This is a genomic window from Pseudarthrobacter sp. NPDC092424, from assembly GCF_044754925.1.
GTDB lineage: Bacteria > Actinomycetota > Actinomycetes > Actinomycetales > Micrococcaceae > Arthrobacter.
Genome location: NZ_JBIVQC010000013.1, coordinates 1 through 51,570 on the forward strand (window position 1 = coordinate 1; position 51,570 = coordinate 51,570).

Sequence of the window (51,570 nt, forward strand, 5' to 3'; positions counted from 1 at the left end):
TGGGCAGTGTGAGAACTTCCATCCTGGAAGACCTCGACGTCTATCCACGAACCAGCCGCCGACCCTCGACTACACCCTCAACTGCGAAGAGCCCCGTTGGGCCCTTAAAAGGGCGGCCCCCGGCGCAGGAGACGCCGGGGGCCGCAGGCGGGTGTGTTCTTACTCTTGGGTGGTCGCCTTCCCCGGTCCGGCTCCGGGGCAGGGTGTGCCGTCGGCGCACCCTTCTGCGCATTCGTGCTTTGTCACCAGCTCGAACTGGACGCCCCGGTGCTGCTCGACTCCGCTGCGGATGGCGCGCTCCACCACGGAATCAGCCAGTCTCCGCCGAAGTGAGAGGGGGTCCCGCCGGAGGTCTTTGGTGAGGGCGAAACAGAGCAGGAGCATGACGATCACGAAGGGCAGGGCAGCCACGATGGTGATCCGCTGGAGTCCGGACAGGGCCTCGGAAGGCTCGTCGCCCCCGGCGAGGAGCATGACGGCCGCCACCGCGCCGGTCAGCCCTCCCCAGAAAATCACGAGGGCCCGTTTTGGCTCGGAGGTCCCGTTCGAACTGAGCGATGCCATCACGAGGGACGCGGAATCGGCGCCTGTGATGAAGAAGATTCCAACCAGGACCATGGCCAGGACGATGACGGCCGCCATGAGCCATGGGGGAATGGGCAGGTTGCGGACCAGGTTGAAGAGTGCGCCGTCGAAGTCGATGCTGGCTGTCCCGTCGGTCATGGTCATCAGCCCGGCCGTGCCGGCCTTGTCCGCCTCCTGCTGGATGTGGAAGGCAGTGCCGCCGAAAATGCCGAACCAGATTACGCTGACCATGCTGGGTACCAGCAGGACGCCGGTCACAAACTGCCGGATGGTCCGGCCCCGGCTGATCCGGGCAATGAACATGCCGACGAAGGGCGTCCAGGAGATCCACCAGGCCCAGTAGAAGATGGTCCAGCCGGACATCCAGGTGCGCAGGGTTTCATCGCCTACGGCTTCGGTGCGGGACGACATTTCGGCGAGGTCCCTGATGTAGTCGCCGACGGCGGACGGGATCAGGTTGAGGATGAAGAGCGTCGGTCCGGCTACGAAGACGATGAGGGCCAGGACGACGGCCAGGACCATGTTGATGTTGGACAGCCACTGGATGCCCTTGCTGATGCCGGAAACCGCCGACGCGATAAAGCATGCCGTCAGGATGGCGACGATGGCCACCAGCACGGGGGTGCCGATTTCGCCTGCCCAGCCGTTGGACGTGAAGCCGCTGCCGATCTGCAGGGCGCCCAGGCCCAGGGAAGCGGCGGTGCCGAAGAGCGTGGCGAAGATGGCAAGGATGTTGATGACCTTACCGACCGGGCCTTCAACTGTCCTGATCCCGAACAGTGACGTAAAGGCTGTGGAGATCAGCTGCTTGCGGCCAAGCCGGTAGGTGCCGTACGCCATGGCAATTCCCACCACCGCATACATGGCCCAGGGGTGCAGCGTCCAGTGGAAAATCGAGGTGGCCATGGCCGTTTGAATGGCCGCCGGGGTCCGGCCGTCGACGGTTCCGGGGGGCGGCGAGATGAAGTGGTAGAGCGGCTCCGCCACGCCGTAGAACATCAGGCCGATGCCCATGCCGGCGGCGAACATCATGGCAATCCAGGAAACCGTGCGGAATTCGGGCTTTTCGCCGTCCTTGCCCAGCGGGATGTTGCCGAACTTGCCCAGGGCCAGCCACAGCACGAAGACGACGAAGAGTGACGCCAGGACCATGAACAGCCAGCCCGTGTACTCCATCACCCAGTCGAGCGCGTTCGTGGAGGTTGCGGCGAGGCTGTCCTTGCCGAGGAACCCCCAGGCGACGAAAGCCAGCGCGATGACGCCCGTGATGCCGAACGTTGCCTTGTCCAGCGTCAGTTTGCCGTTTCGGCGCCGGGAGATGGCCTGCTCCGTCTGGCTTAGCCGCAACTCCTCCAGGATCTGTTCGTGGTCGGTGGCGGGGGGAGGCGCGGCTGGTTTCTCTCCCATGCCGGCATCAAGCGGGGTGCCGGGGGTTTCGCCGTCGGAGGGCGGCACGTTGGCCTTGCGGGAAGTCAGTTCACTATTAATGGCCATGAAAGCGGATCCTTTGGCTAGTCCATGGGCTTGCGTTGAATGCGCGTCCTGCAGGCTTCCGGATCCGGGACGGACCGGTGTTCGCCGCAGACGAGCAGGCAGGGCCTAAAGCCCCTCGGGGAGGTGTTCCGCAAAGATCAACAGAGTTCGCGCTAAGCAACAAGAGTGCTGTAAGTCACTTTCAAAAGTCAAGAATGCGTCGACGCATGAACCTCTTGATGACGTGTACCTTGACGGCCTGCAGTCCGATGGATCCTGGGGCTCTCCGCAGCAGGAAAGGACGCCGCCACCAAAGCAATCCGGCTCTCCGACGGCCGGTGATGTGCCTTTGTCCGGCGATTCCGCCTAACGGACGGTGTAGCCCATGTTGGCGCTGACTTTGAGTCCAGCTTCCTTAAGGGAATCGATCAGTCCCGGAATCGTTTCGGGCTCAAAGCGGAACGCCGGGCCCGAGATGCTGAGCGCACCAACCACGGTGCCCTGGTGGTTGTAGACGGGGACGGCTACGGCGTTCAGGCCGATCTCGAACTCCTCGCGCACCACTGCATAGCCCTTGTTGCCTACCTCCAGCAGCTGTGCGTCCAGCTCCTTGCGGCTGGTGACGGTGCGCGCGGTGCGGGCGGCCAGTCCCGTCTCTTTCAGGATCCGGTCGCGCTCGTCAGCCTCCAGCGCGGCCAGGAGGACCTTCCCGCTGGACGTGGCGTGCAGCGGGGTCAGGCTCCCCACCCAGTCATAAGTGGCCAGGGTGGAGGGTCCCATCGCCTGGTCCACGTTGACCGCGTAGTTGGAGCGCAGCACGGCGAGGTTGACGGTCTCCTTAAATTCCTCCGCCAGGCTTTCCAGCACGGGCCTTGCCTCGCGCACCAGGCTCAGCCGGCCGGGGATGGAGCTGGCCAGCCGCAGGATCCCAAACCCGAGCTGGTACTTGCCTCGCTCGCTGTTTTGATGGACCATTTCGCGGGTCACCAGGGAGCCCATCAGCCGGGAGACAGTGGACTTGTGGATGCCCATTTCTTCGGCTATCTCGCTGACGCCCGCATGACCGTCCCTGGCCAGGATCTCCAGGACTGTCAGGGCGCGCTCCACGGACTGGACTCCGCCGGACTGGCCGCCCTCGGCGTCGGTATCGGATTCCGGTTCGTGTTTAGAAGCCATACTTCCTGATCCTATGCGACCCGGGCCCCGGGTCCGTGCCGCCGGGGCGGAGAACGCCGCGGTGCGCCCGGCGGAATCTTGTGGAAATCTTTGCGCCTGCTTGCGAGGAGGTTGAGGTCCGCCGGGGAGACTCGAAGCAGCGGTCTCCAGGCGGCAAGGCCCCGACGGCGGGTGGACCGGAGGCTGGGCAGCTCGCGGAAGGCGGGGAAGCCAATGGAACAGATGAAAACAAGGGGTGCGGCGAAGGCCAAGGCACTGCTTCGCCTCTACGTGCACTCGCGGAAAGTGCGGGCGGCAGCCCGGGAACTGGCCGAAGCCCTGGCCGAATCCCGGGAGGTGTCGAGCTGGCCCGGGGACCGGCTGCAGGTGGGAGCTGCGGTGTCCGAGCATGTCGAGAAGCTCACCCGGAGGCTCCTTATCGAGACCGAGGCCCACGGCCGGTTCGCAGCCTTGGCCAGGTAACCCCGGCCGCGTCACCCGGCCTTGAATTATCCGTTCCGCCCGGGCCCATTAAGTGCCAGACTGGAAAGCAATCGAGTGGCTGGGGGTAACCAAGTCAGGAGATTGCAATGGGATCTGTATCCGGTTGGGCGTACCTGATCGCGGGACTTATGACCATGGACGCGCTGCTCATGGCGCTCTGGGCCATCGAGAACGACTGGCCCGGCAAGTGGTGGAAAAAGCTCTGAATAGCCTTACAGGCCCAGTTCCGCCTTGAGGGCGGCAACGTGGCCCTCGGCCTTGACCTGGTACTGGGCCAGAGCGACGTTGCCCGCAGGATCCACTACCACCGTCGAACGCACGATGCCTTCCACGATCTCGCCCTTGACCAGCTTCTCGCCCCAGGCCCCATAGGCCAGCGCCACGGCGTGGTCCGGGTCCGAGAGCAGCGGGAATGTGAGGCCGAAGTCCCCCGTGAAGCCATCAAGGGCTTCGGGGGCGTCGGGGGAGACGCCCACCACTTCGTAACCCTTGCCCTGCAGCGATGCAAGGCTGTCGCGGAAGTCGCAGGCTTCGGTGGTGCAGCCCGGCGTCGCGGCCTTGGGGTAGAAGTACACGATGACGTTCCTGCCGCGGTAGTCGGCCAATGAAACGGTCCGGCCCTGGGCGTCCTGGAGCGTGAACTCAGGAGCCGGGGTTCCGGGCTGAAGCTTGGTGGTCAGGGTGTGGCTCATGGCGTTTCCTTTGGCAGGCAATGTCATTTACGGGCAAAGCATCTAGTGAAGCGTTTTCCCCCAACAGTCCTCAACTCGGCCGTCACAAACGGTATTCCCGCGGACCCCAAGGATCTAGGGGAGGGGTTGGGTGAGCCAGGTGAAGGCCGTCTCCCGCGGCTCCTTGTACTCAAGGCTCACGTAGCCGCCGTACCCGAGCTCGCGGCTGCGCGCCACCCACTCGCGCAGCGGCAGTGTTCCCGTGCCTGGAGCGCCGCGGCCCGGTGCGTCGGCGATCTGGATGTGCCCGAAGTCCCCGGCGTGGCTTTCGATCACGGCCGGGACGTCGTCGCCGTTGACCGAGAGGTGGTAGAAATCGGCCAGCAGTTTGACGTTCACGACGCCGGCCTCCGCCTCCACCCGCCGGATCACCTTCAGCGCGTCCGCGGCCAGGAGGAGGGGATAGGCGGGGGCGCCGCTCACCGGTTCCAGGAGCACGGTGCCCCCGATGCCGGCGACGCCCTCCGCCGCAGCGGCAAGGTTTTCGGCGGCCAGTTCATCCTGTTTGGCCGCGTCTTCGCCCTGGATCCGGTTGCCGTACAACGCGTTGAACGCTTTGCAGCCCAGCCGTCCGCCGATGCCGGCCACCACATCGACGTTGTCCCGAAACTCGCTGGACCGTGCCGGCCACGACACCAGGCCGCGGTCGCCGCCGGGCATGTCACCGGCGCTGAAGTTCAGCCCGGTCAGCTGGACGCCGGCGTCGGTGATGGCCTTTTCGAAGGCCGTGACCTCCGCGTCGGCCGGGACGGAGGAGGCAAACGGCCACCAGAACTCCACCGCGTCGAACCCGGCGGCTTTCGCGGCGGCCGGGCGCTCCAGCAGGGGCAGCTCGGTGAGCAGGATGGAGCAGTTCACGGTGTACGTCATCGAAGGTCCTTCCGGGCGGTACGACGGCGGGGCCGGCCTCGGGAGGCCGACCCCGCCAAAGGATGATTCCTAGAGGACGTCCTCGTTCACGAGTTCGTCCTCTTCCTCACCGAGCTCCAGCAGCTTGCCGCTCTTGCGGTCGGCCAGGTACTTCTTCATTTCGCGCTTGATGACCGGCAGGAGCATGTACACGCCGAGCAGGTTCACGAACGCGCAGATGAACAGGGCGGCATCGGCGAAGTTCAGCACCTGGGTGAAGGTCAGGACCGTACCCACCACGGTGAAGAACAGGAAGACAGCCTTGTAGGTGACCTCCGAAGCCTTGCTGCGGCCGAACAGGTACTCCCAGGCCTTCAGGCCGTAGTAGGACCAGGTGATCAGCGTGGAGAACGCGAACAGGGCAACAGCCACGGCCAGGACCACCGGGAACCAGGGGAGGACGGTGGCGAAGGCGTCGGAGGTGAGGATGACGCCGTCGGGCGCACCTTCGCCTGCCTGGACCTGGTCGATGCCGGCCTGCAGGCTGGGGGCACCGGCGATGATGATGGCCAGTGCGGTCATGGTGCAGATGATGACCGTGTCCACCAGGGGTTCGAAGAGCGCCACGAAGCCTTCGCTGACAGGGCGGCGGGTCTTCACAGTGGAGTGCGCGATGGCTGCGGAGCCCAGGCCGGCTTCGTTGGAGAACGCTGCGCGCTGGAAGCCAACGATCATCACGCCGACCAGGCCGCCGGCCATGCCGGACGGGTTGAAGGCCCCTCCGATGATGGCGGCAAACGCGGCCGGAACGCTGTCGATGTTGACGATGATGACGAACAGGCAGGAGACCACGTAGATCAGCGCCATGGCGGGGACCAGCTTGCCGGTGGTGGCGCCGATGGACTTCATGCCGCCCAGGATCACTGCGGCGACGAGTCCGGCCAGCACCAGGCCGAAGACCAGTGCCGCGCCGGAACTGCCCAGGAAGCCGTCCTCGCCGCCGGTGACGTTCTGGATCTGGGCAAAGGTCTGGTTGGCCTGGAACATGTTGCCGCCGGCGATGCCGAAGATCAGGATGGAGACGGCGAAGATGCCGGTAAGGATCTTGGCCGGCACGGTGCCGAGCTTCTTGAAGGCGATGGGCAGGTACTTGAACGGGCCGCCGGTGACGGTGCCGTCGGCGTGGACCTCGCGGTACTTCACGCCCAGGGTGCATTCGGCGAACTTGGTGGCCATGCCCAGCAGGCCGGCCAGGATCATCCAGAAGGTGGCGCCGGGGCCGCCCAGCGCCATCGCGGCACCTACGCCGGCGATGTTGCCCAGGCCCACGGTGCCTGAAAGCGCGGAAGTCAGGGCCTGGAAGTGGGGGACCTCGCCCGGGTCGGACTTGCGGGAGTAAAGGCCGCGTACCACTTCGTACGAAACCTTCAGCCCGCGGAACTGGACGAAGCCGAAGTAGGCGGTGATGATGACGCCGGCGGCAATCAGCCAGGCTACGACGGCGGGAAAGCTCACGTCCCCGATGGTGATGGGGAAAAAGACGATCTTGGAGAAAATGTCTGCAATCGGGAGGAACACCGCATCGATGGCCTCCTCGACTTGCGCCAGCCAGCTGAGGTCTTCAGACACGGCCATAGGCATCGCTTCCATGGGTACCACTTTCTTGTTGCGAACTGGGCAAGGCTCTGGCCCTGGTTGGGGTGGGCCGGGGGTTTTGCCGCTTAAGGCGCTCCAAGTTTACCCGACTTTGAGTGCTGCAGGTCACACTGCCGTTGGCGGGCCGAAGGGCCGGCGGCGCCAGGGCCGTCGTCGTGCGCCTTAAACCGCGGAATTCCGCGGGTTGAGCAGCAGTCCCCCGGCGCGGCCGGACGCGCCGGGGGATGAGCCGCAACAGTCGGGAACTAGCGGGTCAGGTCCTTGCCCCTTGTCTCAGGAATGGTAAATACGGCGGCCGCGCTGATGGCCAGGAGCACCACCGCGTAGGCGTTGAACACCTGCGGCGCGCCCAACGTGGTGCCCAGCCACTGCTGCAGGTACGGCGCGGTGCCGCCGAAAACGGCCACGCAGATGGAGTAGGGCACGCCCACGCCCACGGTGCGGATGGAGGTGGGGAACAGCTCGGCGTACACGGCCGGCACGATGGCGGCGCTCGCGGCGATGAAGACCAGCATCACGGACATGCCCACCGCCAGCTGCCACGCGGAATCCTTCAGCAGCCAGGTCATGGGGAAGTGCATGACGGCAGAACCAATGGCACCGGACCAGAGCACCTTCTTGCGCCCGATCCCGTCGGACAGCTTGCCCCAGAACGGCAGGGCGGCGATAAAAACGATGTTGGCGACCACGCCGGCCCAGAGGGCTTCGCCGCGGTCGATCTTCAGTGCGGTGGTGGCGTAGCTCGGTGCCACGACGCCCCAGATGTAGTAGATGACGGTCAGTCCGACGGTCAGGCCGATCACCTGCAGTGCCTGGCGGCGGTGGCGCACAATCTGCGGCCAGATCGGGGCGCGCTTCTCGGCGGTGGATTCGCCCTCGAACGCTTCCGTTTCGTGCAGGCGGGCGCGCATGATCAGCGCGTACAGGCCCATCGCCGCGCCCAGCAGGAACGGGATCCGCCAGCCCCACGCGTTCATCGCCTCAGTGGTCATGGACATGTTCAGGATGGCGCCCAGCAGCGTGCCGAACAGGATGCCCACGGTGCCGGAGGTGTAGATCAGGGTTGCCCAGAAACCGCGGTGCTCCTTGGGTGCCATCTCGGACAGGTACGTTTGCGACGACGGCAGTTCACCGCCGTGCGCCAGGCCCTGGATGAGGCGGGCCACCAGCAGCATGAGGGACGCCCAGGCACCCACCGCGGCGAACGTGGGGGCGACTCCGATCATCAGGCTGCCCAGGGAGGCGAGGCCGACGGCGAGGGTCATCGATGTCTTCCGGCCCACCCGGTCGCCGATCCAGCCAAAGACGAAGCCGCCGAAGGGGCGGGCGACGAACCCGACGGCGAAGATCGCCAGGGTGGACAGCACGGCCGAGGCCGGGTCCGCCTTACTGAACAGCTGGCTGGCGATGAACGGCGTGAACGTGGCGTAGATGGCCCAGTCGTACCATTCGACGGCGTTTCCGATGCCGGTTCCGACGATGGTCTTGGCGGTGGACATCCGTCCAGTCTGCTGCTTGGTTACTGTCATGGTCATGATGACTTCCTGGAGGTCGATAAAAAAGCTGGAATAGCGGTGCTGGTGCCGGCCGCTGGCGCGCTGCTAGGACGCTGCCGAAAGGGCGGCCAGCCGCGAGATGGCCAGTTCGGCGTAGAGCGCGGCCCCGTCAGCCAGCACGCCGTCGTCGAACGTTGCATAAGGTGAGTGGTTGAACGGTGACCGGGCGGGATCTCCGCCGGGTGCCATGGCGCTCAGCCCAACAAACGTCCCCGGCACCTCGGCCAGGACGCGGGAGAAGTCCTCTGAACCGCCCAGGGGAGTGGCCCAGCGGGAGAGGCGGCGCTCGCCGAAGAGGCCGGAGATGACCTTTTCCGCAGTGGTTGTCTCGTCTTCGTTGGTGATGGTGAGGGGGTATTCCTGTTGGTAGTCCACGTGGACCTCCACCCCGTGCCCGGCGGCGATCCCTTTGAGCATGCGCGGGACGGCTTCCATCATGCGGAGGCGGGATTCCTCGGAGAATGTCCGGATGGTGGCCTCGATGCGGGCTGACTCCGGGATGATGTTGCGCTTGGTTCCGGCGTGCAGGACGCCGACGGAGAGCACCACGGGGTCGAACATGTTGAACTGGCGGGTGACCATGACCTGCAGGGCCGTGACCATTTCCGCGGCCACTGTCACCGGGTCCTTCGCCGCGTGCGGGGCCGAGCCGTGGCCGCCGGCGCCGAGTACCGTAACCTCAAGGCCGTCCGAGGCGCTGAGCATGACGCCGGACTTGGTACAGAATGTGCCGTGCGGCTCCAGGGACGAGAAGACGTGCATGCCGTAGGCGGCCTGGACCCGGGGGCCGGCGGCATCGAGGACGCCTTCCTTGATCATGTAGCGGGCGCCGTCACAGCCTTCCTCGCCGGGCTGGAACATGAGGACCACGTCGCCTTGGAGCCGGTGCTGCTTCTCGGCGAGGAGGGTGGCGGCGCCGGTAAGCATGGAGGTGTGCAGGTCGTGGCCGCAGGCGTGCATTGCGCCGTCCGTCCGCGAGGTGTAGTCCACGCCGGTCTTTTCCTGGACCGGGAGGCCGTCCATGTCGGCGCGGAGGAGGACTGCCGGGCGGACTTCGGCGGCTGCGGCGGTGCCGGCGGCCTTGCCTGCCCCCGCGCCGGTACCGGTCCCGCGGAGGACCGCGGTGACGGACGTCGTGTCCTTGCCGAGCGTGATTTCGTACGGCAGGCCGGACAGGGCCTCAAGGACCTTCTCCTGGGTGCGGGGAAGGTGGAGCCCAATTTCCGGCCGGCGATGCAGGTCGTGGCGCAGGCGGACCAGGTCGTCCTGAAGTTCCTTGGCATCTTCGGTAATGGGCACTTTGTTACTCCTTGAAAAGTGGCTTTCCGTTCTGGGGACTATTCTGAAGTGGCATGACTCACATGCTGGAAAACCGCAGGAATTATCCTTTGCATCCGGCCTTTTAGCAGGATTCATGCACTGTGACGGGAGGCGTAATGGAGCTGAGCGAAGAGGATCTGGCGCTCATCCAGGTCCTGCAGGCCTCGCCGCGGCTGGGCTGGGCGGACGCCGCCAAGGTGCTGGGAGTCCACGCCACGACGCTCGCGGCGCGGTGGGACCGCCTCAAGTCGAGTGGAGCTGCCTGGGTCACGGCGCACCTCGCCGGTGACCCCCGCCAGATGCTCCTGGCCTTCGTAGCCGTGGACTGCGAGATGAACCGCCGCGAAAGCGTCACAGCCCAACTGGCGCAGGTTCCGGACATCATCACGGTGGAGGAAGCGGCAAGCAACCGGGACCTGATGCTGACTGTGGTCACGAAGTCCCTGGACGACTTCAGCACGCAGGTGGTGTCCCGACTGAAAACCATCGACGGCCTGACCAAGTACCAGACCTCCCTGTGCACCCGGCTCCATACGAGTGCGGACGAGTGGCGGCTCAACATCCTGGACCGGACGCAGCTGGCAGCCCTTCGCTCCCTGGGGGTCCACGCAACTCCGGCAATCCGGCGGCCGGGCCCGGCGGGCGACCTTCCCGCCAGCCACCTTGACCTGCTGCCGTTCCTGGCCCGGGACGGCAGGGCGACAGCGGCCGAGATCGCCCGGGAACTGGGCCGGCATCCGGCTACCGTGCAGCGCCAGCTCAACCGCGTGCTTGCCAGCGGCATCCTGTCATTCCGGTGCGAGATCGCCCAGCGCTACTCTGCTTTCCCGGTGACCTGCCAGTGGTTCGTGAACGTTCCCGCCGGGCGCCATGAAACGGCGTCGGCGGACATCAGGACCATCAGTAACGTCCGCCTGAGCGCCTCCACCACCGGACCCACCAACTTCACGATCATCATGTGGCTTCAGTCGCTGGCCGACGTCATGGATGCCGAGCTTGCCCTGCAGCAAAAGGTGCCGGGGATCGAGCTGGTGGAAAGCGTGGTCATGCTGCGGACGGTAAAAAGGGTGGGCTGGATGCTCAACGAGGACACCACTTCCAGCGGCGCCGTGGTGGGCAATTAAGGTGGTGGCGCGGGTTACGCGGCTTCCGGGCGGGGGAGTATTTCCCCGCGGCGCAGCACAGCCTCCAGGTCCAGTTCCCGGTTAAGGACGACGACGTCGGCCGGCATCCCTGCACGGAGGTCCCCTGCCAGCGCCGAAAGTCCCAGGACGGACGCCGGGACAGCCGTCGCCGACGCGACCGCATCCTGCAGGTCCACCCCCGCGGCCACGGCGCACCGGACCACGTCGAGCAGCGTCGCGGTCCCGCCGGCGATGGAGCCGCTGCTGTCCACGCGCGCCACGCCCCGGTCCACCGTCACCGCGAGGGAACCCAGCCGGTAGTGCCCGTCCTGCAGCCCCGTGGCCGCCATGGAGTCCGTCACCAGGGCGATGTTGCCGGCGCCAACGAGGTCGAATACCAGCTTGACCGTCTGCGGGGCCAGGTGAACACCGTCGGCGATCAGCTCCACCACAGCCTCGCCCGCGCGGGCTGCTGCCAGGCTGGCCGAGACCGGTCCCGGCGCGCGGTGATGCAGGGACGGCATGGCGTTGAACAGGTGGGTGACCGTTGGCCGCCGTCGTCCGTTCCCCTGGCCGGCGGACTCATGGCCGGCGGATGCAAGTCCTGCCGCCGCCTTGGCCAGGAAGTCCGCGGCGGTGGGGCTGTCCGCGGCGGTGTGTCCCAGGGACGGGATGACGCCGTGGGCGGTGAGGAGCTCCACCAGTGCCGACGCGCCGGGCAGTTCGGCCGCCAGCGTCACCGAAGCCAGGGAAGGGCCGGCGGCGTCGAGGAGACCGGCCATCAGTCCGGCGTCCGGCGCGAGCAGCAGTGCGGGATCGTGCGCGCCGCACTGGGCCTCCGAAAGGAACGGACCTTCCAGGTGCGAGCCGGCGATCAGTCCCTCGTCGGTGAGCGTGCGCAGGTTTTTGACGTTGCGGACCAGGTCCTCCGGCGTGCCCGTCACCAGGCTCGCGACCAGGGTGGTGGCACCGCGGCTGTGCAGGTAGCGGGAGGCGGAGCGGGCGCCCTCGGGCGAGCCTTCGGAAAAGTCGGTGCCCAGTGCGCCGTGGCAGTGCAGGTCCACCAGTCCGGGAATGATGATCCGGCCGGCACCCCCGGCAGTCACGCCTTCCGAGGGTTCAAGCAGCCCGGGTTCAAGCAGCCCGGGGAATTCCGACGCCGGCCCCACGTAGGTGAGCACGCCGCCGTCGTACGCCACAACGCCGTCCGTGATGTCCGCGGTGGCGGTGACGACCCGGCCGCGAAGGGTGGATTCGGTGCTCATGCGCTCCAGGCTTCCTGGTTGAGTGCGGCGGCGAAGGCCGCGGCAAGGGTGGGGTCGGACGGGAGGGGACGGGCGGCGGGGGAGCCGTGCCCCGCCGGCGCGCCGCCGGCCCGCGGCCGTGCCGAGGTGTGGATGGCATGCACGCCGGCTTCCACCAGCGCAGGGACCAGCTCCACCGTTGCCCCGCCGCCGGCCATGATCTGGACGGACGGGGCGGACTGCCCGCCCAGCTGGACCAGCCGCCGCAGCATCGGCAGCCCGGCCCCGCAGTCGGTGGCTCCGCCGCTGGTCAGGACGCGGTTGACGCCGGCCTGTTCCAGCCGGGACAACGCCTCGGCCGGATCGGTTCCGGCGGCAAGGGCAGCGTCGAATGCCCGGTGGAACGTCACCTCGGCGGCCGGGTTGGACTGCCGCGCCGCGTGGACGATCCGCCGCGCTGCCGCTTGGTCCGGGGCGCCGGCGGCGGTCAAAAACCCCACCACCACCCCGGCCGCCCCGGCACGCAGGCTCGCGGAAACGTCCCGTTCAATCACGGCAAGCTCATCCGCGGTGTACGCAAAACCGCCCGGCCGCGGCCGTACCAGCACATGGACGGGAAACCCTTGCGCGCAGGCGTGCTCCACCGCGCCAATGCCCGGAGTGACGCCGTCCGTCTCCGCCAGTGCGGTGCAGAGTTCAACCCGCGCCGCGCCCACCGCTTCGGCCAGCCGGACGCCCTCGGCGTTTTCCACGGCGAGTTCCAGTTGCGGCAGGCGGACGGCGGGGCTCAGAGTCCCTGCCACGCCGGCTTCCGCCCGAACGTGTCGGTGTAGTAGTCCCGGTGCGCCAGCCTTGACGCCGCCGCCTCGTCCACCAGCACCGACACATGCGGGTGCAGCTGCAGCGCCGACGCGGGGCACAGTGCGGCAACGGGACCCTCGACGGCGGCCGCAATGGCTTCCGCTTTCGCCTCGCCCATGGCAAGCAGCAGCAGGTGACGTGCCCGCCGGATGGTGCCCAGCCCCTGGGTCAGGACGTGTTCGGGAACGTCGGCGGCGGACTCGAAAAACCGCGCGTTGTCCTGCCGGGTCTGCCGCGTGAGGGTCTTGATCCGGGTCCGTGACGCCAGCGAGGACATGGGTTCGTTGAACCCCACGTGCCCGTCGGTCCCGATGCCCAGGATCTGGATGTCCACCCCGCCCGAGGCGGAAATGCGTTCCTCGTACTGCGCCGCCTCGGCCTCCAGGTCCTCCGCCATGCCGTTCAGACCATGCACGGCATCAGGGGCGAAGTCCACGCTGCCGGTGAATTCCTCGCGGATCACCGAGTGGTAGGACTGGGGGTGCCCGGCCGGCAGCCCCACGTACTCGTCCAGCAGGAAGGCCTGCGCGTTGGCGAAGCTGAGCCCTCCTGCGCGGTGCCGCCCGATGAGTTCCGCATAGGTGCCAAGCGGCGTGGAACCGGTGGCCAGGCCAAGGACGGACGGGCCGCGGCGGACCTGCTGCTCGATGGCGTCGGCGGCCGTGCGGGCCACGTCGGCCGGGGTGGGAAGGATAACGATTTCCATGCTCTCCAGGCTGCTTTCGGTTTTGGGCGGGCGGGGGAGTACGACGGCGGCGCCTACTTGGCGGGTTCGGTCTCCACCGTGATTTCGTCGTCTTCACGGCCGGGGGTGCGCAGGTTCCAGCGCTTGATGACGAAGGAGAAAAGGAAGTAGTAAACCACCGCGTAGCCAATCCCGATGGGAATGAGCAGCCAGCCGTTCTCGGACTTGCCGAAGTTGAGCACGAAGTCGATCAGGCCTGCGGAGAACGTGAAGCCGTGGTGGATGTCCAGCGCGTTCACCAGTGCCATCGAGGTTCCGGTCAGGACCGCGTGGACGATGTACAGCGGGAAGGCCACGAACATGAAGGAGTACTCCAGCGGTTCGGTGATGCCGGTGAAGAACGCGGTCAGGGCGCTGGAGAGCATGATGCCGCCCACTACCTTCTTCTGCGTGGGCTTGGCGTGGCGCCAAATGGCCAGCGCGGCCGCCGGCAGGCCGAACATCATGATGGGGAAGAACCCGGTCATGAAGATTCCCGCGGAGGGATCGCCGGCGAAGAACCGGTTGAGGTCGCCGCGGACCAGTTGGCCGGAGGCATCGGTGTAGTCGCCGATGAGGAACCATACGCCCGAGTTCAGGATGTGGTGCAGGCCTGCCGGGATCAGCATGCGGTTGGCGAAGCCGTAGAGGCCGCCGCCCGCCACCGCGTTGCTTGACACTGCCTCGCCCACAGCGGAAAGGCCCGCGTTGAAGAGGGGGTAGAGCAGTGCCATGGCGACGCCCACCACCAGGCTGGTCACGGAGGTCAGGATGGGCACCAGCCGGCGGCCGCTGAAGAACCCGAGGAAGTCAGGCAGCTTGGTGCGGTAGAAGCGCTGCCAGAGCATCGCGGACAGCAGGCCCACCACGATGCCTGCGAGGACGCCGTAATTGATGACGGCAGGCTTCCCGGCGGGGTCCACCTGGCCGGCGAGGACCAGCGGGGACATCGCCTTGAACACGCCATCGATCACCATGTAGCCAACCACGGCAGCCAGGGCGGTGGAACCGTCGGCCTTCTTGGCCCAGCCGATGGCGATGCCCACCGCGAAGATCAGGGGCAGCCAGGTGAAAACAGCGTTGCCGGCGGCGGAAATGACTGCTGCGCCGCCCTCAAACCCGGGGATGGCGCCAAGCAGGTCCGCCTGGCCGATGCGCAGCAGGATGCCCGCCGCAGGAAGGACCGCAATGGGGAGCATGAGGCAGCGGCCAAGGCGTTGCAGCGTGGCAAAGGCCCGGTTCGGCTTCTTTTCAGGAGCCAGGGCTTGGGTGTCGGACGTTGACATGGATAGCACCTCTGCTGGGTCGGGTGGGGGCTTGTGAAGAGACCATTCAAGCCGGTACTGTCTGGTTATGACCAGTTCAGTGTGATTCACCCCACCAGTGCCTGTCAAGAAGGCATTTTGGGAAGGCCCCGGGGCTGAGAGGCTCCCGGAGGTGGACCCGCCGGCGGGGGAGCGCCATCATTGGTCGCACCGGGTCCACCGGATTCGGATCGTCTAGGAGTGCCTGACCAGGCACCGGCAGAAAGGGCAGTCATGTCCAAAGCAGAAAAGATCATCGAAGGCCTTGGTGGCGCCGGCAACATCGTCGAGGTGGAGGCCTGCATCACCCGGCTCCGGACTGAGGTGAAGGACGGCTCGCTGGTGAACGAGGCGACCCTCAAGGCGGCGGGCGCCCACGGTGTCCTGGCGGCGGGAACCGCAGTCCAGGTTATCGTCGGTCCCGAGGCCGACACGCTCGCCGAAGACATCGAGGACCTCCTCTAGTGGCGGATTCCCTGGTGGTTAATTCCCCGATCAGCGGCACCGTTATCCCCCTGGCGGAGGTCCCGGATCCGGTATTCGCCGGCCAGATGGTCGGCTCCGGCGCTGCCGTGGAGCCGCCCGCCGGTGAAACCTTCGACGTCGTATCCCCGGTTTCCGGGAAGGTGATCAAGCTGCTGCCGCACGCCTTCGTGGTGGTTGAGAAGTCGGGACGCGGCATCCTGACTCACGTTGGCATCGACACGGTCAAGCTCAAGGGGGACGGCTTCACCCTGCTTATTGCGCAGGGCGACACCGTGGACGCCGGGGCCCCGGTAATGCGCGTTGATCCGGCCGCCGCGCTGGCGGCGGGGTACTCCATGGTGAGTCCCGTCGTCGTACTCGATTCCAAGCCGGACACGGCAACGCTCGCCGCCAGCGGCACTGTGGCTGCCGGCGCAGGACTGTTCACGCTGGACTCCTAGAGCCGCACTTCCATGGTGAGTGAATACCGGTCCGAGCGGTACCACGAGCGGGAGTGCTCGATCGCCAGCGGGCCGGAGTAGGAAACCCGGTCAAACGCCAGGACCGGCGCTCCGGTCCCGGTGCCGAGGAGTGCCCCGACGTCCGCCGGGGCACCCTCGGACCGGACCGTCTGGCGCGCCCGGTCGATCTGGTGGCCGAACTGCGCGGCCAGCGCCTTGTATACGGAGCCGGTGAGGTCGATGTCCAGGAGGCCCGGGGCGTGTGCGGGGTTGTACCAGGCGTCGTCCACGCTGACGGGACGGCCGTCCGCCAGGCGGAGCCGCTTGAGGTGGATGGCATCCGCGCCCGGGGCCAGGCCAAGGGCCTCTGCGGTGTCCTCGGGGGCCGGCGTGGTCTCGGCCGCCAGGACCACCGTGCTGGGAACGTGGCCCATCGCTTCCATTTCCTGCGTGAAAGAGGCGAGGTGCAGCGTCGACTGGACCGCGGAATCGGCCACGAATGTTCCCTTGGCCGGAACGCGCACCAGGTGGCCTTCGTTCACCAGGCGCCCCAGTGCGGCGCGTACCGTGATCCTGCTGACGCCGTAGGCGTCCATGAGGGCGCGCTCGCTGGGCAGGCGGGCGCCCGGCTCCAGCTCCTCCTTGGCCAGCTTGAGGATGATCAGGCGCAGCTGCTCGTGCTTGGGGACCTGCGAGTTGTTGATTGATGCCGCCAATTCGGTCCCTCGTTTTCGTGGAGCGGTCCGGAGAGGACCAGTACAACGGATTATTACACATTGCCATCGTGGGGACCGGTGCTAATCTATAGACACTAAGCATGCTTCCTATTTCGAAGGGGTGTTACCTGATGCGAAAAGTACCAGCGCTTGGATTGACTACTGCGGCACTGTTGGCACTGGCGGCCTGCACCGGCGGTGGCGGCGGTTCGGCCAGCCCGTCGGCGCCGGCAGAGACGGAAGGCGCAGACGCCAAGGTCTACTCGGAGGACGAACTCCGTGAGCTGATCTCAGGAATGCAGGACGCGGACGGCAACGAGCTGAAGCTCTACTCCAAGGAACAGGTGGACCAGGGCGGCAACATGGCCAAGCTCCTCCTCGGCACGGCGAAGGTGGACCCGGCCGATTGCAAGGACATCGCCACTGCCGGCCTGCTGGAGAGTGTGGAAAGCGGCTCGGTGGCCGTTGCGCTGTCCGAGGGGGACGAGCCCCGCAGCCTCTCCGCGCAGTCCGGCAGTGACGGCCCGGATGCCGTGGAGGCCCTGCGCGAGGTCAGCGGCAAGATGGGCCAGTGTGCCAAGTTCACCGTGGAAGCGGTGGGCCAGAAGTATGAGGTCACCAGCGAGGAGCTCGACGCCGAGACGGACGCTGAGGAAACCTTCGCTACCACCAGCACCAGGACCGGTGCCGAGCAGGAGCAGCTGATGCAGGTCTCCGCCGCGGAAGGCCGGCTGCTGGTCGTGGCCACCAAGAGCGGCTCGAACCTCGATGACGAGGACAAGAAGGAACTTGAGGACCTGGTCAACGAGGTCCTCGCGAAGGCCGACGGCGGCGGCGCCACTTCCAGCCCCGAAGCCACCGGGACGTCGGGGTCCACTGAGTCACCCTCGCCTGACGTCACCGTCTCGCCTGCCCCGACCGGGGATGAAACTGAAGGCGCAATGACGGTTTCGCCGTCACCCACAATGTCCAACTGATAGGCAGCAGGAAGGGCGGGCGGGGCCTTTTCGGCTCCGCCCGCCCTGTGCTTTTTCCATGAAAGGCAGGACCATGAGTACTCCCGACAAGCAGCACCCTGAACGTTCCCAAGCGGCCAATATCCGCGAGGAGCAGCAGGCCCACGCCCCGGGGACTGTACCGCCGTCGTATGTGGGGAGCGGGGAGCCCGGGCAGGAGCCCAAGCCCGAAGAAGCCCTTGATGACTCCGGCACTTGGGACGGCGACGCCTAAAGTCCGGATTTCAACCCGGCCGGCAGGGCTACCGGCAGACGCTGCTGAAGGTGTTGCTGGCTTCCTGGTAGCCGGGGGTCAGCTCGGCGAGCTTGTCCTCGTCGGGCGTTTCCTTAGCCTGTTCGTCCGTGTATTCCAGGATCGAGCCGAGCGGCTCCTTGAGGTCGTCCGAGGCGACCGCGTGGATGGGGCGGATCTGGTTGGCCAGCATGTTCATGCCCGTCTTGCCGGCTGCGTTGGCCGGGCTGGAGAGGACCACCTGGACCCGCTCGCAGGTTTCAGCGTTGGAGAGCTGGTTGGACGGGGAACAGGCGGTGGCGGAGGCCACGAGGCCGGCAGCGATCAGGGTGGTGGCGAATTTCTTCATGGTTCCCTCAGTAGTCGTTTGAGGTTTCGATTGTAAGCAGAACCCTCCGCACACAAGGCAACGCGGGGTCGCCTCCGGCCCACTAATGGGGGTTTATGCGGCCGGAGATGACCCCGCGTTGCAGGGGGATGGGGGTTAGTGCTGACCGAGGTTGCCGCCGACGGGCGGGACGCCGCCGTCGTCCCGGGCCCCGCGCTCGCGGCGCTCGCCGGCGCTCAGGTTTTCGCCTTCCAGGGTCTCGTCAGACTCGCCTTCCACGTCCACCAGGCCGTTGGTCTGGTCGAACGCGTGGCCGATCCGGTCGTTGCCCAGGTCGGCGACCGAACCGGACGGGCCGGCTGCCGCCGTCGTGCGTTCCGGCGCTGCTGTGGTGTCCGTCGTCAGAGGGGTGACCGTGGCCGGTTCGCCGACGGCGACTGGCGTCACCGTTTCATCGGCGGCTGCGGAGGCGTCCTTGTTGCTGGCTGCGCTCATTGCAGCGGCTGCGCCGGCTGCAGCTGCCACGCCCGCCGCGGCCACCTTGCCGGAAACACCGGCCTTGCCCGAGTCGCCGAGGGATCCGGCGGCGTGTTCGACGCCGGGTGTGCCCACGGTGGCGCCCGGGTTCACCGTGCCGCGCCAGGCGCCGGAGGCGTAGCCTTCGTCCTCGATGAATTCCTTGAACCGGTTGAGGTCCGCTTCGGCCTGCCGGTCCACCACGTTGAGCTTGTCGCCTACCTTCTCCACGACGCCCTCGGGCTCGTACTCAAGGGTCAGCCGGATGGAGGTTTGGCCGCCGCCGACGTCTTCGAATTCCACGGCACCGGCGTTGGTGGCACCCTCGGTGGCTGCCCAGGCCACCTTGCGGTCCGGGACCTGTTCCAGGATGCGGGCCTGCCACTGCCTGCGGACGCCGCCGATTTCCGCGACCCACTCCAGCCGGTCGTCGCTCAGCTGCTGGACGCTTTTTACGCCGCCCATGAAGTGGGGGAACTCCTCGAACTGGGTCCACTGGTTATAGGCCGTGCTCACCGGTACGTTCACCAGAATGCGTTTTTCCACCTTCGTGCTCATAACGTCTCCTTCGCTTGTTACCGGGGGTCTGACGAACACTCAACAATTCATCAGTATGCTTACCATACCTTCCGCGCGCGATGGATTCCAGAGGCTCTCTGGCCGGGCTTGAGGTTCTGTGCTGGACTGGGGGTGCAGTGCATCAACCGCCGTCCACGGGCGGCACCTTTTCCAGTCATCATGCTCAGCCGGCATGCCGGCGCAGTGGAAGGAAACCAAATGGCACCGTACAAGATCGGCTATTTTGTGGGCAGCCTGGCCAGCAACTCCATCAACAGGGTCCTCTCCAAGGCACTCATTAAGCTCGCCCCGGAGAACCTGGAATTCACCGAAATTCCCATCAGGGACCTCCCGCTCTACAGCCCCGACTACGACGCGGACTTCCCCGCGGAAGGCCGCGAACTGAAGAAAGCCATCGAGGCCTCCGACGGGATCCTGTTCATATCGCCGGAGTACAACCGCTCCGTCCCCGGCGCACTGAAGAACGCCATCGACTGGGGATCCCGCCCGTGGGGCACCAACTCCTTCGCCCGCAAGCCCACGGGCATCATCGGCGCTTCGCCCGGCAGCATCGGCACCGCGGTGATGCAGTCCTCGATGCGCAGCGTCCTGAGCTTCCTGGATGCGCCGCAGCTGAATGCCCCGGAAGCCTACGTCCACTTCGACGCCGCAGTGTTCGCGGACGACGGCGACATCAAGAACGAGGGGACGGCGAGCTTCCTGCGCCACTACATGGAGGAGTACGAGGCTTTCGTTGCCCGCGTCCTCGCCGCCAACGCACCGGGCCACATTGGCGACCGGCAGACGGATTCCGCCAAGCTCACCCGCTAGCCGCCGTTAGCCGTCGGGGCGGGCCGGTCGCAACCGGCCCGCCCCGCACAACCTCCGGATGCCCGCCACGCCATTGAGGCGGGCACCCGAGTCTCTGCTTCAGCCGGCTAGTCCAGCGGAAGCGTCACGCTTACCTGTGCACCGTGTCCCGGGCTGGTGGAGATGTCGACGGTGCCGCCGACGGATCGGACGGCCACCGACATCAGCCGCAGCCCGTACCCGTGGTGCCGCCCGCTGACGGCAACCTGGGAGTCAAAGCCCGTGCCGTCGTCGGATACCACCAGGCGGATGCCGTGGTCCACGGCGGCAAGCCGCACCGTCACGTGCTCCGCGTGCGCGTACTTGTAGGTGTTGCTGAGGGCCTCGCGCGCCGACTGGTAAAGGAGGAACGCGCAGTCCGCCGGTATCTCAATGCCCCAGTGCGGAGTGTCCCAGCGGACTGCGGTTCCTTGCTCCCGGAGGGGCCTTGCGAGCCGGTTAATGCAGCCGGCCAGCCCCAGGGTGCGGAAATCGGGCGGGTACGGGTCGGTGAGGACGCCACCTACCGTGCTCACCTCTGCCTCAAAACCTGCCGCGATCCCCATGACTTCCTGCTCCCCATTGCTGGTTTGTCTGATGGCACCAGCGTGGACCCGGAAGTGCAAAGGGAGGCAAGGAATCCCTCAAGATCCGATCAAATTTTTGCGGGCCGGAGCTGGCGCTTTTCCGGCTGCGGGCTGTTAGCGTGGAGGCCCATCCACTGTAGGAGGAACCATGACCATTGAATCCCCGGACTCATTGCCCGAAGGCGAGTCGCAGGACATCACGGCCACCACCGATGCGGAGAACGACGGCGGGATCCCCGCCGGTGCGGGCGGCGTGGGCCTCGGCGCCGATGACACGAAGAACACCTTCGAACCGGAGGAAGTCCCGCACGGGTTGGAAAAGCCCGAGACGGACTGACGCTCTGACCACAGCAACGCGGGGTCACTTCCGGTCCAATAACGGGTGGTTATCGGCCCCGAAGTGACCCCGCGTTGGGGCGTGCCAGGGTTTACTTCAGGTCGAAGCGGTCCAGCTCCATGACCTTCGTCCAGGCGGCCACGAAGTCGTTGACGAACTTCTCCTTGGCGTCATCGCTCGCGTAGACCTCGGCCAGTGCACGGAGCTGCGAGTTGGAGCCGAACACCAGGTCCACCGGGGTTGCGGTCCACTTCAGCTCGCCGGTGGAAACGTCCGTGATCTCGTAGACGTTTTCCTCCGACTCCGACGCCTTCCACTTGGTGCCGGGGGAGAGCAGGTTGACGAAGAAGTCGTTCGTCAGGACCTGCGGCTTGTCCGTCAGCACGCCGTGGCCGGACCCGCCGATGTTGGTGCCAAGCGCCCGCATGCCGCCGATAAGCGCCGTCATTTCCGGCGCGGAAAGGTCCAGCATGTAGGCCTTGTCCAGCAGGAGGGTTTCCGGCTGGAGCTTCTCGCCGGGGCGCACATAGTTGCGGAATCCGTCTGCCCGCGGCTTCAGGTACTGGAACTGCTCGACGTCGGTCTGGTCCTGGGCCGCGTCCGTGCGTCCCGGGCGGAACGGCACGGTGACCGGGAACCCGGCATCTGCCGCTGCCTTTTCGACGGCGGCGCAGCCGCCGAGGACGACCAGGTCAGCCAGCGAGACCTTCTTGCCCCCGGGCTGGGCGGAGTTGAACTCCTGCTGCACGCGCTCCAAGGCTGCCAGCGCCGTCGTAAGCTGCTCGGGTTCGTTGACCTCCCAGCTGCGCTGCGGCTCCAGCCGGATACGGGCGCCGTTGGCGCCGCCGCGGCGGTCCGTCTTCCGGAAGGTGGATGCGGCAGCCCAGGCGGTGGTTGCCAGCTGCGAGACGGAAAGGCCCGAGTCCAGGAGCTTTGCCTTCAGTACCGCGATGTCCTCGTCGTTGACCAGTTCGTGGTCCACGGCGGGAACGGGGTCTTGCCAGAGCTGCGCTTCGGGGACCCAGGGCCCCAGCATGTGCGGGCCGACGGGGCCCATGTCGCGGTGCAGCAGTTTGTACCAGGCCTTGGCGAAGGCCAGCTGGAACTCGTCCGGGTTTGCGAGGAAGCGGCGTCCGATGGCTTCGTAGGCCGGGTCGAAGCGCAGGGACAGGTCCGTGGTGAGCATGGTGGGCCGGTGCTTCTTGTTGGGGTCGTGGGCGTCCGGGATGATCTCCGGGGCGTCCTTGGCAACCCACTGGTGGGCGCCGGCGGGGCTCTTGACCAGCTCCCATTCGTACTCGAACAGGATCTCCAGGAAGCGGTTGCTCCACTGGGTCGGTTTGTCTGTCCAGGTGACTTCGAGGCCGGAGGTGATGGTGTCCCCGCCCTTGCCGCTGCCGTAGGTGCTGAGCCAGCCGAGGCCCTGCGCCTCGAGGTTGGCGCCCTCAGGCTCGGGGCCGACGTGCGCGTCGGCGTCACCGGCACCGTGGGTCTTGCCGAACGTGTGGCCACCGGCGATCAGCGCGAAGGTCTCTTCGTCGTTCATGGCCATCCGCTTGAAGGTCTCCCGGATGAACGCTGCCGCGAGCTTGGGGTCCGGGTTGCCGGCCGGGCCCTCGGGGTTGACGTAGATCAGGCCCATCTCGGTGGCTCCGACGTCCTCGGCCATCTGGCCTTCGGCGACGTAGCGTTCGTCGCCGAGCCAGGTGTCCTCCGGGCCCCAGAAGATCTCTTCGGGCTCCCAGACGTCCTCGCGGCCGAAGGCGAAGCCAAAGGTATTGAAACCCATCGACTCGAGCGCTACGTTCCCGGCGAGGACCAGCAGGTCCGCCCACGAGAGCTTCTGGCCGTACTTCTGCTTGACGGGCCACAGCAGGCGCCGGGCCTTGTCCAGGTTGGCGTTGTCCGGCCAGCTGTTCAGCGGCGCGAACCGCTGGCTGCCGTCCCCGGCGCCGCCGCGGCCGTCATGGACGCGGTAGGTGCCGGCAGCGTGCCAGCTGAGGCGGATCATCAGGCCGCCGTAGTGGCCGAAGTCCGCCGGCCACCAGTCCTGGGACGTGGTGAGGACATCGGTGATGTCCCGCTTCAGGGCCTCGAGGTCCAGCTTCTGGAATTCCTCCCGGTAGCTGTATCCCGCGCCCAGGGGGTTGCCCTTTGGGCTGTGGGCGTGGAGTACGGAAAGGTCCAGCTGGTTGGGCCACCAGTCCGCGATGGTCCGGGGCCGGTGTGCCTTGGGCTGCGGCGAATCAATGGCCGGGTTTTCGCTCTCGCTGCCGTGCGAGGTCACGCTGCTGTGGTCCACCGGGCAACCGCCGCTGGCCTTGCTGTCCAGGCCTTGGGCGCTTCCGGGTGCGGGGACCGGAGGGTGTTCCGGGCGATCGGTCATGTGGTTCCTTCCAAGTGGCCGAGGCCGTGGCGCGGACTCGGGCGGCCGGTTCAACCCTCCCATTTGAACATGGACAGGGGTGCGCGGGGGAACGACGTTAAGCCTGCATTTCGCTGCCGTGAAGACGGCGGCGCGCGGCCTCACTGGTCACGCAGCTACCCCGCACTCACTGACCGCCAGATCGGCAAGAACGTCAAGGTCCACGTCCACACCCAGCCCGGGGCGCTCGCCAACCCGGACCTCCGGCAGGACATAGGTAAGGTTCCCCGGTTCCCGCGCGAACTTCACGGGTCCGGAGAGCTCGGTGGACACGATGTTGGGGTGCGACAGGGCGAGGTGGAATCCTGCGGCTGAGGCGATGCTGGTTTCCAGCATTGAACCGATCTGGACCCTGATGCCGCCAAGTTCGGCCTGGGTGGCAAGGCGGTGGCACGGCGTGATTCCGCCGCTCTTCATCAGCTTCAGGTTGACCATGTCCACGGACCGGTCCCGGACAAACCGGACCAGGTCCGCGGCGTCCACCACGGACTCGTCGGCCATGAGGCGGGCACCGGTGGCCTGGCGCAGCAGTTTGAAGCCATCGATATCGTCCGCGTGGAGAGGTTGTTCCACCCATTCAATCCCGAAGGGTTCCAGCGCGGTGATCATCTCCCTTGCGGTTGCGGGATCGGACCACCCCTGGTTGGCGTCCACCCGGATGGCCAGGTCCGTTCCGATCGCTGCCCGGACAGCCCGCACGCGTTCAACATCCAGGCCATCACCGCCGCCAAGCTTCATCTTGAGGTGCCGGTAGCCCTGGCTCCGCGCCTGCACTGCCTGGCTGGCGAGGGTGTCCGGGGCCAGGATGCTCATGACCCGGGCGATGGTCGGCTGTTCGGGGCGGCGCCCGCCGAGCAGGCTGTAGATGGGACGGCCGGCCGCCTTCCCGGCGAGGTCCCAGCAGGCAATGTCGACGGCGGCCTTTGCGGCTCCACAGCCCTTGAGCGCCCTGTTGAGCTGCTGGTGGACGGCGGTGATATCCCGCGGATCAAGCCCCAGCACCGCTGGAATCAGTTCGGTCCGCAGCGCTTCGACGGTTCCCGTGGGCGTCTCTCCGGTGATGTGCCCGTCCGGGACGCTTTCGCCGTACCCGGTCAGGCCGTCGTCGGTCTCCAAAGTGAGGATGACACTGGGCATGGAGGAGTAGCTGTCGTAGGACACCACGAACGGTTCCAGCAGCGGAAGCTCGATAAGGGTGATGGTGGCGCGGGAAATCTTCAATTCGTGGCTCACAGTTCGAAGAGGGAAGACGGTTCGGAGGGGGAGAGAGGCAAGGAAGCGGTGCTACATCACGCTTTCAAGGAAGGAGATGGTCCGCGGGTTCTGAGGGTTGTCCAGCACCTCTTCCGGGGTCCCTGACTCCACCACGACGCCGCCGTCCATGAACACCACGCTGTCCCCGGCTCCGCGTGCGAAGCCGATTTCGTGGGTGACCACGATCATGGTCATCCCGTCTGCTGCCAGGGTGCGCATGACGTCCAGCACATCTCCGACGAGTTCCGGGTCAAGGGCGCTGGTCGGCTCGTCGAACAAGAGCAGCTGGGGATCCATGGCCAGTGCGCGGGCTATGGCCACGCGCTGCTGCTGCCCGCCCGAAAGCTGCGCCGGATAGGCCTTGGCCAGGTGGGCCAGACCCACCCTGTCCAGCAGTTCCATCCCGCGCTTTACGGCGTTTGCCTTGGGGATCCTTTTGACCCCCACCGGCGCGGCCCAGATGTTCTCCAGGGCGGTCATGTGCGGGAAGAGGTTGAAACGCTGGAACACCATCCCGATGCCACGGCGTTGCCTGGCCACTTCGCGGGGGCTCATTTCGAAGATTCTGTCCTGGCGCTGTGCGTAGCCGACCAGCTCGCCCGCAACGGAGATCCGGCCGCCGTCGATCCGTTCCAGGTGGTTGATGCATCGGAGGAAGGTGGACTTGCCTGACCCGGAGGGACCGAGGAGGCACATGACCTCACCGCTGTTGACGGTCAGCGAGATGCCTTTGAGCACTTCAACGCCGCCGTAGTGCTTCCTAACGTTGCTGGCCACGAGGAGCGGCTGCAGTGCCGGGCCGTGGCCAGGCCTGGGAGAGATCAGTGCCTCGGTCATGACTGGTGTCCTTTCGGTGCTTTCGGGGCCGTTGCGGGGCCGGGGGCAGGTGGCCTGCCCAGCATTGCCCTGATCCTGGCCAGTGGAGTGGGAGCCTGCTGCCGGGCGTTTCCCCGGCCGTAGTGGCGCTCCAGGTAGTACTGGGGAACGGACAGGACAGAGGTGAGGAAGAGGTACCAGCAGCTGACCACGACGAGGAGTTCCACCTGGCGCAGGTTCTGCGACGAGATCTGGGTGGCCACGGTATAGAGCTCCAGTACCGCGATGACCGAGAGCAGGGAGGTGTTCTTCAGCATCGAGATGGTCTCGTTGCCCATTGGCGGGATGATGACCCGCATGGCCTGGGGCAGGACCACCCGGAAGAGGGTGAAGGCCGGGGACATTCCCAGGGAGGATGCGGCCTCGTGCTGGCCGGCGTCCACGGAGAGCATCCCGCCGCGGATGATTTCCGCTGAGTAGGCGGCCTGGTTCAGGGTCATGGCCAGCAGGCCGGCGGTGAAGGCCGGGACCAGGGTATTGGTGTCCACCGAGAAGACAGTGAAATCTGTGAAGGGAATGCCCAGCGAGATCTGTGAATACAAGAGTCCCAGGTAGCCCCAAAAGACCACCTGGATCAGCAGCGGGGTGCCCCGGAAGACCCAAACGTAGAACCAGGCGAAGGCGTTCATCACCGGATTCCTGGAGAGCCGCATCACGGCGAGGAACACGCCCAACACCGTGGACACCACCATGGACACCACGGTGAGGACAATGGTCAGGCCCACGCCGCCGAGGATCCGGGGATGGAACAGATAAGTGCCGATGGTGCCGTGGTCGATGTTCGGGTTGGTCCACAGCGAGGACGCCAGTGCGGCGGCGCCCAGGGCAAGCAGGGCAGCACCCACCCAGCGCCAGGGGTGCCGGAGGGGCACGGCTACGACGTCGTCCTGGCCGCCGCCCTGGCCAGGCGTGGTTCCGGAGGCGGCAGGCTGCTGGCGGGGTGTTGCGACGGCGGGGTTCATGGCTTGCCGCCCAGGTTCAGTCCTGCCTCCTTGACGGTGTAATCGGACAGGCTGTATTTGGCCAGGATCCCGTCGTAAGTGCCGTCGGCGATGAGTGACTGGAGGGCAGCGCGCAATGCCTTGGAAAGATCGGCATCCTTCTTGAGGACACCTATGCCGGTGTAGACGGGGTTGTATCCGGCCGGGTTCGAAGGGTCTTTGACGATGTCGAAGATCTTTCCACCGCCGGCGGTCGTCGCGGCATACGCGGCTACCGCCGAGTCGACGACGTCGGCCGCGGCCTTTCCTGAACGGACGGCTGTTTGGACGTCGGTCTCCAGCGGCAGCTCGGAGATCCTGATGGGGCGGGAGCCCTTGTCCCGGCACTGCTGGTCATAGGTCCGGAGGATTTCGGCCTGGACCGTGGCCTTTTGCACGGCGACGTCTTTGTCGCAGAGGTCCAGGACGGTGGTGATGTTTCCGGGGTTTCCTTCGGGGACCAGGATTGAGAAGCCTGCGTGGAAGTAGTCCACGAAGTCAAGGGTTTCCTGGCGCTCGGGAGTGTCGTTCATCCCCGACATGATGATGTCGTTCTTGCCTGACTGAAGCGAGGGGATGATGCTGTCGAATGCCTGGGTCCGGAGCTCCAGGCGCACGCCCAACCTGGCTCCGAGGGCCTGGGCGAGATCGTAGTCCAGGCCCGTGAGTTGCTGGTTCTCGTCGAACATCTCCATGGGCGGATACGGAATGTCGGAGGCTACGTTGATGACGCCTGCGCTTTTGTATCGCTCGGGCAGGGCGGCCGCGGCAGCCTGATCAACGGCTCCTGCCGAAAAAGTGTTCGTGTCGCTGGCAGGTGTCGCGCCTGCCGAGCAGGCGGTCAGCCCCGTTGCGAGTGCAAGGCCGGCGGCAAAGGCGACCGTGCGGGCTGTTACTGGTCGGGATGTGATGCGCATGGTGCTCCTCTTGGGGTGGGGTTAGGCCTGGTTTGGCGGGGTCAGTTTGTACCAGCCGCTGCGCGTGACGCCCGATGCGTGACGGCCCGAGGCGAAGGCATGTTCTAAGATTTCCCGCACGAGCACGCGCCACCGGGCAGCGGCGTGGGGGTCCGAGCTGCGGAGTGCCACGATGTCCTGCGGAGCCCGGCACCAGAGGGTTCCGCCGGATTCCAGGAGGACAGGCTGAGCGTCGGGGCCGTATTCGAGGACGCGGGCAAGGTGGTCAGGCGGAAGTTCAGGCTCGGCGTGGATGCCGAGCGAGGCATCCGTGCTCCGCTGGGAGGTAAGTGGCCATACCGCCACGAGGCGGTCGGTTTCGTCGTTGGCGTTGATGTCATCCTGCATCTCGCCGTAGAAGTTGCGGGCATATTCTGATGCGGTCGCTGCAAGCTTGGTGAGGTTGAAGCGGGCATTGCGGCTAACCAATGGGTCAAAGGTCCAGGTCATGGTGTCTATGCCCCGGGCCAGGGACCAGGCACGCTGGTGTTGTTTGAGGGCGAAGCCAACCCCCTTGTCGCCGGTGCCCGGAAGCACGCCGGCGATCAGCGAGTAGGTTGTCCTTCCGCCGGGAGCCACGATGCCCACCGCCGCTCCACAAAGCTGACGTGCCTGGTTGTAGGCCGCCGATACATTGCACCCGGCATGCGAAATGCTGCGCAGAAGGTCGAATGGTATGGGGGCTCCGTGCGGTGACATGCCCCAGATGGCAATGAGCAGCGCTTCCACGTCCCGGAGCCGGTCGCGGTCGTGTTCGTCCACCACCAGGACACCTGCCCTGGATGCTGCTGCGGTTGCTGATTCTGAGGCCTGAAGCGCGGCCGGGCCAGCGTCAAGAGTAAGTGACATGCGTCAACTATCTGCTGCGCCGGCAGGTGGCGGCTTCAGTGCGAACAACGAACGTTAGCTCTTCTTCTTGTGTCCCGGCACTATGGATGTGAAGCTTGGGTCTTATGATCGAGGCCACCCGTCGAAACGACAGCGTCCACCTCAACCACCTGCTGAGGATGCTTGAAGACACCGGACTGGTGCTGGCCTCAGGGGCGGTGCCGCCACGGATATCCCTGATGAGTCCCGCCCTCTACGACCCCTTCGTGCCGCTGGAAGGGCTGCGGGGAGGTGTTCTGCTCGGGATCGGGCTGCACCCCGCCCAGCCGGGCACTGCGGGCGTGATCCGGGATGCGGCGCAAGCCGGCTTTGCCGCAGTGGTGGTCAAGAAGCTCAAGCAGGACATCGGACCGCTCGCGGAGGTGGCGGACGGTGCAGGCATCGCCCTTTTGGTGCTGGACGACGACGTGCGGTGGCGGCATCTCAACGCCCTCCTGGATTCAGCCCTCAATGCCTCCGCAGATGCCGGCAGCACCGTTTCACCGCTGGGGGTGGGGGACCTTTTCGCCCTGGCAAACGCCATTGCGGCGATGGTCGGCGGGGCCACCAGCATTGAAGACCTGCAGGAACAGGTGTTGGCATACTCCACGCTTGCGGACCAGCCCATCGATGACGACCGGCGCCGGGGAATCCTGGGCAGGCAGGTTCCCTACCTGCCTGAAAATGCCGTGCAGTACGCGTCGGTTTTCCGGTCGTCGGGGGCGGTTCGGATCGAAGGCGTGCGTCCCGCCATGGACAGGATGGCCATAGCGGTCCGGGCGGGTAAGGAGCCCCTGGGGTCCATCTGGGTGGTTGACGCCAAAGGCGACCTCGATGCGGATGCCGAACAGGCCCTGGAGCGTGCCGCGGACATCGCCGCCCTCCACATGCTCAGGGCCCGCTACAGCCATGATCTGGCACGCCAGCAACGGGCGGAGCTGCTGCGCAGGCTGCTTGAGGGCGGGGACGACGCCGTTCTGGTTGCCGAACAGCTGGGACTACGGAATTCGGGCCCTTTTTCGGTGGTCGCTTTCCAGCCTGGGGCAGGTCAGGCAGCCGAAACTACGCTCGCTCGGGTTGTGGATCTGGTGACCACGCAGTGCGAAGCCCACGGGCAGGGCGGCCAGTGCGTCCAGGTGGGTTCCACTATCTACGCAATATTCCCCGCGGTGGATGCTTTGTCCGTGAACTCAATCGAAGTCCTTTCCAGGAGGCTCAACGAGCGTGCCAGGGCGTCGCTGGGCGTGGAGCTGCGGGCGGCGGCGGGACCGGCCGTCGACGCCGTCTCGGAGGTCAGCCGGTCACGGCACGATGCGGATCTTGTCCTTCTCATGCTCGCTTCGGACGGTTCCCTGGGTACGTACGCCGGTGCAGGGGAGGTCCGCAGCCGACTCACCCTCCTGCAGCTGGCTTCGACGTTCCGTGCGGCACCGCACCTTCTGTCCGCTGCCGCACGGAGGATCAACGAGTACGACGCCGGTCACGGCACCGGATATGCGCTGACGCTGCGGACCTACCTCGACTGCTCCCGCGATTCCGCAAGGACGGCGGCGGCCTTGTCCCTGCACCAGAACACTCTTCGGTACCGCCTCAAGCGACTGCGCGAGCTCTTCGACGTGGACCTGGACCAGCCCGAGGACACGCTGGTCCTGTGGCTGGGCCTGCATGTGCTCGAACTAAACTAGCTGGGCGAGCCGGCCGGAGAGACCCTGTCCGAGCGGGTACTCCAGCGCTTCCCTCCGGCTCAGGTGGATACCGGCGATCATGCACCGTACCGACCCGCCGGCCAGTTCGATCGTGGGAACGTCGACGGGGAGCATCGTGCAGCTCCGCTGGATCACGTCCTTCTGGTCCCCGGTCAGGCTCCTGTAGGCCCTGCCTGACAGGACCAGAACCAGTCCGTCCCTGCCCTGCAGCTCTATGGCATTCCCGGCGAATTCCTTGATCTGGTGAGGCGTCAGGTCGACGACGGCACGCCCCGATGACGCCAGGCGTTCCACCACCTGCTGACGGCGGACCTCGGAGCGGATCAGGTCCAGGCCCACCATCGCGAAGTCCGTGGCCACGCACATCATGACGTTCGTGTGGTAGATGGCGGTGCCGTCCGGATCGGTGGCATCGAACAGCATGGGTTCATAACCGAAGTTCGTGCAGAACCGCTCCAGGGCCACCGGATCTGCCCGGTGGGACCTGGCGACGTAGGCTACCCGGTCCTGGTGGTCCAGAACCATGGCCCCGGTGCCCTCCAGGAACACGCCGTCCGGCTCCAAACCCGAATAATCGATGACATCCTGCACCCGGTACCGGCTCTTCAGGAATTCAACGATGTCCGACCGGCGCTCGCGCCGCCGGTTCGGGACATACATTGGGAAGACCGCCACGTGCCCGCCCGAATGGGTGGACAGCCAGTTGTTGGGAAACACGCTGTCCGGGCGGGTATGGTCCTGGTCTTCGAACAGGTGCACCACGACGCCTGCGGCCTCCAGAGCCTGGGCCAGACTGGTTACCTCCTCATACGCCGCAGCGGCAAGCATGTCCGTGTGCAGATGCTCCCCGGTGGCCTGGAAGGCATTGTCCGCCGCGGTTTCCGGGTTGGGGATGAACCGGTGCGGCCTGATGAGGATGACCGAGGAAGGGGCTTGGACTGACACGGCGCTAGGAACCGACCGGAGAAAGGGCGCCCACCAGGCCGAAGAGGTCCTTGGGGTCCTCCGGGTTGGCCACGAGGTCAATCTCTTCAAAGAAATCGGACTCCTTCACCGCATCCCGGACATAGCGGAGGGCGGAGAAGTCCTCGATGGCGAAGCCCACAGAGTCGAAGATGGTGACCTGGTCAGATGCTGTGCGCCCGGCGGCTTCCCCGGTCAGGACCTGCCAGAACTCAGTCACGGCAAAGTCCGCCGGCATCTGCTGGATCTCCCCTTCGATCCGGGTCTGCGGGGTGAATTCAACGAACACCTTGCCCAGTTCCAGGATGGCGGCGTCCAGTTCGGTCTTTCCAGGGCAGTCTCCGCCGATGGCGTTGATGTGGACGCCCGGACGGATCATGTCTGCGCTGAGGACAGTGGCGTTGGCCTTGTCCGCGGTGCACGTGGTGATGACGTCGGCGCCCTGGACAGCGTCTGCCGCCGAAGACGCGATGTAGACGTCAAAACCCAGCGGCGATGCATTGCGGACCAGCTTCTCCATGGCGGCGTGGTCGGTGTCCCAGACCCGGAGGGTGGTGATTCCGAGGGCCGCCTTGAACGCCAGTGCCTGGAACTCCGACTGGCTGCCCGTGCCGATCATTGCCATCACAGTGGAGTCTGGCCGGGCAAGCCTTCTGCCGACCATGCCGGAGGTGGCTGCCGTCCGCAGGGCTGTCAGCAGTGTCATTTCGGTGAGGAATGTGGGGTATCCGTTATGGACGTCCGCCAGGACTCCGAAGGCGGTGACCGTCTGGAACCCCCGGGCAGGGTTGGAGGGATGGCCGTTGACGTATTTGAAGCCGTAGGTCTCGTGGTCGCTCGTGGGCATGAGTTCGATGACGCCGAACGGGGTGTGGCTGGCTACCCGGGGAGTTTTATCGAAGGATTCCCAGCGGCGGAAGTCGTCCTCCAGGTAGTCCATCATTTCGGAGATGATGGTTTCGGTTCCGGTGCGGGCGGCCCACCGCACCATGTTGTGAACATCGACAAAACGCGTCATTGCGCTCCTTTTTCAGTGTGAACAAATTGCTGTCCTCACGGTATTGGCCGCCGATATGCAACCACAATGAGCGATGAGCCTATCTTTTGCTGGAAATTTGGACAGTTAGCTGCGGTAGTTTTGGCATTCTGCAAGACTTCGCCGCGGGCGTGCTGTTACCTCAGGACCGAGCTGAGCAGCAGGCTCGTTTCGCTGTTCATGATTCCGTCTACGTTGCGGATCCTGCCCAAGACGTTGTCGAAGGCGCCGAGGTTTTCGGTGGCCAGTTCGGCCACGAGGTCCCAGCCTCCGTTGGTGGTGTGAAGTGACGTGATTTCGGGGAATCCCCGAAGTTCCCGTATGACGTTGTTTGCCGACCGGCCCTCCACCTCGATGAGGGTAACGGCGCGGATGGCGAGCGGATCGGCTTCATCCCGGACCCTGGCGGTGAATCCCACGATGGTCCCGGCGGCCAGCAGCCGTTCCAGGCGGCTGTTCACGGTCGCCCTGGCAACGCCGAGTTTGCGGGCGAGGCTGGCAACCGGGGCGCGCCCGTCCTCGCGGAGGGCGGAAAGAAGCTGACGGTCCAGATCGGTCAGGGTGGTCATGGACACAATGTACAACCGCGCCAGCAATCCGTGGCCAACAGCGTGCTTAACTCGCGCGAAGCCGTCCCGGAGATGGGAACGGACCTGCTTCGATTTTGGAGGAATTTCTGTCCGCCACGACCGATGCTAAAAATGCCCTTGGGCGCTGGCAGCTACGGTCTTTTCATGTAGCTGCCAGCACCTTGTCCGTGGTTAGGAAACGACGAGAGTGCCGTCCACAATGCCTTCGAGTTCGTGGAGGCGCGGCAGTGCTCGTGAGGTCAGCAGCTGCTCGCGGACCTCGGCCGAGAGCGCCAGGCTGTCCTTCCAGAGCGAGCGCCCGGCCATGGCGCCGCCCGCCCCGTTGGCGACGGCGATCTCAACCTGCCTGATGAACGTTTCGTGGTCAACGCCCGCGGAGAGGACAGCCCAGGGCACACCTGCGGCTGCTTCCGTGACAGCCGCACTGGCTTCGGCTGATCCTGGGTACTGGAGCTTAAGGACTTTGGCGCCGCACTCAACGGAAAGACGTGCCGCGTCAGCTACCAGTTGAGGGAAGTTTGCGGCGTATTCGTCCTCGCTTTCGTCCTCGAGGCGGTAGACAAGGATTTCGACGATAAGAAGGAGGCCTTCGGCGGAACACTCGCTGACCAGCTGGCGGATCTCTTCTGCGGTACGGGACGTGGTGTCCTGGAGGTCCGGGCGCATGTACCACAGCATCTTGGCGACATCGCCACCCAGTTCCCGCACTTTGCGCGGGGTCATCCCCGGGACGAACTTCGTGAAGCGCAGGCCGTCGACGGTTTCGAAGCCGGAGGCGTCCAGACCGACGACGAGGGCAGTGTCGCGGGCGAGGATGCCCTCATCCGCTACACGGGGGAGGGCGACCTCGGGGTCGAGGAGAATTGCCGGTGCGGCATTTCCCAGGAAGCGCACCAGGTCTGCTTTTGCATCCGAGAGTTCTTGCGCGGTGATTGAGTTCGGTCCTCCCGGAGCGTCGTTCATGACGGCCTTCATGCCGTTGCGCTGATCGGCGGCGACGATGAGCATTTTGCCGTTCGATGTCGAGATGGCAGCCATTCCGCGGCGTTCAAGGGTTGTAAGTTCGTTCACTGGGTACTCCTGTTTTGATGGTTGTGGTGTTTCGGGGCCCGCCTGTATGGGGGAGCCAGGTTGAGCAAGTGAGCCACCGAGCTGGGTTTTGGTGACCCGGCGCAGGGGACTACCGGTGTGGCATTGCACGGAAGCTCAGTGCACTGCTTCCCGAATGACGAGGTCCTCCAGGAAGTTGTTGATCTGGTCGGTCGGGGCGAGTAGCCCGTCGATCCGGATGTGTTGCACACCGGGAGGGCGCGTTACATCGGATGAGAGAAAACGTTCGGGTTCCTTGATCTTCTCGAGGTCGCGTGCGGCTCCGCGGAGCTTCATGCGGGTTACGACCTCCTGCGCGGGAGTGTCCATCCAGGCGAGGTGCACGCGTGAGTCCGGAATCGCCAGGCGTTCAACGAGCCGGGTCCATGCAGCCGGGAAGGTGCGTTCAGAGGTGAAAGGGGCCACCACCACGACGCTGTTGCCCAAGCTGAGATTCTCACGGGCGGTGTCGAACAGGCACGTGTACCGGATGTCGTTCACGCTTGCCCGGACTGGGGGCTCCGACGTCGGCACGTCGACCAGAAACTCCCCGCCCATGTATTCGAACAAAGGGTTTGTGAGTGTGTCGAGGTCGAGATAGGTCCACCGGAGTTCATGGGCGAGCCCCTGCGCGAAGGTTGTCTTTCCGCTGGCGGGAACTCCGCAGACGACGATCGCTTGGCCGGTTGGTTCTTCTGACATGGGAGTAGGGTCCGTTCGGTTTGCTGGTGGGTCGTTTCATGGGGCTGTCTGCTGTGCCGGCGTCAGCGGCTGGAGTATCCGCCGTCGATTGGCAGCGAGACGCCGGTGATCATGGAGGCCGCGTCACTGAGCAGGAAGACGATGGGTGCAGCGATTTCCTCAACGGTTGCCCACCGCCCCAAAGGCATTTGTTCGAGGAAGGGGCCTTCGATGTCCGTGCTTCCCCAGTACCAAGCGGACATCGGTGTCATTACCACAGTGGGGTTGACGCTGTTGACGCGGATGTTGTGCTTGCCCAGCTCCAACGCGGAAACCCGGGTGATGTTGTCGAGGGCAGCCTTGGATGAGCCGTAGGAGATATGGCCGGGAAGGGCGACCAGGCTAGCCTGGCTTGAAACGTTCACGATGGAGCCTCCGTTGCCCTGTCGGATCATGGAGGGTACGGCGTATTTGATCACCAGGAGGGCGCCACGGGCGTTGATGTTGATGACCTTGTCGAAGACGTCGATATCGGTGTCCTGCGGGGTAGCGATTTCGCCGCCGAACCCGCCGCAGTTCACGACTCCCCACAGATCCAGGCCTTCAATGGCATCCCTGATGCCGTGCTCATCCGTTAGGTCGAAGGCCAAGGGTTGTGCACCTGTTTCGTCGCAGAGGGTGGCGAGTGAGTCGAGGGTCCGTGCACAAGCGATAACCTTGGCCCCAGCCTTCGTAAGCTGCCTGACGGTCTCGGCTCCGATCCCCCCGCTTGCTCCGGTCACGAGAACAGGGCGGCCATCAAAGCCGATCGTGTTTTCGTGCTCTTCGGGGCTGTTACTGGTTCTTGAGTTCATGACGTTCTCCTTGCTGGTACGGAAAGGTCGGTGAGGTTTTGGACGGCCATCCGGGCGCCGGAGTTTTTCAGGGCTTCGCTGGCTTGCCGGAAGGCTGTGGTGAAGCGTTCGTTTTGTCCCAAGTCGGCGAAAATATCGGTCAGACTGAGGAAAGAGCCCGGAAAGACTTGGTTGGCGCGGGCAGCTGCCTGAAGTTCGCCGAGCCGCCGATCGGTAATTTCGACTGGTGCCCCCTGTTCGTCGGTGCCTTCAAGGAACTGTGACCAAGCCGCGATGACGAGGACAGCACGGTCGATGGGTCCTCCGAGTTCGAGCTGCTTACGGATTACAGGTAGAAGGAATTTAGGGATTCGTTCGGAGGCGTCAACCATCTGGCGGGCCAGCGTGTCCCGGATGGCCGGATTGGAGAAGCGATGGAGCAGCTCTGTCCGGTAGGCGTCCAGATCGATGCCGGGAACAGGGTGCAGAGTTGGTGTTGCTTCCTCTTCCAAGTAGCCCCGGATGAATTCGGTGAATTGTGGATCCGAGCAGACCTCATGAACGTACCGATAGCCAGCGAGATAGCCGAGATAGCTCATGACCTGGTGGCTGGCGTTTAGCAACCGTAGTTTCATCAGTTCGTATGGTTCGACGTTGTCCACCATTTGCACTCCCACCTCTTCAAGCGGGGGGCGGCCGTTTGCGAAGCTGTCTTCAAGGACCCACTGTTCGAAAGGTTCGGCCACGACTGGCCATGCGTCCATCAACCCGTAGTTGCTGGAGACGGATTCGTGGTCGGCGTTCGTCGTTGCGGGGGTGATGCGGTCAACCATCGAGTTTGGGAACGTGACGTTCTCGCTGATCCAGTCTGCTAGTTCAGGGTCTTTGAACCGAGCAAAGGACACCAGGGCCTTCCGTGCGGTATCGCCGTTTCCTCGAATGTTGTCGCAGGACAGGACGGTAAAGGGGGGCGTTCCTTCTTCGCGCCGTCGAATCAGGGCCGCGGTGATGAGGCCGAACACGGAGCAGGGGACAGCATCGGTCTGCAGGTCCTGGAGGACGTCCACGGCATGAGGTTCGAATTGACCTGTGGTGTCGTTGATGCTGTAACCGCCCTCTGTAACGGTGAGGGAGACGATGCGTGTAGCAGGATCAGCGAGTTTAGCTATGACTGCCCGGGGATCTTCGGGGGCAAACAGGTATTCCGTAATTGAACCGATGATCTCTGCGGTTTCGGTGCCGTCGGACGCCCTGAGCACAAGGGTGTAGAGGCCGTCCTGCCCTTGGAGGGCGTCGCGCATTTTTGCATCTGAAGGCAGAACGCCAACACCACAAATTCCCCAGTCCCTCGAGCCGCCCCGGTTCAGGAGTCTGTTGATGAACATGGCCTCGTGGGAACGGTGGAACCCGCCCACTCCGAAGTGGACGATGCCGGTCTTGACGGCTGAGCGGTTATACGAAGGAACTGGCAGTCGATCGGCAAGTCCTGGGAGGGAAGCCTCGTTCAGGGACATCATGTCTTTTTTCCTTCATGAAAGGTTGTTTGGGGGCTGTTGCCCGCCGTGAATGCGGGCAACAGCCCCTGCGATTTAGCTGCTAGCAGGAGGACTTGTAGACGTACTGGGCGCCCTCGCCGCCGATGTTCTCGGCCGTGATCTGCTTGAATCCCGTCTGGATTTCTTGTTGCGTGGTTTCCCCCTTGATTGCCTTGAGGGCCTGCTCCACGCCTTGGGTTCCAATGGAAGACGGCTCCTGGGCGATCAGTGCCTGGACGACGCCGTCCTTAAGCTGCTTCACCTGAGCCGGTCCGGCGTCGAAGCCAACGATCTTGACCTGGTTCTGCTTGCCTGCCTGACGAATACCCGTGGCTGTTCCCTCCGCCGCAAATGTGTTTGCGGCAAAGACGCCTACGATGTCTGGATCTTTGGCCAGAGCGGCGGAGACGAGCTTGGCGGCTTCTGCAGGATCGTTATGGCTGTACTGGACCCCCAGATACTGGAAAGAAGAGTCGGCTTTCGCTCCTTCCTCGAACCCCGCCACCCGGGCATCTGCTGTGGACACTCCGGGATCGGTGGAAATCACGAGTACTTTTCCGCCGTTGGGATTGAGGTTTTTGATCGCTTTGAAGGCCTCCAGGCCTCCGCCCTTGTTGTCTGAAGCGATTGAGGACGATGCGAAGGAGGGGTCTTGTACCGTCGTGTCAACCAAGACAACTTTGATGCCGGCCGCAGCAGCTGCCTTGAGAGGTGCCTGCATCGCTGCCACGTCAGTGGGGGCAATGAGTATCGCGTCTGGCTTCGACGCCACAACGGAATCAACAATGGGCTTTTGCAGCGTTGGGTCGAACTTGGCCGGCCCCTGGGTGTTGACGGTGGCTCCCGCGGATTTTGCTGCGGCATCAATCCCGCACTGCATGCTGACGTAGAACTCATCGCCGGCGACACCCTGGATGAATGCCAGCTTAGGTTGTGTCGTTCCGGAGGCGCCTGTGGTTGCGTTGCTGCTGGCGCAGGCTGAGAGCGACGATGCGGCGAGTACGCCCGCAGCGAGCAGGGTGATCTTAGGGGTCAACTTCATTGTCTAGCTCCTCATTGCTTTGATGTGGTGGGGATAAGTGGGTGTCTAGTTGGATCGGGGACCAAAAAGTCTCTTCTTGCCCTTTTCTTTGACGGAATGGCCCCGCGCTGCCGCCGCTCTGCGCCGCTGGTCGACGTAGACGGCGGCGACGAGGACTGCGCCAACGGCGACCTGCTGCCAGAAAGGCTGGACTCCGACGATCACGAATCCGTTTTGCAGCACGGCCGGGATAAAGAGGCCCACGACGGTTCCGAAGATGGTGCCAACGCCGCCGAAAAGGGAAGTACCACCGATCACAACGGCAGCGATTACGTTCAGGTTGGTTGCCGACTGCCCGGCGATCGCCGTTGTGCCGTACTGGGCCAGTGAAAGAATGCCCGCGACGCCAGCCAGCGCGCCAGACAGGGCGTAAATGGAAATCAATTGGCGGTCGACCTTCACTCCCACTCGACGGGCCGACTCTTCATTGGAGCCGATGGCGAAGGTGTAGAGGCCAAACCGGGTTCGATGCAGAACGATTCCGAAGATCACAATGAGCACCAGCGCGATGAGGGAAATCGTCGGCAACGTGGTTCCGGGGACGTTCCCATAGCCGATGGTGTCCTGGAGTACGGCGGGAACTTCCCGGATGTCAACGCCGCCGGTAATGACCTGGGCCAGTCCGAGGGCGCCACCAAGCGTGCCCAGTGTGACAATCAGGGGCGGAACCTTTGCCTTTGCGATGAGCACGCCGTTGACCAGGCCCCATCCGAGTCCGCAACCGATGGAAACGACGATGCCAACAAGTGCCGTTCCCCATCCTGCGTCACCCATGGCCTGCATGACCTTCGCAGCTACGACGCCCGAGAAGACAAGGTTGGAACCGATAGACAGGTCTATGCCCGAGGTGACGATAACGAACGTCATACCAATGCCGAGGACGCCCAGGATGGAAACGTTCTGGATGATCTGGCGGACATTGCCCCAAGTGGGGAACACATCGGGTGCCATGGCAGCGAAGATCAGAAAGATGACCATGAGTACGAGCAGGATCTGGAACGACTGGACCTGAAGTACCTCCCGAAGGGAACGGGTACGTGTCAGGGCGCTGGGAGTTCCTGCTGTGCGCGGGGTGACTTCGGTGGTGGTCATGATTGTGCTCCATCAAGGGCGCCGGTCATTGCGCCGACTAGTTCTTCCACAGACGTTTTCTTTGCTTCATAGGTGGCTACACGGCGTCCTAACCGGAGCACCTGTACACGATCGGCAACGTCGATGACATGCGGCATTGAGTGGCTGATGAAGACGACGCCTACACCTTTGTCCCGGACACGGCGGATCGTATCGAGGACGTTCCTGGTCTGCACGACGCCAAGGGCGGCTGTTGGTTCGTCCAGGAAAATGACGCCTTTGGCCCAAGCCACGGCGCGCGCGATTGCAATGGCCTGCTTTTGACCCCCTGACATACTGCCGACCGGGTCCGTAAGGCTGCGCACTGTGGCGCCCAGCTCGTCAAAGGCCACCCGGGACTTCAGCCGCATTGCCTTGTTGTCCATGAATCCGAGCCGTCCCTCGAGGCCGGTTTTGAGGATCTCTCGGCCGAGGAACATGTTCTGGGTCGCGTTCAGATGAGGTGCCAGGGCAAGGTCCTGGTAGACGGTCTCGATGCCCAAGCTGTTTGCATGACTTGGGGAGGCGAGTTGGACTTCACCGCCGGCGAAAAGGATCTGGCCTGAGTCGAGGGCAAGGTTGCCCGAAAGGGCCTTCACCAGCGTCGATTTTCCAGCGCCGTTGTCGCCAATCAGGGCAACGACTTCGCCGGCGTTGACGTCGAAGTCCGCCCCGTCGAGGGCGCGCACGTTGCCAAAGCTGCGGGTCAGGCCGCGTGCTTCAAGAACGGGAATGGTATTCATGGTCTGGTACCTGTCGGGTATTGGTGGATGGTCGTCTCATCCCCGGCCGGCTGACCGGGGACACTTCGTGGTGCTGTCACTCTTGCCTTCCTCTCTTCACGCTCATGCGCTGGTTGGCGGCTGTTAGCTGCCGACCAGATTGATGATCAGGTCGGCCCGTTCTCGAGAGCCTTCGACAATGTCGGCGTTGCGCTGGTCGCTGCCCAGCGCCCACGCCTTCGCCTCCCCCGCTGGTTTTCCGAAGGCTTCGTGGCGCCGCATAAGCCGCCGCTGCCTCTCATCATCTGGCGTATCCAAGTACCAGACCTGGTCGATGGACTCCTTGCCCTCCCGCCAGCCGTCAGCATCTAACAGAAGGTAGTTTCCTTCCGTGACGATCAACGGCACGTTGGAGCCCACAGGGATCGCGCAACCAATGGGTTCCTCAATGTGCCGGTCGAATATTGGGGCATAAACCACCGGCTCCTGGTTGCACTTCAGACGCCGCAGCAAATGGGCGTAACCCCAAGGGTCAAACGTGTCTGGCGCCCCCTTGCGGCTCTGCGAGCCGTGGTTCGCAAGAACGTCGTTGGCAAGATGGAACGCATCCATTCCCACCAACGCTGCCTGGCCATCCATGGCGCTGACGATTGCCTGTGCCGCCGTGGACTTGCCAGCGCCTGGGGCGCCGGCAATTCCCAATAACACCCGGGTTCCACCGGCAACCAAGCGACGCGCACGCTCGACCAGGTCGTCCAGCGTGCAGTTCAGCGGTTCTGCTCTCCCTGACGGCGTTTGAGTCTGATATTCAGCGGTAGTCACGGCTGTCTCCTCCGTTGGTCCTGCCACGGTGAAGAAGCTGTGCTGCTACACCATTGAAGCGCTGCCTAAACAATTGCGGAGGTCTGGAATGCACTTCCGCATGCTTGGCGGAGCTTCCGGTGTGACCTGCCTGACAGAAATCTAGAGCGGTCATGTCATCGATGTCAAGGAAACCACCGAAAATTATGTCATCGATGACATTGCTTGCTTGAAGTTACTTGAGACATGGGGCAGGATGGAGGCGCAGGCGACTGTCACCGATGACATGATCTTGGTGCTTGCGAAGACATTACCGTGTCAGGCAGCAGGACGAGGCGGCTGTTCAGGCGGACCGTGAAGGAGTCGAAGAGTGACCACCATGCAGGACGTGGCCGAACGCGCCGGCGTGAGCGCCAAGACGGTTTCGAGGGTTTTCAATGATGACCCGCATGTCACAGAGAACACCCGGGAACGCGTGCAGTCGGCGATGCGGGAGCTTAAGTACGTTCCGAATATGCTGGCACGCACCTTCCGGGAGGGAAAGTCAGCAGTTATAGGTATTGCGGTGCCCGACGTTGCCGATCCTTTTTTTGCGGCCGTCACGAAGGAAATCGAACTGGCAGCACGTGAACAGGACATGGCCATAGTCGTGACGAGTCTTGGAGATAATCCGTCGCTGGAGCAAAGCATCATCGAGACAACTGTCCGGCATCAAATCGGCGGCCTCGTTATCGCGCCCATCTCAGCAGACCAGTCCTACCTCGCGCGCTTCCAGGACAGCTTTCCGATCGTCTTCATTGACCGGACGCCTTCAAAGTTCAATGCCGACTACTTCGTAGAGGATGACTTTGGGGGAGCGTTCGAAGCGACAGAACACCTCATCGCACACGGGCATACCCGGATAGCCATTGTCGGGGATTCCACGGAGGTGCCCACCACAAAGTTGCGCTTGGACGGCTATCTTGCTGCACTGGACCGCGCAGGCTTGAAGGTCGACATGGACCTAGTCATGCTTGGGTCCCACGACGCGGATTGTGCCGCGCAGGCTTGCAAGAAACTATTGGCATTGTCTGATCCGCCTACAGCGATCTTCTCGTCCAACGCACGTTTTTCGATCGGTGTGTTTCCAGCCCTTCAGATGCTGAAGCGGACCGATATTGCCCTCATCAGTTATGGTGACTTCACAATGGCCGACGTTCTCCAGCCTTCCGTTACCGTCATCGACCAGGACCCCCGCAACGTCGGGCGTGTCGCGGCCGAACGCGTGCTGTCCCGGATTTCAGCCCCGGCTAAGAGGTTCCGACGCAAAAACGTTCTCCCCGTCAGACTAATCGAACGGCAGTCGTGCCAGGGCAACTCGGTGCTGACGGCCCCAGAGCCAAGCCTCGTGACGCTTGGCTAACTGAATTCCTGCCTCCGTACCGAAACGGTGGACTGTTCCGCGCTAATTCTTTTCCTTCGCTGGTGAAGTGCACGGCGAATGAATTGGGACAGAGCCGGGCACGCGACGACGCCTCGCCCGGCACTCTCTCCCAGCCTTCGGTCGTAAACTGGTCTTCGCGCCACCCCCGTGGCCCTGGACCGGGAGCCGCCTTGCTCTGGAAACTGCTTGTTGAATACCTCCGCCCGCACCGCAGGCTGCTGGCCGCCGTCGTGATTTTCCAGCTGGCGCAGTCCATCGCGTCGCTTTACCTGCCCACCCTGAACGCGGACATCATCGACGACGGCGTGGCCACCGGGGACACTGGCGTGATCCTCCGGCTCGGCGGGCTGATGCTCGGCATCACGCTGCTGCAGATCGCCTGCGCCATCATCGCCGTGTACTTCGCCGCGAAGGCCGCCATGGGCGTGGGCCGGGACCTCCGGAGTGCCATCTTCACAAGGGTGGGGGAGTTCTCCGAGCAGGAGGTCACCAAGTTCGGCGCGCCGAGCCTCATCACACGGTCCACCAACGACGTCCAGCAGGTCCAGCAGCTGGTCCTGATGTCCGCCACCATGCTGGTCACTGCGCCCATGCTCAGCATCGGCGGCGTGATCATGGCCATCCGGCAGGATGTGCAGCTGTCCTGGCTGATCGCCGTCGCCGTCCCGGTGCTGCTTCTGGCCGTCGGCCTGATCACCGCCCGGATGGTGCCGCTGTTCCGCAAGATGCAGAAGCGGATCGACACCGTGAACCGCGTCCTCCGCGAGCAGCTCACCGGCATCCGCGTGGTCCGCGCCTTCGTCCGCGAGGACATCGAGACCGCGCGTTTTGCCTCCGCCAACGAGGACGTTACGGACACCGCCCTGCGCGCCGGTCGGCTGATGGCGCTCGCGTTCCCCGTGGTGATGCTGGTGCTGAACGTCTCCAGCGTGGCCGTGATCTGGTTCGGCGCGTTCCGCATCCAGGACGGCTCCATGCAGGTGGGCACCCTGATCGCCTTCCTCAGCTACCTGATCCAGATCCTGATGTCCGTCATGATGGCCACGTTCATGGCCGTGATGATCCCGCGCGCTGCCGTCTCGGGCGACCGGATCGGGGAGGTACTGCGCACGGAGTCCAGCGTCCGCCCGCCGCAGCACCCGGTCAGCAGCGTTGTGTCTCCCGACGGGCGAAGGAACGGCGGGCTGGAAATGCGCGACGTCGGATTCGCCTACCCGGGTGCCGACCTGCCGGTCCTCGCCGGGATCGGCTTCACCGCCCAGGCAGGGCAGACGACGGCGATCATCGGCAGCACCGGCTCGGGCAAGACCACCCTGGTGAACCTCATGCCGCGGCTGTTCGACGCCACCACCGGCTCGGTGCGGATCGACGGCGTGGACGTTCGCGAGCTGCACCCCGACCTGCTCTGGGGGCACATCGGTCTGGTCCCGCAGCGTCCCTACCTGTTCAGCGGCACCGTCCGCAGCAACCTGCTCTACGGCAAGCCGGACGCCACCGAGGACGAGCTCTGGGAGGCGCTGGAAATCGCCCAGGCCAGGGACTTTGTGGAGCGGATGGACGGGGGCCTGGACGCGCCCATCAGCCAGGGCGGCACCAACGTGTCCGGCGGGCAGCGGCAGCGGCTGGCCATCGCCCGGGCCCTGGTCAAGCAGCCCGAGCTGTACATCTTCGACGACTCGTTCTCCTCGCTGGACACCGGCACCGACGCCCGGCTCCGGCAGGCCCTCAAGCGCAGCACCGCCGGCGCCACGCTGGTGATCATCGCCCAGCGCGTCTCCAGCATTGTGGACGCGGACCAGATTCTAGTGCTCGACGGCGGCAGTATCGTCGGGCGCGGAACGCACAGTGAGCTGCTGGAGACGTCGGAGACGTACCGCGAGATCGTCTCCTCCCAGCTGGCGGCGGAGGAGACGGTATGAGCCCGGAACCCACTCAAGCACCCGGCACCAAGGCCGCGCCCGCCTCCGCACCGGGAGGCGCCGCCGTCGTACGCATCCCCCGTCCGGCAGGCGGTCCGGGGCGCGGCGGGCCCTTCGCGGGGATGAACGTCCCGGCGGAGAAGGCGATGAACTTCTGGCCGTCGGCCAAACGGCTGCTGGGGACGCTGCGGCCGGAGCGGGCGTGGCTGCTGCTGGTGTTCGTGACGGCGGTGGCCGGGGTGGCGCTGTCCGTGATCGGGCCGCGGCTGCTGGGGGAGGGCACCAACCTGATCTTCGCCGGCGTCGTCTCCCGCGAGCTGCCGGCCGGGGCCAGCAAGGAACAGGTGATCGCTCAGCTGCGGGCCTTCGGGGAGGGGCAGCGCGCGGACATGCTCACCGCGATGGACCTGGTGCCGGGGCAGGGGATCGACTTTGCCGCGCTGGGGAACGTGCTGACGTGGGCGCTGGTGCTGTATGTGCTGTCGTCGGCGTTCATGTGGGTGCAGGCGTACGTGCTGAACGGGGTGGTGCAGCGGACGGTGTTCGGGCTGCGCGGGGAGATCGAGGCGAAGATCCACCGGCTGCCGCTGCGGTACTTCGACTCGATCCAGCGCGGTGAGCTGCTGAGCCGGGTGACGAACGACGTGGACAACATTTCGCAGAGCCTGCAGCAGACCATCAGCCAGGCGGTCACGTCCGTGCTGACGGTGGTGGGTGTGCTGGTGATGATGGTGATCCTCTCGCCCACGCTGGCACTGATCGCGCTGGTGACCATTCCGCTGACGCTGGGGATCACGGCCCTGATCGCCAAGCGCTCGCAGAAGCTGTTCGTGGCGCAGTGGAAGCACACAGGTGAGTTAAATGGGCAGATCGAGGAGACGTACACCGGGCATGCGCTGGTGAAGGTGTTCGGCCGGCAGCGCGAGGTGGAGGAGCGGTTCCGGCAAAAGAACGCGGAGCTGTACTCGGCGAGCTTTGGGGCGCAGTTCATTTCCGGGCTGATCATGCCGGCCATGACGTTTATCGGGAACCTGGTGTACGTGGGGATCGCGGTGGTGGGCGGCCTGCAGGTGGCGTCCGGGGCGATGCAGCTGGGCGACGTGCAGGCGTTCATCCAGTACTCGCGGCAGTTCACCATGCCGCTGGCGCAGCTGGGATCCATGGCCAACGTGCTGCAGTCCGGGGTGGCCTCCGCCGAGCGGGTGTTCGAGCTGCTGGACGAGGAGGAGGAATCTGTTGAGCCTCCTGCTTCTGCTTCGCCGGTGTTCGGGCGGGGGCGGCTGGTGTTTGAGGATGTGTCCTTCTCGTATTCGCCGGACAAGCCGTTGATCTCCGGGCTGTCCCTGGTGGCGGAGCCGGGGCAGACGGTGGCGATTGTGGGGCCGACCGGTGCGGGGAAGACCACGTTGGTGAACCTGATGATGCGGTTCTACGAGCTGGACGCGGGGCGGATAACGCTCGATGGCGTGGACGTCACCTCGGTGCCGCGGCGCGAGCTGCGCTCGCGGATGGGGATGGTGCTGCAGGATACGTGGTTGTTCGGCGGGACCATCCGGGACAACATCGCGTACGGCCGGCCCGGGGCCACCGAATCTGAAATTCTTGAGGCTGCCCGGGCCACGTATGTGGACCGGTTCGTGCGGTCGCTGCCCGAGGGGTACGACACGGTGCTGGACGACGAGGGCGCCAACGTGTCCGCGGGGGAGAAGCAGCTGCTGACGATTGCCCGGGCGTTCCTGGCCCGGCCGTCGGTGCTGATCCTTGACGAGGCGACCTCATCGGTGGACACCCGGACGGAGGTGCTGGTGCAGAAGGCGATGAGTGCATTGCGGTCTGACCGGACTTCCTTCGTCATTGCGCACCGCCTGTCCACGATCCGCGACGCCGACCTCATCCTGGTGATGGAAGCCGGCCAGATCGTGGAGCAAGGGACGCACGCTTCGCTTTTGGCCGTGGGCGGGGCCTACGCGCGGCTGTACGAGGCGCAGTTCGCTGCGCCTGTGGCGGAGGTTTGAGGGGTGCCGAGTAGCCAGGTAAATTGCAGGGTGGCGGGGCAAAGTCCAGCCAAAAACGACGCCAAAGGGCCCGAATTTTTGCCGCCGCGCGCTCCGGGCTGATTGCCGTCCTGATCGGTTCCACCGCGAAAAACGCCTGCATTCAAATGCCGGTTCCTTCAGCTAGATCCAGTCTAGGCAGGCTGGATCGAAGACATGGCGCCAACGGCATGAACGGCTCGACGAGGCAGGAAACCACCAGTTGCTTGGCAAGTCCGTGCCTTGGAAGAAGGCGTCGCTCACTTCGGGGCCGCCAGGACGAAGTGACGCGAGGGACGAGGCGATGACAAGACCGTTGAAGTGGAAAGCTGAGAATTTGGGGATTGCACACTTTACGTCGTGTCGTATCCCTGGGTAGGTGAGGCGTCTCACCTATCAGCGAAGAGGGTGACAGGTGGCTGTCTACTCAGTTAAGGAAGAGCACCGTTGTAGATCTGCAAGGGCAAGCTGATGCCACCAGCACGCCGCTCTCCGGCTTTTGTACGGGTACCTCTTCGAGTTAAGTCCAGCGTTCAAGGTATGAGTCAACAGTCGGTGCATTCTTTGCTAGAGCCGTTCTCCAGTCCAAGAGCTTGTCGATCTGTAGGCGGCCAAGGATCACTACGGGATGGACGCCAGCTTGCTGGGCAACAGCCTGAATCCAGCCTTTTCGTATGACATTGGGTGGCTTAGGAAGGCCGCCTGGTATCTGCCATTCACCTGCCTGCCGATCGGCCTCTTGTTCCTGCGGTTCGTCGGTCGGCCCGGCGCCTTCATCGATAAATAACTGGTCCGGAGATACGTGGCCGAGAACGATATGGGCCACTTCGTGCAGCAACGTGAATAGGACGCCGTCCAAGCGCTTGCCGCGGCCAGACAGGGCAATGACCGGCTGCGCAGGGTCGTCATCGAGTAGGAAGGAAGCTCCGTTTAGTTTGCTTCCCGGAAAGGCTTCGATGTAGACGAGGCGTACTCCGACGGCGGAAAACCGCTCAGGCAGGCTTCGAAACTCTTCAGGTTCAGCGACAATTCGGGACAGCTCACTGGCGAGTTGCCTGAGTTTGTTTTTGTCGTACTTGGCAACCTTTACTCGCTGGGCCTTCTTGCGGGCACAGGCCAACCATGCCTTCTGCGTAGGTGTTGGTTCTTCGTTGCGGTTTGAACGGCGGGCTGCCGCCAGAAACCTGGGAGTTTCATCGAGGTTCCGAATTTGGAACAGCTCCAAGATCTGAGCTTCCTGCTCGGCCAACGTGTCACCCGTTATCAGGTTGCGTTTGCGCAAGAGCGCAACCGGGGCCAGATCGTTCATTCGGGCACGTCGGCGAACGTCGTTCAGCTCCTTGCGATTCTCTACGTTCTGCGCTTGGCTCCATAGGAGGTAGGCATTCTGCAGGTTCAACCAATACTGCGGAGGTTGATCAAGAGCCGCGCCAATCTGCGCTGCTGACTCTCTGGTGATTTCTTTTTTCCCGGCGATGATTTCCGAAACGAACTGGGCCGGACGTCCAAGGATCTGAGCGAAGTCGCTTTGCGACCAATGGCGGGTTTCGAGCTCCTCGGCGAGGGATTCTCCTGGAGGAAACGCTTCAGCGAGTTGCCGAGCCATGAGTATCACTCCTCTGCTGGTCGTGGGCGGGTTCGGCACCGGTGATGATCAACCGCTGGTAGTCATCGGGATCGAACCTAAATATAAGTCTGTACTGCATTTGAATCCGTATGGAATAGAAGCCCTTGCGTCCGCCGTTCAGCTCTTCAAAGTGGAGAGCCTTGAGCCCAAGCAAGTTCTGTTCACTTACAACGGCTTCAAGTTGCTGGATTCGGCGCCGAAAGGTCTTCGTAACGCTTGGGGACCACCGTGTGGTGATGTGGGTCGACTCGTAAGCAAGGAGTTCAAGGTCCTCATCCTCGTAATCAACCTGCATTCTGTAAGCCGCCTTCACCCTTGGTGTGAATAGAGCCTACACGAGGGCGTTGTCAGGGCATGGCAACAGAATACACCTCATCTTGCATTAACACTTCAGGGGTCTCCGGAGAATCTCGTACAAGGACTTCAGCCTTGCGCGGAAGCAGTATGTCGAGTACGTTGATTGTGTGCGAAGGCACAAAAAGCGGACCCGCTCGAACGGGCCCGCTTTGCAACTCGAGGTGAGAACCGCAAGTTTCCATGATTAGTGGTGCTAGCGATTCTAACGGAGACATCAGTTGCCACAAAGGTGACGCTCCTACTTCGGTCAAGTGTTCTTTAGGAGGACACCCATGACTACGCCCATTACGACTGACTTGGTGGTTTACAACCAGGGCATCAACATCGACATCGAGTCCATCGCCCCTACGAGGGGGTTCGATACTGAGGCATACGATGTGGCTAACATGACGATCACGGCTACGGTCGAATCACCCAGCGAAGCGACATACCGCCTGGTTCTCGCCGCCGATATTGAGGCAGGGACGTCTGCCATTGCCCGGGTCGTCTCCGGCACGAAGGAGAACTTCAAGAATCCGGCTGAGTTTAAGCGCATCGTGAAGAAAGACGCGGAGATCATTCGTCCGATCCTGGCTAAGGCTGGAATCGCCCTGGATCCGGCAATTGATGAAAAGAAGCAGCTCGAGGCACACGCTGCCCAGTACAAGGTTGCGGACCTGAAAATTCCGGCGGGCCGGCAGGTACTGAGGATCCACGCCAGTCAGGTGCTCCTGCCTGTAGGCGGGGACCCGCGGAAGTACCGCTTCGTCATGTACGCGCCTCAGCTCAGCTTGGCTCCGGCCGGCAACGTCCGTCTTGGGGCAACCGTCGTCTTCCCGCTGGACTTCAACGGCACGATTGACGCTCCGCTCGTCGAAGCTATGCCGAACCAGCCGACCGCAAATGTGGTCGCAGGCAGCGAGACTCCTGTGCTGGTAGGAGCTCAGCAAGCCTACGGATGGGCCTTCCAGGCCGACCCTAAAATCACCTTCACATACGCCTACCCCGCCTAGGCCGAAGAAAGACGGGCATACAACCGCGGGAAAGCCGTCCCCAGCACAACTGGGGGCGGCTTTCCCGCGGTTAAGGGACCGGCGAGCTACGTTGCGGTCCTCTCTCGGCTTCAGCAAATCTGCAGGATCTACGCGAGGCGGATTCATGGGCAAGAGATTCTGCTGACGCAGGAACATTGATTCGAGAGCTTCGTGGTGAACGATGTCGTGATAAAACCTCATCCTTGGGAAAAACTGGCAGCTCCAGCGAGGAATCGTTCGATCAGAAGGCGTTTTCGATATAAGGCGGCAACGGGTTAGCAAGTGGTACCGCTGATGGGATTTCCTATTGCAGAAGGTCTGGCCTAGTATCACTCAGATTCTCGAGATAACTCTTTGCCTGGCTATCTCCGGCTGCGGCCGCAGCACGCAGCATCTTTAGTCCTTCTACGGAATTGTCCTCTTCCATTAGGGACATGCCTAACCAAGCCATAGCCTCAGGTTCGCCCAGCTTGGCTGCAGACCGAAGCAGATCGTCCGCTTCTCCCTCGTGACCACGGTCAAAAACAAGACGAGCCAAACCAAGCATTGCATGGGCGCTTCCCATTTCTGCAGCTCTACGAAGAAAGGACTCGGCCTGGCGAAGAGAACCTCGGCCATACAGGCTGGCTCCGAGATTACTCATACTCTGAACGTCACCTTGGCCCGCCGCGTCTCGGTAAGCTGCCTCGGCCTCCGAAACTCGCCCAAGCCGAGCCATAAGTACTCCCAGACACCGTAGACCGTATGGGAAGCGTTGCGAGGCGGCCAAACGGAAGAACTTTTCAGCTTCTTCTAGGTCGTCGCGCTCCGAAAGTAGGATCCCAAGATAGGTTGCACCCAGATTGGACCCCCTTCTTGCTGCTACACGGAACAATTCTTCAGCATCGTCCAGCCGATTCTGTTCCTTGTATCGCAGCCCCAACTCGGCCAAGGCTGTGGCAGGCGCCCGGGTGAGCGATCGCTGAAACAGCGTCTCGGCTTCAACTGACTTCGCACGCTTTTCTATAAGGGCCGCGACCTCCCCAAGACCCGGCCCTGACGTTACTGACAAGGTAACCGCTGGCAAATCAGGAATGGTCGAAGAGGGCAGGGAAGCACAACAAATAACTGGCCCTAAGAGTTCCGTATCCTCGACTTGCCCTAGCGAGGAGAGCCTTACGTGACCCCGAAACATGTCGGGGGAACTAATTTCGACAATGTCCGTTCCACTGTATCGGAGGAGTGTCTTGGCACGCTCTCCCCGTATGCAGGTGTTCAGTGCGAATGGTTGATTTGCCCTGGGATCAGCTACGGATCTGTAGGTCCACCCATCCAACTCAGTAGGCATGTTTAAAAATTCTTTAACGAGAAGATCGGGGGCAATATATCTGTGAGATTCGTCTGATTCGATCTTTTGGTTGAATACTTCCTCAACGAACCTGATGATTAGCGCGAGCTTCCTTTGACTAAGAAAGGAAATATCAGGCTCATCTATGCGCGCAGATAGCTGCATGGACCGAAACGGATGCGCAACTCTGAAGCGACTGACAGCAACAATGTCTCCGGGCTTTGCCTTCACCTCATACAGGGCAGTCGCACCATTTGCCGCAGTGTACAGCAATGGTTCACCGACATCATTCAGTCTCCCGGCGCCAATGTAGGATGCAGGAGCCATCCAAATATCATCTTGAGTCATAATCTGTCCTGGTTCAGAGATTATCCTTGCACGATAGAGTTCCACGCCTATCGGAATTTTAATGTAACGAAAAGGTAGAACAATGTTTGCCACTCCTGGCGCCCTGAAAACGTCGAACAACGCGCGTCGGATTTGGGGCCGGGTCTGGTGTCGTCGAGCAGCGCGCTTGTAGCTCTGAATCGACATAGAAAGCTCGTCTATGTTCAAGCGCCGGAGGTATCCGGCCAGCGTCCATTCAACGTCAAGAGGAGGTGTGGAAGGGACAGGACCCTGCGCGAGTTTACTTGCGGCACTGTCCTTCGAAATCGATCCTTGAAGCTCGTAGCCGACAGGCGGCCGGAAGGGCAGTCCACTCGCAGGGCTCCAGCGGGGTTCGTAAGGATTTTGCTCCACCTGATCACTCTAATCGGTGGCGGGTGTGGCAGACGCGGCCGCTTGTGGGAAGGGTCACGATGGGCCGAGTTGCCGACGTGAAAGCGCACGGGCAAGTGAATATGGGCAACTGGCTTGCTCATAATCAGGCGTCCTCTGTGGACCTGGTTAGGGACAAAAAGGTTGAAGTTGAGGTTCAAGTTCTTGCCACTGCCGATCCATGCTGTTCAAGAATGACCAGACTGAATCTTTTAGGCTTGTCCGAAGACAGCCATCACTTATGCTTCTGGAACCGCTGCCCCTTAGAAAGTCTGGCCTAACCTGATGCAGTTTTACCTCGGAGCCTTCCTTATGAGTCTCTTCGCCGGAGTGGCCATACATCTATTTTTCAGGGTTATAAGGCTCTTCGCAGTTGAGGGTGTAGTCGAGGGTCGGCGGCTGGTTCGTGGATAGACGTCGAGGTCTTCCAGGATGGAAGTTCTCACACTGCCCATC

Annotated in this window: 48 protein-coding genes; 13 read left to right on the forward strand and 35 right to left on the reverse strand. The window is 64.0% G+C overall.

Going from position 1 to position 51,570, the window contains the following annotated elements; translation table 11 throughout:
• Window positions 1-159: 159 nt before the first annotated feature.
• The gene (locus ACIQCN_RS14520; protein WP_400605191.1) at window positions 160-2,079 is read right to left on the reverse strand and encodes a BCCT family transporter; all 1,920 of its coding nucleotides are present in this window, start codon (window positions 2,077-2,079) and stop codon (window positions 160-162) included.
• Between the two features lie 345 nt (window positions 2,080-2,424).
• Window positions 2,425-3,234 carry an IclR family transcriptional regulator gene (locus ACIQCN_RS14525; protein ID WP_400605189.1) on the reverse strand — a complete coding sequence of 270 codons (810 nt, stop codon included), beginning with the start codon at window positions 3,232-3,234 and terminating at the stop codon, window positions 2,425-2,427.
• Window positions 3,235-3,447: 213 nt separating this feature from the next.
• On the opposite strand from ACIQCN_RS14525, the gene ACIQCN_RS14530 reads away from it, so the two are divergent.
• The gene (locus ACIQCN_RS14530; protein WP_400605187.1) at window positions 3,448-3,696 is read left to right on the forward strand and encodes a hypothetical protein; all 249 of its coding nucleotides are present in this window, start codon (window positions 3,448-3,450) and stop codon (window positions 3,694-3,696) included.
• 233 nt (window positions 3,697-3,929) lie between these two features.
• Here ACIQCN_RS14530 and bcp read toward each other — a convergent pair whose 3' ends face one another.
• The 5 genes from bcp to ACIQCN_RS14555 form a co-directional block, all read right to left on the reverse strand.
• The gene (gene bcp, locus ACIQCN_RS14535; RefSeq protein ID WP_400611538.1) at window positions 3,930-4,409 is read right to left on the reverse strand and encodes a thioredoxin-dependent thiol peroxidase; all 480 of its coding nucleotides are present in this window, start codon (window positions 4,407-4,409) and stop codon (window positions 3,930-3,932) included.
• Between the two features lie 114 nt (window positions 4,410-4,523).
• Window positions 4,524-5,318 carry a hydroxypyruvate isomerase family protein gene (locus ACIQCN_RS14540; protein WP_400611540.1) on the reverse strand — a complete coding sequence of 265 codons (795 nt, stop codon included), beginning with the start codon at window positions 5,316-5,318 and terminating at the stop codon, window positions 4,524-4,526.
• 69 nt (window positions 5,319-5,387) lie between these two features.
• On the reverse strand, window positions 5,388-6,947 hold the full coding sequence (locus ACIQCN_RS14545) for an alanine/glycine:cation symporter family protein (protein ID WP_400611542.1): 1,560 nt from the start codon (window positions 6,945-6,947) through the stop codon (window positions 5,388-5,390).
• Between the two features lie 251 nt (window positions 6,948-7,198).
• Complete coding sequence (locus ACIQCN_RS14550; RefSeq protein WP_400611544.1) at window positions 7,199-8,488, reverse strand: MFS transporter; 1,290 nt, start codon at window positions 8,486-8,488, stop codon at window positions 7,199-7,201.
• 66 nt (window positions 8,489-8,554) lie between these two features.
• Window positions 8,555-9,808: a M20 family metallopeptidase gene (locus ACIQCN_RS14555; protein ID WP_400611546.1), complete on the reverse strand. Its 1,254-nt coding sequence runs from the start codon at window positions 9,806-9,808 to the stop codon at window positions 8,555-8,557.
• Between the two features lie 137 nt (window positions 9,809-9,945).
• On the opposite strand from ACIQCN_RS14555, the gene ACIQCN_RS14560 reads away from it, so the two are divergent.
• Window positions 9,946-10,953: an Lrp/AsnC family transcriptional regulator gene (locus tag ACIQCN_RS14560; RefSeq protein ID WP_400605176.1), complete on the forward strand. Its 1,008-nt coding sequence runs from the start codon at window positions 9,946-9,948 to the stop codon at window positions 10,951-10,953.
• Between the two features lie 14 nt (window positions 10,954-10,967).
• Here the strand turns inward: ACIQCN_RS14560 and ACIQCN_RS14565 are convergent, their stop codons facing one another.
• Genes ACIQCN_RS14565 through ACIQCN_RS14580 form a run of 4 tightly spaced genes read right to left on the reverse strand, consistent with a single transcriptional unit; the run spans window position 10,968 to window position 15,068 of the window.
• A complete protein-coding gene (locus tag ACIQCN_RS14565) occupies window positions 10,968-12,218 on the reverse strand; it encodes an N-acetylglucosamine-6-phosphate deacetylase (RefSeq protein ID WP_400611548.1) in 1,251 nt (416 codons plus the stop codon).
• Window positions 12,215-13,000, reverse strand: a complete 786-nt coding sequence (locus ACIQCN_RS14570; protein ID WP_400611550.1) for a copper homeostasis protein CutC — start codon at window positions 12,998-13,000, stop codon at window positions 12,215-12,217. The genes ACIQCN_RS14565 and ACIQCN_RS14570 overlap by 4 nt, the downstream gene beginning before the upstream one ends.
• The gene (gene nagB / locus ACIQCN_RS14575; protein ID WP_400611552.1) at window positions 12,985-13,764 is read right to left on the reverse strand and encodes a glucosamine-6-phosphate deaminase; all 780 of its coding nucleotides are present in this window, start codon (window positions 13,762-13,764) and stop codon (window positions 12,985-12,987) included. The genes ACIQCN_RS14570 and nagB overlap by 16 nt, the downstream gene beginning before the upstream one ends.
• A 53-nt stretch (window positions 13,765-13,817) precedes the next feature.
• Entirely contained in the window at window positions 13,818-15,068 is a 1,251-nt protein-coding gene (locus tag ACIQCN_RS14580; RefSeq protein ID WP_400605168.1) for a PTS transporter subunit EIIC, read from the reverse strand.
• Between the two features lie 252 nt (window positions 15,069-15,320).
• Here ACIQCN_RS14580 and ACIQCN_RS14585 point away from each other — a divergent pair, with 252 nt between their 5' ends.
• Complete coding sequence (locus ACIQCN_RS14585; RefSeq protein WP_159829126.1) at window positions 15,321-15,551, forward strand: glucose PTS transporter subunit EIIB; 231 nt, start codon at window positions 15,321-15,323, stop codon at window positions 15,549-15,551.
• Window positions 15,551-16,012, forward strand: coding sequence for a PTS glucose transporter subunit IIA (locus tag ACIQCN_RS14590; protein ID WP_400605164.1), 462 nt, complete (start codon window positions 15,551-15,553; stop codon window positions 16,010-16,012). The genes ACIQCN_RS14585 and ACIQCN_RS14590 overlap by 1 nt, the downstream gene beginning before the upstream one ends.
• Here the strand turns inward: ACIQCN_RS14590 and ACIQCN_RS14595 are convergent.
• The gene (locus ACIQCN_RS14595; protein WP_400605162.1) at window positions 16,009-16,728 is read right to left on the reverse strand and encodes a GntR family transcriptional regulator; all 720 of its coding nucleotides are present in this window, start codon (window positions 16,726-16,728) and stop codon (window positions 16,009-16,011) included. The two genes, ACIQCN_RS14590 and ACIQCN_RS14595, sit on opposite strands and share 4 nt — an antisense overlap.
• Window positions 16,729-16,859: 131 nt before the next feature.
• On the opposite strand from ACIQCN_RS14595, the gene ACIQCN_RS14600 reads away from it, so the two are divergent.
• Together ACIQCN_RS14600 and ACIQCN_RS14605 are read left to right on the forward strand one after the other, a co-directional pair.
• Window positions 16,860-17,705, forward strand: coding sequence for a hypothetical protein (locus tag ACIQCN_RS14600; RefSeq protein ID WP_400605160.1), 846 nt, complete (start codon window positions 16,860-16,862; stop codon window positions 17,703-17,705).
• 73 nt (window positions 17,706-17,778) lie between these two features.
• Window positions 17,779-17,958 carry a hypothetical protein gene (locus ACIQCN_RS14605; protein ID WP_400605158.1) on the forward strand — a complete coding sequence of 60 codons (180 nt, stop codon included), beginning with the start codon at window positions 17,779-17,781 and terminating at the stop codon, window positions 17,956-17,958.
• Window positions 17,959-17,986: 28 nt separating this feature from the next.
• Here ACIQCN_RS14605 and ACIQCN_RS14610 read toward each other — a convergent pair whose 3' ends face one another.
• Both ACIQCN_RS14610 and ACIQCN_RS14615 read right to left on the reverse strand, forming a co-directional pair.
• The gene (locus ACIQCN_RS14610; protein ID WP_400605156.1) at window positions 17,987-18,325 is read right to left on the reverse strand and encodes a hypothetical protein; all 339 of its coding nucleotides are present in this window, start codon (window positions 18,323-18,325) and stop codon (window positions 17,987-17,989) included.
• Window positions 18,326-18,460: 135 nt separating this feature from the next.
• The gene (locus tag ACIQCN_RS14615) at window positions 18,461-19,378 is read right to left on the reverse strand and encodes an SRPBCC family protein (protein ID WP_400605154.1); all 918 of its coding nucleotides are present in this window, start codon (window positions 19,376-19,378) and stop codon (window positions 18,461-18,463) included.
• A gap of 219 nt (window positions 19,379-19,597) precedes the next feature.
• Here ACIQCN_RS14615 and ACIQCN_RS14620 point away from each other — a divergent pair, with 219 nt between their 5' ends.
• The gene (locus ACIQCN_RS14620; RefSeq protein ID WP_400605153.1) at window positions 19,598-20,209 is read left to right on the forward strand and encodes an NADPH-dependent FMN reductase; all 612 of its coding nucleotides are present in this window, start codon (window positions 19,598-19,600) and stop codon (window positions 20,207-20,209) included.
• Window positions 20,210-20,316: 107 nt separating this feature from the next.
• Here the strand turns inward: ACIQCN_RS14620 and ACIQCN_RS14625 are convergent, their stop codons facing one another.
• Window positions 20,317-20,793, reverse strand: coding sequence for a sensor histidine kinase (locus ACIQCN_RS14625; RefSeq protein ID WP_400605151.1), 477 nt, complete (start codon window positions 20,791-20,793; stop codon window positions 20,317-20,319).
• Between the two features lie 169 nt (window positions 20,794-20,962).
• Between ACIQCN_RS14625 and ACIQCN_RS14630 the strand changes: the two genes are divergently transcribed.
• Window positions 20,963-21,151 carry a hypothetical protein gene (locus ACIQCN_RS14630; protein ID WP_400605149.1) on the forward strand — a complete coding sequence of 63 codons (189 nt, stop codon included), beginning with the start codon at window positions 20,963-20,965 and terminating at the stop codon, window positions 21,149-21,151.
• A gap of 91 nt (window positions 21,152-21,242) precedes the next feature.
• Here the strand turns inward: ACIQCN_RS14630 and katG are convergent, their stop codons facing one another.
• From katG to ACIQCN_RS14660, 6 genes are all read right to left on the reverse strand, one after another.
• Entirely contained in the window at window positions 21,243-23,537 is a 2,295-nt protein-coding gene (katG, locus tag ACIQCN_RS14635) for a catalase/peroxidase HPI (protein WP_400611555.1), read from the reverse strand.
• A gap of 147 nt (window positions 23,538-23,684) precedes the next feature.
• A complete protein-coding gene (locus tag ACIQCN_RS14640) occupies window positions 23,685-24,809 on the reverse strand; it encodes a mandelate racemase/muconate lactonizing enzyme family protein (protein ID WP_400611557.1) in 1,125 nt (374 codons plus the stop codon).
• Between the two features lie 51 nt (window positions 24,810-24,860).
• Window positions 24,861-25,667, reverse strand: coding sequence for an amino acid ABC transporter ATP-binding protein (locus tag ACIQCN_RS14645; RefSeq protein WP_400611559.1), 807 nt, complete (start codon window positions 25,665-25,667; stop codon window positions 24,861-24,863).
• Entirely contained in the window at window positions 25,664-26,668 is a 1,005-nt protein-coding gene (locus ACIQCN_RS14650; RefSeq protein WP_400611561.1) for an amino acid ABC transporter permease, read from the reverse strand. The genes ACIQCN_RS14645 and ACIQCN_RS14650 overlap by 4 nt, the downstream gene beginning before the upstream one ends.
• Entirely contained in the window at window positions 26,665-27,603 is a 939-nt protein-coding gene (locus ACIQCN_RS14655) for an ABC transporter substrate-binding protein (RefSeq protein WP_400611563.1), read from the reverse strand. Before ACIQCN_RS14655 ends, ACIQCN_RS14650 begins: the two co-directional genes overlap by 4 nt.
• A 21-nt stretch (window positions 27,604-27,624) precedes the next feature.
• The gene (locus ACIQCN_RS14660; protein WP_400611565.1) at window positions 27,625-28,491 is read right to left on the reverse strand and encodes a hypothetical protein; all 867 of its coding nucleotides are present in this window, start codon (window positions 28,489-28,491) and stop codon (window positions 27,625-27,627) included.
• Between the two features lie 104 nt (window positions 28,492-28,595).
• Here ACIQCN_RS14660 and ACIQCN_RS14665 point away from each other — a divergent pair, with 104 nt between their 5' ends.
• Window positions 28,596-30,194 (forward strand): PucR family transcriptional regulator, encoded by a 1,599-nt coding sequence (locus ACIQCN_RS14665; protein ID WP_400611601.1) that lies wholly within the window; start codon window positions 28,596-28,598, stop codon window positions 30,192-30,194.
• Here the strand turns inward: ACIQCN_RS14665 and ctlX are convergent.
• The 11 genes from ctlX to ACIQCN_RS14720 all read right to left on the reverse strand — a co-directional run bounded on the left by ctlX (window position 30,186) and on the right by ACIQCN_RS14720 (window position 40,677).
• Window positions 30,186-31,160, reverse strand: coding sequence for a citrulline utilization hydrolase CtlX (ctlX, locus tag ACIQCN_RS14670; RefSeq protein ID WP_400611567.1), 975 nt, complete (start codon window positions 31,158-31,160; stop codon window positions 30,186-30,188). The two genes, ACIQCN_RS14665 and ctlX, sit on opposite strands and share 9 nt — an antisense overlap.
• Window positions 31,161-31,164: 4 nt before the next feature.
• Window positions 31,165-32,196, reverse strand: a complete 1,032-nt coding sequence (locus tag ACIQCN_RS14675) for an ornithine cyclodeaminase (protein ID WP_400611569.1) — start codon at window positions 32,194-32,196, stop codon at window positions 31,165-31,167.
• A gap of 155 nt (window positions 32,197-32,351) precedes the next feature.
• Window positions 32,352-32,783, reverse strand: a complete 432-nt coding sequence (locus ACIQCN_RS14680; protein WP_400611571.1) for an Lrp/AsnC family transcriptional regulator — start codon at window positions 32,781-32,783, stop codon at window positions 32,352-32,354.
• Between the two features lie 192 nt (window positions 32,784-32,975).
• Complete coding sequence (locus ACIQCN_RS14685; RefSeq protein ID WP_400611573.1) at window positions 32,976-33,875, reverse strand: hypothetical protein; 900 nt, start codon at window positions 33,873-33,875, stop codon at window positions 32,976-32,978.
• A gap of 135 nt (window positions 33,876-34,010) precedes the next feature.
• The gene (locus tag ACIQCN_RS14690; protein WP_400611575.1) at window positions 34,011-34,595 is read right to left on the reverse strand and encodes an AAA family ATPase; all 585 of its coding nucleotides are present in this window, start codon (window positions 34,593-34,595) and stop codon (window positions 34,011-34,013) included.
• 62 nt (window positions 34,596-34,657) lie between these two features.
• Window positions 34,658-35,428 carry an SDR family oxidoreductase gene (locus tag ACIQCN_RS14695; protein ID WP_400611577.1) on the reverse strand — a complete coding sequence of 257 codons (771 nt, stop codon included), beginning with the start codon at window positions 35,426-35,428 and terminating at the stop codon, window positions 34,658-34,660.
• Window positions 35,425-36,924: a mannitol dehydrogenase family protein gene (locus ACIQCN_RS14700; RefSeq protein WP_400611579.1), complete on the reverse strand. Its 1,500-nt coding sequence runs from the start codon at window positions 36,922-36,924 to the stop codon at window positions 35,425-35,427. Before ACIQCN_RS14700 ends, ACIQCN_RS14695 begins: the two co-directional genes overlap by 4 nt.
• A gap of 79 nt (window positions 36,925-37,003) precedes the next feature.
• Window positions 37,004-37,984 carry an ABC transporter substrate-binding protein gene (locus tag ACIQCN_RS14705; protein WP_400611581.1) on the reverse strand — a complete coding sequence of 327 codons (981 nt, stop codon included), beginning with the start codon at window positions 37,982-37,984 and terminating at the stop codon, window positions 37,004-37,006.
• 45 nt (window positions 37,985-38,029) lie between these two features.
• Window positions 38,030-39,115, reverse strand: a complete 1,086-nt coding sequence (locus tag ACIQCN_RS14710) for an ABC transporter permease (RefSeq protein ID WP_400611583.1) — start codon at window positions 39,113-39,115, stop codon at window positions 38,030-38,032.
• A complete protein-coding gene (locus ACIQCN_RS14715) occupies window positions 39,112-39,876 on the reverse strand; it encodes an ATP-binding cassette domain-containing protein (protein WP_400611585.1) in 765 nt (254 codons plus the stop codon). The genes ACIQCN_RS14710 and ACIQCN_RS14715 overlap by 4 nt, the downstream gene beginning before the upstream one ends.
• 123 nt (window positions 39,877-39,999) lie before the next feature.
• Window positions 40,000-40,677, reverse strand: coding sequence for a nucleoside/nucleotide kinase family protein (locus ACIQCN_RS14720; RefSeq protein WP_400611587.1), 678 nt, complete (start codon window positions 40,675-40,677; stop codon window positions 40,000-40,002).
• A gap of 358 nt (window positions 40,678-41,035) precedes the next feature.
• Between ACIQCN_RS14720 and ACIQCN_RS14725 the strand changes: the two genes are divergently transcribed.
• From ACIQCN_RS14725 to ACIQCN_RS14735, 3 genes are all read left to right on the forward strand, one after another.
• Complete coding sequence (locus tag ACIQCN_RS14725; protein ID WP_400611603.1) at window positions 41,036-42,058, forward strand: LacI family DNA-binding transcriptional regulator; 1,023 nt, start codon at window positions 41,036-41,038, stop codon at window positions 42,056-42,058.
• A 191-nt stretch (window positions 42,059-42,249) separates the two neighbouring features.
• Window positions 42,250-43,998: an ABC transporter ATP-binding protein gene (locus ACIQCN_RS14730; protein WP_400611589.1), complete on the forward strand. Its 1,749-nt coding sequence runs from the start codon at window positions 42,250-42,252 to the stop codon at window positions 43,996-43,998.
• Window positions 43,995-46,013: an ABC transporter ATP-binding protein gene (locus ACIQCN_RS14735; RefSeq protein WP_400611591.1), complete on the forward strand. Its 2,019-nt coding sequence runs from the start codon at window positions 43,995-43,997 to the stop codon at window positions 46,011-46,013. Before ACIQCN_RS14730 ends, ACIQCN_RS14735 begins: the two co-directional genes overlap by 4 nt.
• Window positions 46,014-46,551: 538 nt before the next feature.
• On the opposite strand, the gene ACIQCN_RS14740 is transcribed toward ACIQCN_RS14735, so the two are convergent.
• Both ACIQCN_RS14740 and ACIQCN_RS14745 read right to left on the reverse strand, forming a co-directional pair.
• Window positions 46,552-47,637 carry an ImmA/IrrE family metallo-endopeptidase gene (locus tag ACIQCN_RS14740; protein ID WP_400611593.1) on the reverse strand — a complete coding sequence of 362 codons (1,086 nt, stop codon included), beginning with the start codon at window positions 47,635-47,637 and terminating at the stop codon, window positions 46,552-46,554.
• On the reverse strand, window positions 47,618-47,953 hold the full coding sequence (locus tag ACIQCN_RS14745; protein WP_400611595.1) for a type II toxin-antitoxin system RelE/ParE family toxin: 336 nt from the start codon (window positions 47,951-47,953) through the stop codon (window positions 47,618-47,620). The genes ACIQCN_RS14740 and ACIQCN_RS14745 overlap by 20 nt, the downstream gene beginning before the upstream one ends.
• A 334-nt stretch (window positions 47,954-48,287) precedes the next feature.
• On the opposite strand from ACIQCN_RS14745, the gene ACIQCN_RS14750 reads away from it, so the two are divergent.
• Window positions 48,288-49,007 carry a hypothetical protein gene (locus ACIQCN_RS14750; protein WP_400611597.1) on the forward strand — a complete coding sequence of 240 codons (720 nt, stop codon included), beginning with the start codon at window positions 48,288-48,290 and terminating at the stop codon, window positions 49,005-49,007.
• A 325-nt stretch (window positions 49,008-49,332) separates the two neighbouring features.
• Here the strand turns inward: ACIQCN_RS14750 and ACIQCN_RS14755 are convergent, their stop codons facing one another.
• Entirely contained in the window at window positions 49,333-50,796 is a 1,464-nt protein-coding gene (locus ACIQCN_RS14755; RefSeq protein ID WP_400611599.1) for a tetratricopeptide repeat protein, read from the reverse strand.
• Between the last annotated feature and the right edge of the window lie 774 nt (window positions 50,797-51,570).

Excerpts from the sequence above, each read along its gene's own strand:
- ACIQCN_RS14520 (WP_400605191.1), bottom strand. The coding sequence starts at position 2,079 with ATGGCCATTAATAGTGAACTGACTTCCCGCAAGGCCAACGTGCCGCCC.
- ACIQCN_RS14525 (WP_400605189.1), bottom strand. The coding sequence starts at position 3,234 with ATGGCTTCTAAACACGAACCGGAATCCGATACCGACGCCGAGGGCGGC.
- ACIQCN_RS14530 (WP_400605187.1), top strand. The coding sequence starts at position 3,448 with ATGGAACAGATGAAAACAAGGGGTGCGGCGAAGGCCAAGGCACTGCTT.
- bcp (WP_400611538.1), bottom strand. The coding sequence starts at position 4,409 with ATGAGCCACACCCTGACCACCAAGCTTCAGCCCGGAACCCCGGCTCCT.
- ACIQCN_RS14540 (WP_400611540.1), bottom strand. The coding sequence starts at position 5,318 with ATGACGTACACCGTGAACTGCTCCATCCTGCTCACCGAGCTGCCCCTG.
- ACIQCN_RS14545 (WP_400611542.1), bottom strand. The coding sequence starts at position 6,947 with ATGGAAGCGATGCCTATGGCCGTGTCTGAAGACCTCAGCTGGCTGGCG.
- ACIQCN_RS14550 (WP_400611544.1), bottom strand. The coding sequence starts at position 8,488 with ATGACCATGACAGTAACCAAGCAGCAGACTGGACGGATGTCCACCGCC.
- ACIQCN_RS14560 (WP_400605176.1), top strand. The coding sequence starts at position 9,946 with ATGGAGCTGAGCGAAGAGGATCTGGCGCTCATCCAGGTCCTGCAGGCC.
- ACIQCN_RS14565 (WP_400611548.1), bottom strand. The coding sequence starts at position 12,218 with ATGAGCACCGAATCCACCCTTCGCGGCCGGGTCGTCACCGCCACCGCG.
- nagB (WP_400611552.1), bottom strand. The coding sequence starts at position 13,764 with ATGGAAATCGTTATCCTTCCCACCCCGGCCGACGTGGCCCGCACGGCC.
- ACIQCN_RS14580 (WP_400605168.1), bottom strand. The coding sequence starts at position 15,068 with ATGTCAACGTCCGACACCCAAGCCCTGGCTCCTGAAAAGAAGCCGAAC.
- ACIQCN_RS14585 (WP_159829126.1), top strand. The coding sequence starts at position 15,321 with ATGTCCAAAGCAGAAAAGATCATCGAAGGCCTTGGTGGCGCCGGCAAC.
- ACIQCN_RS14600 (WP_400605160.1), top strand. The coding sequence starts at position 16,860 with ATGCGAAAAGTACCAGCGCTTGGATTGACTACTGCGGCACTGTTGGCA.
- ACIQCN_RS14605 (WP_400605158.1), top strand. The coding sequence starts at position 17,779 with ATGAGTACTCCCGACAAGCAGCACCCTGAACGTTCCCAAGCGGCCAAT.
- ACIQCN_RS14610 (WP_400605156.1), bottom strand. The coding sequence starts at position 18,325 with ATGAAGAAATTCGCCACCACCCTGATCGCTGCCGGCCTCGTGGCCTCC.
- ACIQCN_RS14615 (WP_400605154.1), bottom strand. The coding sequence starts at position 19,378 with ATGAGCACGAAGGTGGAAAAACGCATTCTGGTGAACGTACCGGTGAGC.
- ACIQCN_RS14620 (WP_400605153.1), top strand. The coding sequence starts at position 19,598 with ATGGCACCGTACAAGATCGGCTATTTTGTGGGCAGCCTGGCCAGCAAC.
- ACIQCN_RS14625 (WP_400605151.1), bottom strand. The coding sequence starts at position 20,793 with ATGGGGATCGCGGCAGGTTTTGAGGCAGAGGTGAGCACGGTAGGTGGC.
- ACIQCN_RS14630 (WP_400605149.1), top strand. The coding sequence starts at position 20,963 with ATGACCATTGAATCCCCGGACTCATTGCCCGAAGGCGAGTCGCAGGAC.
- katG (WP_400611555.1), bottom strand. The coding sequence starts at position 23,537 with ATGACCGATCGCCCGGAACACCCTCCGGTCCCCGCACCCGGAAGCGCC.
- ACIQCN_RS14645 (WP_400611559.1), bottom strand. The coding sequence starts at position 25,667 with ATGACCGAGGCACTGATCTCTCCCAGGCCTGGCCACGGCCCGGCACTG.
- ACIQCN_RS14650 (WP_400611561.1), bottom strand. The coding sequence starts at position 26,668 with ATGAACCCCGCCGTCGCAACACCCCGCCAGCAGCCTGCCGCCTCCGGA.
- ACIQCN_RS14655 (WP_400611563.1), bottom strand. The coding sequence starts at position 27,603 with ATGCGCATCACATCCCGACCAGTAACAGCCCGCACGGTCGCCTTTGCC.
- ACIQCN_RS14660 (WP_400611565.1), bottom strand. The coding sequence starts at position 28,491 with ATGTCACTTACTCTTGACGCTGGCCCGGCCGCGCTTCAGGCCTCAGAA.
- ACIQCN_RS14665 (WP_400611601.1), top strand. The coding sequence starts at position 28,596 with ATGATCGAGGCCACCCGTCGAAACGACAGCGTCCACCTCAACCACCTG.
- ACIQCN_RS14675 (WP_400611569.1), bottom strand. The coding sequence starts at position 32,196 with ATGACGCGTTTTGTCGATGTTCACAACATGGTGCGGTGGGCCGCCCGC.
- ACIQCN_RS14680 (WP_400611571.1), bottom strand. The coding sequence starts at position 32,783 with ATGACCACCCTGACCGATCTGGACCGTCAGCTTCTTTCCGCCCTCCGC.
- ACIQCN_RS14690 (WP_400611575.1), bottom strand. The coding sequence starts at position 34,595 with ATGTCAGAAGAACCAACCGGCCAAGCGATCGTCGTCTGCGGAGTTCCC.
- ACIQCN_RS14695 (WP_400611577.1), bottom strand. The coding sequence starts at position 35,428 with ATGAACTCAAGAACCAGTAACAGCCCCGAAGAGCACGAAAACACGATC.
- ACIQCN_RS14700 (WP_400611579.1), bottom strand. The coding sequence starts at position 36,924 with ATGATGTCCCTGAACGAGGCTTCCCTCCCAGGACTTGCCGATCGACTG.
- ACIQCN_RS14705 (WP_400611581.1), bottom strand. The coding sequence starts at position 37,984 with ATGAAGTTGACCCCTAAGATCACCCTGCTCGCTGCGGGCGTACTCGCC.
- ACIQCN_RS14710 (WP_400611583.1), bottom strand. The coding sequence starts at position 39,115 with ATGACCACCACCGAAGTCACCCCGCGCACAGCAGGAACTCCCAGCGCC.
- ACIQCN_RS14715 (WP_400611585.1), bottom strand. The coding sequence starts at position 39,876 with ATGAATACCATTCCCGTTCTTGAAGCACGCGGCCTGACCCGCAGCTTT.
- ACIQCN_RS14725 (WP_400611603.1), top strand. The coding sequence starts at position 41,036 with ATGCAGGACGTGGCCGAACGCGCCGGCGTGAGCGCCAAGACGGTTTCG.
- ACIQCN_RS14735 (WP_400611591.1), top strand. The coding sequence starts at position 43,995 with ATGAGCCCGGAACCCACTCAAGCACCCGGCACCAAGGCCGCGCCCGCC.
- ACIQCN_RS14740 (WP_400611593.1), bottom strand. The coding sequence starts at position 47,637 with ATGGCTCGGCAACTCGCTGAAGCGTTTCCTCCAGGAGAATCCCTCGCC.
- ACIQCN_RS14745 (WP_400611595.1), bottom strand. The coding sequence starts at position 47,953 with ATGCAGGTTGATTACGAGGATGAGGACCTTGAACTCCTTGCTTACGAG.
- ACIQCN_RS14750 (WP_400611597.1), top strand. The coding sequence starts at position 48,288 with ATGACTACGCCCATTACGACTGACTTGGTGGTTTACAACCAGGGCATC.